Source organism: Paracoccus sp. MC1854, from assembly GCF_014164635.1.
In the GTDB taxonomy this organism is placed as follows: domain Bacteria; phylum Pseudomonadota; class Alphaproteobacteria; order Rhodobacterales; family Rhodobacteraceae; genus Paracoccus.
The window spans coordinates 56,522-112,529 of the sequence record NZ_JACJFU010000011.1 but is presented as its reverse complement, the minus strand read 5'-3'; the positions used below and the strand labels follow the sequence as shown (position 1 = coordinate 112,529).

Annotated in this window: 55 protein-coding genes (2 of these 55 cut by a window edge); 27 read left to right on the top strand and 28 right to left on the bottom strand. The window is 68.4% G+C overall.

Annotated elements, in window-relative coordinates; translation table 11 throughout:
* On the top strand, positions 1–8 hold the end of the coding sequence (locus tag H5395_RS11260; RefSeq protein WP_182792666.1) for a pitrilysin family protein. Its footprint begins 1,645 nt before the window's first position; the window shows 8 of its 1,653 coding nt (coding positions 1,646–1,653); its start codon lies beyond the left edge, outside the window; its stop codon occupies positions 6–8.
* Positions 5–1,306 carry a pitrilysin family protein gene (locus H5395_RS11255; protein ID WP_182792665.1) on the top strand — a complete coding sequence of 434 codons (1,302 nt, stop codon included), beginning with the start codon at positions 5–7 and terminating at the stop codon, positions 1,304–1,306. The genes H5395_RS11260 and H5395_RS11255 overlap by 4 nt, the downstream gene beginning before the upstream one ends.
* A gap of 72 nt (positions 1,307–1,378) precedes the next feature.
* Here H5395_RS11255 and H5395_RS11250 read toward each other — a convergent pair whose 3' ends face one another.
* Positions 1,379–1,558 carry a hypothetical protein gene (locus H5395_RS11250; protein ID WP_182792664.1) on the bottom strand — a complete coding sequence of 60 codons (180 nt, stop codon included), beginning with the start codon at positions 1,556–1,558 and terminating at the stop codon, positions 1,379–1,381.
* A gap of 138 nt (positions 1,559–1,696) precedes the next feature.
* Between H5395_RS11250 and mutL the strand changes: the two genes are divergently transcribed.
* Both mutL and H5395_RS11240 read left to right on the top strand, forming a co-directional pair.
* Positions 1,697–3,526 carry a DNA mismatch repair endonuclease MutL gene (gene mutL, locus H5395_RS11245; protein WP_182792663.1) on the top strand — a complete coding sequence of 610 codons (1,830 nt, stop codon included), beginning with the start codon at positions 1,697–1,699 and terminating at the stop codon, positions 3,524–3,526.
* Positions 3,527–3,575: 49 nt separating this feature from the next.
* On the top strand, positions 3,576–3,923 hold the full coding sequence (locus H5395_RS11240) for a DUF3775 domain-containing protein (protein ID WP_182792662.1): 348 nt from the start codon (positions 3,576–3,578) through the stop codon (positions 3,921–3,923).
* A gap of 446 nt (positions 3,924–4,369) precedes the next feature.
* On the opposite strand, the gene H5395_RS11235 is transcribed toward H5395_RS11240, so the two are convergent.
* The 5 genes from H5395_RS11235 to H5395_RS11215 all read right to left on the bottom strand — a co-directional run bounded on the left by H5395_RS11235 (position 4,370) and on the right by H5395_RS11215 (position 10,424).
* On the bottom strand, positions 4,370–5,557 hold the full coding sequence (locus tag H5395_RS11235; protein WP_182792661.1) for a PQQ-dependent sugar dehydrogenase: 1,188 nt from the start codon (positions 5,555–5,557) through the stop codon (positions 4,370–4,372).
* Positions 5,558–5,940: 383 nt separating this feature from the next.
* The gene (locus tag H5395_RS11230) at positions 5,941–7,080 is read right to left on the bottom strand and encodes a saccharopine dehydrogenase C-terminal domain-containing protein (protein WP_182792660.1); all 1,140 of its coding nucleotides are present in this window, start codon (positions 7,078–7,080) and stop codon (positions 5,941–5,943) included.
* Entirely contained in the window at positions 7,077–8,138 is a 1,062-nt protein-coding gene (locus tag H5395_RS11225; protein ID WP_182792659.1) for a saccharopine dehydrogenase, read from the bottom strand. Before H5395_RS11225 ends, H5395_RS11230 begins: the two co-directional genes overlap by 4 nt.
* Before the next feature lie 61 nt (positions 8,139–8,199).
* Positions 8,200–9,030 (bottom strand): NlpC/P60 family protein, encoded by an 831-nt coding sequence (locus H5395_RS11220; protein WP_182792658.1) that lies wholly within the window; start codon positions 9,028–9,030, stop codon positions 8,200–8,202.
* Positions 9,030–10,424, bottom strand: coding sequence for a M17 family metallopeptidase (locus tag H5395_RS11215; protein ID WP_370576446.1), 1,395 nt, complete (start codon positions 10,422–10,424; stop codon positions 9,030–9,032). The genes H5395_RS11220 and H5395_RS11215 overlap by 1 nt, the downstream gene beginning before the upstream one ends.
* Positions 10,425–10,578: 154 nt before the next feature.
* On the opposite strand from H5395_RS11215, the gene H5395_RS11210 reads away from it, so the two are divergent.
* Positions 10,579–11,601, top strand: coding sequence for an aspartate-semialdehyde dehydrogenase (locus H5395_RS11210; protein ID WP_182792656.1), 1,023 nt, complete (start codon positions 10,579–10,581; stop codon positions 11,599–11,601).
* 89 nt (positions 11,602–11,690) lie between these two features.
* Here the strand turns inward: H5395_RS11210 and H5395_RS11205 are convergent, their stop codons facing one another.
* From H5395_RS11205 to H5395_RS11190, 4 genes are read right to left on the bottom strand one after another with little or no spacing between them, the layout of a single operon-like run.
* The gene (locus tag H5395_RS11205) at positions 11,691–14,822 is read right to left on the bottom strand and encodes an efflux RND transporter permease subunit (protein ID WP_182792655.1); all 3,132 of its coding nucleotides are present in this window, start codon (positions 14,820–14,822) and stop codon (positions 11,691–11,693) included.
* Positions 14,822–16,138 carry an efflux RND transporter periplasmic adaptor subunit gene (locus H5395_RS11200; protein ID WP_255440622.1) on the bottom strand — a complete coding sequence of 439 codons (1,317 nt, stop codon included), beginning with the start codon at positions 16,136–16,138 and terminating at the stop codon, positions 14,822–14,824. Before H5395_RS11200 ends, H5395_RS11205 begins: the two co-directional genes overlap by 1 nt.
* A 49-nt stretch (positions 16,139–16,187) precedes the next feature.
* The gene (locus H5395_RS11195) at positions 16,188–17,297 is read right to left on the bottom strand and encodes an N-acetylglucosamine-6-phosphate deacetylase (protein WP_370576445.1); all 1,110 of its coding nucleotides are present in this window, start codon (positions 17,295–17,297) and stop codon (positions 16,188–16,190) included.
* Positions 17,285–18,211, bottom strand: a complete 927-nt coding sequence (locus H5395_RS11190; protein ID WP_182792654.1) for an ROK family protein — start codon at positions 18,209–18,211, stop codon at positions 17,285–17,287. The genes H5395_RS11195 and H5395_RS11190 overlap by 13 nt, the downstream gene beginning before the upstream one ends.
* Before the next feature lie 284 nt (positions 18,212–18,495).
* On the opposite strand from H5395_RS11190, the gene H5395_RS11185 reads away from it, so the two are divergent.
* Entirely contained in the window at positions 18,496–19,515 is a 1,020-nt protein-coding gene (locus tag H5395_RS11185; RefSeq protein ID WP_182792653.1) for a polysaccharide pyruvyl transferase family protein, read from the top strand.
* A gap of 84 nt (positions 19,516–19,599) precedes the next feature.
* On the opposite strand, the gene pnp is transcribed toward H5395_RS11185, so the two are convergent.
* The 7 genes from pnp to H5395_RS11150 form a co-directional block, all read right to left on the bottom strand.
* Positions 19,600–21,747, bottom strand: coding sequence for a polyribonucleotide nucleotidyltransferase (gene pnp, locus H5395_RS11180; protein WP_182792652.1), 2,148 nt, complete (start codon positions 21,745–21,747; stop codon positions 19,600–19,602).
* A gap of 150 nt (positions 21,748–21,897) precedes the next feature.
* On the bottom strand, positions 21,898–22,614 hold the full coding sequence (locus tag H5395_RS11175; RefSeq protein ID WP_182792651.1) for a sterol desaturase family protein: 717 nt from the start codon (positions 22,612–22,614) through the stop codon (positions 21,898–21,900).
* 138 nt (positions 22,615–22,752) lie between these two features.
* A complete protein-coding gene (locus H5395_RS11170; RefSeq protein WP_182792650.1) occupies positions 22,753–23,328 on the bottom strand; it encodes a hypothetical protein in 576 nt (191 codons plus the stop codon).
* Positions 23,329–23,485: 157 nt separating this feature from the next.
* Positions 23,486–23,755, bottom strand: coding sequence for a 30S ribosomal protein S15 (rpsO, locus tag H5395_RS11165; protein WP_182792649.1), 270 nt, complete (start codon positions 23,753–23,755; stop codon positions 23,486–23,488).
* Between the two features lie 132 nt (positions 23,756–23,887).
* A complete protein-coding gene (locus H5395_RS19340) occupies positions 23,888–24,769 on the bottom strand; it encodes a calcium-binding protein (RefSeq protein ID WP_182792648.1) in 882 nt (293 codons plus the stop codon).
* 77 nt (positions 24,770–24,846) lie between these two features.
* Positions 24,847–25,482, bottom strand: coding sequence for a Smr/MutS family protein (locus tag H5395_RS11155; protein ID WP_182792647.1), 636 nt, complete (start codon positions 25,480–25,482; stop codon positions 24,847–24,849).
* A gap of 1 nt (position 25,483) precedes the next feature.
* The gene (locus H5395_RS11150) at positions 25,484–26,128 is read right to left on the bottom strand and encodes a Tim44/TimA family putative adaptor protein (protein ID WP_182792646.1); all 645 of its coding nucleotides are present in this window, start codon (positions 26,126–26,128) and stop codon (positions 25,484–25,486) included.
* A 106-nt stretch (positions 26,129–26,234) separates the two neighbouring features.
* Between H5395_RS11150 and H5395_RS11145 the strand changes: the two genes are divergently transcribed.
* The 3 genes from H5395_RS11145 (at position 26,235) to H5395_RS11135 (ending at position 28,019) form a co-directional block, all read left to right on the top strand.
* The gene (locus H5395_RS11145; RefSeq protein ID WP_182792645.1) at positions 26,235–26,744 is read left to right on the top strand and encodes an FxsA family protein; all 510 of its coding nucleotides are present in this window, start codon (positions 26,235–26,237) and stop codon (positions 26,742–26,744) included.
* A 55-nt stretch (positions 26,745–26,799) separates the two neighbouring features.
* Complete coding sequence (secB, locus tag H5395_RS11140; protein WP_182792644.1) at positions 26,800–27,345, top strand: protein-export chaperone SecB; 546 nt, start codon at positions 26,800–26,802, stop codon at positions 27,343–27,345.
* Positions 27,346–27,422: 77 nt separating this feature from the next.
* Positions 27,423–28,019 carry an HD domain-containing protein gene (locus H5395_RS11135; RefSeq protein ID WP_182792643.1) on the top strand — a complete coding sequence of 199 codons (597 nt, stop codon included), beginning with the start codon at positions 27,423–27,425 and terminating at the stop codon, positions 28,017–28,019.
* A gap of 18 nt (positions 28,020–28,037) precedes the next feature.
* Here H5395_RS11135 and H5395_RS11130 read toward each other — a convergent pair whose 3' ends face one another.
* The 3 genes from H5395_RS11130 to H5395_RS11120 form a co-directional block, all read right to left on the bottom strand.
* On the bottom strand, positions 28,038–28,367 hold the full coding sequence (locus H5395_RS11130; RefSeq protein ID WP_182792642.1) for an H-NS family nucleoid-associated regulatory protein: 330 nt from the start codon (positions 28,365–28,367) through the stop codon (positions 28,038–28,040).
* Between the two features lie 70 nt (positions 28,368–28,437).
* The gene (locus tag H5395_RS11125) at positions 28,438–28,992 is read right to left on the bottom strand and encodes an ActR/PrrA/RegA family redox response regulator transcription factor (RefSeq protein WP_182792641.1); all 555 of its coding nucleotides are present in this window, start codon (positions 28,990–28,992) and stop codon (positions 28,438–28,440) included.
* A 59-nt stretch (positions 28,993–29,051) separates the two neighbouring features.
* Complete coding sequence (locus H5395_RS11120; RefSeq protein ID WP_182792640.1) at positions 29,052–29,675, bottom strand: SCO family protein; 624 nt, start codon at positions 29,673–29,675, stop codon at positions 29,052–29,054.
* Positions 29,676–29,749: 74 nt separating this feature from the next.
* On the opposite strand from H5395_RS11120, the gene H5395_RS11115 reads away from it, so the two are divergent.
* Positions 29,750–31,096: an ActS/PrrB/RegB family redox-sensitive histidine kinase gene (locus H5395_RS11115; RefSeq protein ID WP_182792639.1), complete on the top strand. Its 1,347-nt coding sequence runs from the start codon at positions 29,750–29,752 to the stop codon at positions 31,094–31,096.
* A 79-nt stretch (positions 31,097–31,175) separates the two neighbouring features.
* Complete coding sequence (locus H5395_RS11110; RefSeq protein ID WP_182792638.1) at positions 31,176–32,759, top strand: PAS-domain containing protein; 1,584 nt, start codon at positions 31,176–31,178, stop codon at positions 32,757–32,759.
* A gap of 518 nt (positions 32,760–33,277) precedes the next feature.
* Here the strand turns inward: H5395_RS11110 and H5395_RS11105 are convergent.
* The gene (locus H5395_RS11105) at positions 33,278–33,940 is read right to left on the bottom strand and encodes a YggS family pyridoxal phosphate-dependent enzyme (RefSeq protein ID WP_182792637.1); all 663 of its coding nucleotides are present in this window, start codon (positions 33,938–33,940) and stop codon (positions 33,278–33,280) included.
* Between the two features lie 85 nt (positions 33,941–34,025).
* Positions 34,026–35,078, bottom strand: coding sequence for a porin (locus tag H5395_RS11100; protein ID WP_182792636.1), 1,053 nt, complete (start codon positions 35,076–35,078; stop codon positions 34,026–34,028).
* A 267-nt stretch (positions 35,079–35,345) separates the two neighbouring features.
* On the opposite strand from H5395_RS11100, the gene H5395_RS11095 reads away from it, so the two are divergent.
* The 10 genes from H5395_RS11095 to H5395_RS11050 all read left to right on the top strand — a co-directional run bounded on the left by H5395_RS11095 (position 35,346) and on the right by H5395_RS11050 (position 46,487).
* Positions 35,346–35,822: a DUF3576 domain-containing protein gene (locus H5395_RS11095; protein ID WP_182792635.1), complete on the top strand. Its 477-nt coding sequence runs from the start codon at positions 35,346–35,348 to the stop codon at positions 35,820–35,822.
* A 65-nt stretch (positions 35,823–35,887) separates the two neighbouring features.
* A complete protein-coding gene (gene leuS, locus H5395_RS11090; protein ID WP_182792634.1) occupies positions 35,888–38,500 on the top strand; it encodes a leucine--tRNA ligase in 2,613 nt (870 codons plus the stop codon).
* A complete protein-coding gene (lptE, locus tag H5395_RS11085) occupies positions 38,487–38,966 on the top strand; it encodes an LPS assembly lipoprotein LptE (protein ID WP_182792633.1) in 480 nt (159 codons plus the stop codon). Before leuS ends, lptE begins: the two co-directional genes overlap by 14 nt.
* Complete coding sequence (holA, locus tag H5395_RS11080; RefSeq protein ID WP_182792632.1) at positions 38,963–39,991, top strand: DNA polymerase III subunit delta; 1,029 nt, start codon at positions 38,963–38,965, stop codon at positions 39,989–39,991. The genes lptE and holA overlap by 4 nt, the downstream gene beginning before the upstream one ends.
* A 47-nt stretch (positions 39,992–40,038) precedes the next feature.
* Positions 40,039–41,220, top strand: a complete 1,182-nt coding sequence (locus H5395_RS11075) for a TIGR03862 family flavoprotein (protein WP_220494996.1) — start codon at positions 40,039–40,041, stop codon at positions 41,218–41,220.
* Positions 41,221–41,283: 63 nt separating this feature from the next.
* On the top strand, positions 41,284–42,534 hold the full coding sequence (locus H5395_RS11070) for an MFS transporter (protein WP_182792631.1): 1,251 nt from the start codon (positions 41,284–41,286) through the stop codon (positions 42,532–42,534).
* A gap of 3 nt (positions 42,535–42,537) precedes the next feature.
* Positions 42,538–43,494 carry a glycosyltransferase family 2 protein gene (locus H5395_RS11065; RefSeq protein WP_370576444.1) on the top strand — a complete coding sequence of 319 codons (957 nt, stop codon included), beginning with the start codon at positions 42,538–42,540 and terminating at the stop codon, positions 43,492–43,494.
* Positions 43,495–43,551: 57 nt separating this feature from the next.
* Complete coding sequence (locus tag H5395_RS11060) at positions 43,552–44,742, top strand: MFS transporter (RefSeq protein ID WP_182792629.1); 1,191 nt, start codon at positions 43,552–43,554, stop codon at positions 44,740–44,742.
* Positions 44,735–45,784: a glycosyltransferase family 4 protein gene (locus H5395_RS11055; RefSeq protein WP_182792628.1), complete on the top strand. Its 1,050-nt coding sequence runs from the start codon at positions 44,735–44,737 to the stop codon at positions 45,782–45,784. The genes H5395_RS11060 and H5395_RS11055 overlap by 8 nt, the downstream gene beginning before the upstream one ends.
* A gap of 88 nt (positions 45,785–45,872) precedes the next feature.
* On the top strand, positions 45,873–46,487 hold the full coding sequence (locus H5395_RS11050) for a glycosyltransferase family 29 protein (protein WP_182792627.1): 615 nt from the start codon (positions 45,873–45,875) through the stop codon (positions 46,485–46,487).
* Here the strand turns inward: H5395_RS11050 and H5395_RS11045 are convergent.
* A complete protein-coding gene (locus H5395_RS11045) occupies positions 46,480–46,863 on the bottom strand; it encodes a hypothetical protein (protein WP_255440619.1) in 384 nt (127 codons plus the stop codon). The two genes, H5395_RS11050 and H5395_RS11045, sit on opposite strands and share 8 nt — an antisense overlap.
* 151 nt (positions 46,864–47,014) lie before the next feature.
* On the opposite strand from H5395_RS11045, the gene H5395_RS11040 reads away from it, so the two are divergent.
* Positions 47,015–47,659, top strand: a complete 645-nt coding sequence (locus H5395_RS11040; protein ID WP_182792626.1) for a carbonic anhydrase — start codon at positions 47,015–47,017, stop codon at positions 47,657–47,659.
* Positions 47,660–47,716: 57 nt separating this feature from the next.
* On the opposite strand, the gene H5395_RS11035 is transcribed toward H5395_RS11040, so the two are convergent.
* Entirely contained in the window at positions 47,717–48,520 is an 804-nt protein-coding gene (locus tag H5395_RS11035; protein WP_182792625.1) for a response regulator, read from the bottom strand.
* 90 nt (positions 48,521–48,610) lie between these two features.
* Here H5395_RS11035 and H5395_RS11030 point away from each other — a divergent pair, with 90 nt between their 5' ends.
* The 3 genes from H5395_RS11030 to H5395_RS11020 are packed head-to-tail and all read left to right on the top strand — an operon-like array spanning position 48,611 to position 51,135.
* Entirely contained in the window at positions 48,611–48,757 is a 147-nt protein-coding gene (locus tag H5395_RS11030; protein ID WP_182792624.1) for a NepR family anti-sigma factor, read from the top strand.
* Between the two features lie 5 nt (positions 48,758–48,762).
* Positions 48,763–49,347 (top strand): RNA polymerase sigma factor, encoded by a 585-nt coding sequence (locus H5395_RS11025; protein ID WP_234450752.1) that lies wholly within the window; start codon positions 48,763–48,765, stop codon positions 49,345–49,347.
* A 12-nt stretch (positions 49,348–49,359) separates the two neighbouring features.
* On the top strand, positions 49,360–51,135 hold the full coding sequence (locus tag H5395_RS11020; RefSeq protein WP_234450751.1) for a histidine kinase dimerization/phosphoacceptor domain -containing protein: 1,776 nt from the start codon (positions 49,360–49,362) through the stop codon (positions 51,133–51,135).
* 6 nt (positions 51,136–51,141) lie between these two features.
* On the opposite strand, the gene H5395_RS11015 is transcribed toward H5395_RS11020, so the two are convergent.
* The 4 genes from H5395_RS11015 to H5395_RS11000 are packed head-to-tail and all read right to left on the bottom strand — an operon-like array spanning position 51,142 to position 54,213.
* Entirely contained in the window at positions 51,142–52,041 is a 900-nt protein-coding gene (locus H5395_RS11015) for a YihY/virulence factor BrkB family protein (RefSeq protein WP_182792622.1), read from the bottom strand.
* A 21-nt stretch (positions 52,042–52,062) separates the two neighbouring features.
* Entirely contained in the window at positions 52,063–52,770 is a 708-nt protein-coding gene (gene dnaQ / locus H5395_RS11010) for a DNA polymerase III subunit epsilon (protein ID WP_182792621.1), read from the bottom strand.
* The gene (gene coaE / locus H5395_RS11005) at positions 52,763–53,365 is read right to left on the bottom strand and encodes a dephospho-CoA kinase (protein ID WP_182792620.1); all 603 of its coding nucleotides are present in this window, start codon (positions 53,363–53,365) and stop codon (positions 52,763–52,765) included. The genes dnaQ and coaE overlap by 8 nt, the downstream gene beginning before the upstream one ends.
* Positions 53,362–54,213, bottom strand: a complete 852-nt coding sequence (locus tag H5395_RS11000) for a shikimate dehydrogenase (protein WP_182792684.1) — start codon at positions 54,211–54,213, stop codon at positions 53,362–53,364. The genes coaE and H5395_RS11000 overlap by 4 nt, the downstream gene beginning before the upstream one ends.
* A 475-nt stretch (positions 54,214–54,688) precedes the next feature.
* On the opposite strand from H5395_RS11000, the gene H5395_RS10995 reads away from it, so the two are divergent.
* Entirely contained in the window at positions 54,689–55,135 is a 447-nt protein-coding gene (locus tag H5395_RS10995; protein WP_182792683.1) for a CopD family protein, read from the top strand.
* A gap of 120 nt (positions 55,136–55,255) precedes the next feature.
* A protein-coding gene (gene rho, locus H5395_RS10990) for a transcription termination factor Rho (protein WP_182792682.1) crosses the window boundary here: on the top strand, positions 55,256–56,008 show its 5' portion. Its footprint extends 519 nt past the window's final position; only the first 753 of its 1,272 coding nucleotides appear in the window; its start codon is at positions 55,256–55,258; its stop codon lies beyond the right edge, outside the window.

Below are 56,008 nucleotides of genomic sequence, written 5' to 3'. Positions count from 1 at the left end.
CCCGATGATCCGCAGCTTCCTTTCCGCGCTGACTCTTGCGCTGCTCGCGGCCCTTCCCGCCCGCGCCATCGACATCCAGGAGATCACCTCTCCGGGCGGGATCACCGCCTGGCTGGTCGAGGACAACACGATCCCCTTTGTCGCCGTCGAGATCGCCTTCCGGGGCGGCGCCTCGGTCGATGCCCCCGGCAAGCGCGGCGCGGTCAACCTGATGACCGCCTTGCTGGAGGAAGGCGCGGGCGAACGCGACGCCGTGGCCTTCGCCGAAGCGATGGAGGAGCTTGCGGCCTCGGCCAGCTTCGACGCCTCGGACGACGCGGTCAGCGTGGGTCTGCGCACCCTGACGGAGAACCGCGACGCCGCCGCCGACCTGCTGGCCGATGCGCTGGCCCGCCCCCGCTTTGACCCCGACGCCATCGAGCGGGTGCGCGCCCAGGCGCAATCGCTGATCCGGGCGCAGGACAGCGACCCCAATGCCATCGCCTCGAAAGAGATGGCCCGGCAGACCTGGGGTGACCACCCTTATGGCACCGTCCTGACCGGCACTGCCGAATCGGTCGCAGCCCTGACCCGTGACGACCTTGTCGCTGCCAAGGACCGGGTGCTGGCCCGCGACCGGGTGCTGGTCTCGGCCGCCGGCGACATCGACGCAGCGGCGCTGGGGCTGCTGATCGACCGCATCCTCGGCGATCTTCCGGCCGAGGCGAGTGCACCGCTGCCGCCCGAGCCGGAACTGCTGCTGACGGGTGAGACCACGGTCATCGACTGGAACAGCCCGCAGACAGTGGTCAGCTTCGCGCAACGCGGGCTGCCGATGGATCACCCCGATTACTTCGCCGCCTTCGTGCTGAACCACATCCTCGGCGGCGGCGGCTTCTCGTCCCGGCTGATGGAGGAGATCCGCGAAAAGCGCGGTCTGACCTATGGCGTCGGCACCGGCCTTGCCAACATGGTGCTGGGCGAGACATGGGCCGGCGGCATGGCCACGGCGAACGCCCGCACGGGCGAGGCGGTGGCGCTGGTGCGCGCGGTCTGGCAGGGTATCCGCGACGGCGTGACCGAGCAGGAACTGACCGACGCCAAGACATACCTCACCGGCGAATATGCCCTGCGGTTCGACGGCAATGGGCGGATCACAGGCATCCTGTCGGGGATGCAATTGATGGGGATGCCCCGCGACTATGTGAACACCCGGAACGAGAAGATCGCCGCTGTCACCGCCGAGGATGTCCGCCGCGTCGCGCAGGAGGTGCTGGACCCCGAGGGGCTGGAATTCGTGCTGGTGGGCCGCCCCGAGGGGATGTGAACGCCGGTATGGGCCATGCAGAAAGGCGCAGGGACTGACCCTGCGCCTTTTTGTTGGAATGCCGGGCGGGGATCAGGGATTGACCTGAACCGCCCCCGACCCGCCCAGGGCCGCCCCGGCCACGGCGCCCACGGGGCCGCCCACGACCGCCCCGGTCGCGGCGCCGGTGGTGGCGCGGGTGGCGGTGTTCGGCCCGCAGGCGGCGACGGTCAGGGTGGCGGCGGCCAGCAGCATCGCGGTCATCGTCTTCATGGCAGTCTCCTGTCAGATCATGTTCAAGAAAGTGAGATCGGGAAATCAAGCCATTCGGGGGCGTTGCGGTTCCAGAATAATCCGGGCGCGGGGGCGAAACGTTTACGCCCGGCTCCGGGGGCTGCTATATCCGGGGCGATGACGCGCCCTGACCCCCGCATCCCTCCGGTGATCCGCCAGCTCGACGAAGCCACCGCCAACCGCATCGCGGCGGGCGAGGTGGTGGAACGCCCGGCCTCGGCGGTGAAGGAGCTGGTCGAGAACGCGCTGGATGCGGGCGCGACCCGGATCGCCATCGCCATCGCGGGGGGCGGCAAGCGGCTGGTCCGGGTGACGGACGACGGCTGCGGCATGGCCGCCGGGGACCTGCCGCTGGCGCTGGCCCGCCATGCCACGTCCAAGATCGACGGATCGGACCTGCTGGACATCCGCAGCTTCGGCTTCCGGGGCGAGGCGCTGCCGAGCCTCGGCGCCGTGGGCCGCCTGACAATCACCAGCCGCGCCGAAGGCCACGAGGCCGCGCGCATCGCGGTCGAGGGCGGCCGGATCGAGCCTGCCCGCCCCGCCGCCGCCAACCGCGGCACGGCCGTGGAACTGCGCGACCTGTTCTTCGCCACGCCCGCCCGGCTGCGCTTCCTGCGGACCGACCGGGCCGAGACGCAGGCCATCGCCGAGACCGTCCGCCGCCTTGCCATGGCCGAGCCGTCGGTCGCCTTCACCCTCAGCGACGAGGATGAGGGCCGCGTGCTGTTTCGCGCCGATGCCGAGCAGGGCGACCTGTTCGACGCCCTGTCCGCCCGCATCGGCCGCGTCATGGGCCGCGAGTTCATCGAGAACGCCATCCCGCTGGACGCCGAGCGCGACGGGCTGCGCCTGACCGGCCTTGCCGCCCTGCCCACCTATTCGCGGGGCGCGGCAGTGGCGCAGCATCTTTATGTCAACGGCCGCCCGGTGCGGGACAAGCTGCTGACCGGGGCGCTGCGAGCGGGCTATTTCGACGTTCTCCCTCAAGGCCGGCACCCGGCGGCAGTGCTGTTCGTCCATTGCGACCCGCAGGGCGTCGACGTGAACGTCCATCCGGCCAAGGCCGAGGTCCGCTTCCGCGAACCGGATGCCGCCCGCGGGCTGGTCGTCGCCTCTCTGCGCCACGCGCTGGCGGGGGCGGGGCACCGCGCCTCCTCGACCGGCGGGGCGGCCACGCTGGCAGCGATGCGGCCCGGAACGCCTTTCTTCCGGCGCGACCCGCCGCCGTCTTCGGCTGCTGTCGCCACCGCCCATGCCGCGCAGGCGCCGCTGGTGCCTGTTGCGGCCGCCCCGCCCCAGGGCTTCGCCGAAACCGCCACGGCCGCCTTTCCCGCTGCCGCGCGGGTCGAACCCGGGACCGAGGCGTCTGACGCGCCCCTTGGCGCGGCCCGGGCGCAACTGCACGGCAATTGGATCGTGGCGCAGAGCCGCGACGGCATCGTGATCGTGGACCAGCACGCCGCCCACGAGCGGCTGGTCTATGAACGGCTCAAGTCGCAGGCGGCGGGGGCGCGGGTGCCGTCGCAGGCGCTGCTGATCCCGGCCATCGTGGATCTTGGCGCCGATGCCGAGCGGGTGCTGGCGGCGTCCCCCGATCTGGACCGGCTGGGACTCGTGATCGAGCCCTTCGGCCCCGGCTGCGTCGCGGTGCGCAAACTGCCCGCCGCGCTGGGGCAGGCGGATGCCACGGCGCTGTTGCGCGACATTGCCGACGACCTGGCGGAACAGGGCGCCTCGGACCGGCTGCAGGGGCGACTGGACGCGGTGCTGTCGTCCATGGCCTGCCACGGCTCGGTCAGATCGGGCCGCAGCCTGACGGGCGAGGAGATGAACGCCCTGCTGCGCGAGATGGAAAGGACGCCGCGTTCCGGCCAGTGCAACCACGGGCGCCCGACCTGGGTGGAGCTGAAGCTTTCGGACATCGAGCGGCTGTTCGGGCGCTGATTGACGCGGCCCCGCCTGCGGGCGAGAACCGGGGAAAAGGGGAAGTGCCATGCTGGAACTCGGCGCCGACAAGATCGCCTTCGTCATCCTCCGCGCCCGCGACTATGACCACGGGCCGGACGGGCGCGGCGGCCGCAACGCCTTCGAGCTGCGCGACTTCATCGCTGACCTGACCGAGGACGAGCAGGCGGAACTCACCGCCGTCATGTGGATCGGCCGCGGCACCTTCGACGCGGATGACCTCGAGGAAGCGATCTCGACCGCCAAGGCGGAAAAGACCACGCCCACCGAGGACTACCTGATGGGCGAGCCGCATCTGGCCGACCATCTGGAAGCCGGTATGGAGGCGCTCGGCCTGACCCCCGGCGCGGAAGAGGACGATCTGCTGCGGGGGTGAGGCGGGTCCGCGCTGCCCGAAGGACACCCGATCTGCCGCCAGCCTTGATCCGTAACGGATCAAGGCCTGCACAGTCTGCGAAGGGGCCGTTGCAGCGCAGGGTTCGACCCCATTCATGCAGGAGACCCGCAAACGCGAAAATCGCTTGGTCGGCTCGCCGCGGGGTTCGCCGGCATGTCATCGGTAGGCGAGGTCGAACCTGCCCCTGCAACGCCGCCGTGGAAACCCGGCCGTGGCGCCGGGCCGGCATCAACCTGCCTGGCAGCGGCAAGACCGATGAAGCCGTGCCAATGATGGCATGACTTCATCGGTCTTTCGCACAGGAAGCCAAGGTCATCCGCGCGGCAGGCAACCACATGCGGCGCGATGACGGGGTGGTTCACTGCAGGGAACCCGGCGACGACGGCAGGGTGAGGCTATCCCTCACCATGCCCCGGCCCTTGAGATCACTCGCGCGTCACCCGCACCAATTCCCCATCCGGCTTGTCGGTCAGCAGCATGACCGCGCCATCGGCGGCCAGATCCACGTCGCGCACCCGGCCGATGCCCTGCAGGTGCCGTCCTTCCCCCGCGACCCGGTCGCCGTCCAGTTGCAGTCGCACCAGCCCGTGATCGCCCTGCATCGCGCCGGTGAGAATCTGCCCCTGCCATTCCGGGAACATCTCGCCCCGGTAGAAGACCATGCCCGAGGGGGCGATTACCGGGTCCCAGTAATAGAGCGGCTGCTCCATCCCGTCCGCCTGGGTGATGCCGTCGTTGATCGGCTCGTCCTGGTAAGAGACGCCGTAGGTGATGACCGGCCAGCCATAGTTCTTGCCGGCCTCGATGCGGTTCAGCTCGTCCCCACCCTTCGGCCCATGCTCGATGGTCCAAAGCTGGCCGCTGTCGTCCAGCGCCGCCGCCTGCACGTTCCGCAACCCCTTGGCCCAGATTTCGGGCAGGCCGAGGTCGGGGTTTCCCTCGGCCGGCTCGCCGGTCATGGCGTCGATGCGCAGCAGCTTGCCCAGGTGGTTGTCGTCCTGCTGCGCGCTGTCGCGGATCGGCACGTCGGACCGTTCGCCCAAGGTCACGAACAGGTTGCCCTGCCCGTCCAGAAGCAGCCGACTGCCGAAATGCTTGTCGCCGTCATAGACCGGCACCTGCGCGAAGATTGGCTGGACGTTTTCCAGCGTGGCGTTGTCCTGCGACAGCGTGGCGGTGGCGACCACCGTGTGGTTGCCGCCCTCGGCGGGGGCCGCATAGCTGATCCACAACCTGCGCGTTTCGGCGAAATCGGGGGCGATCAGCACGTCCAGAAGCCCGCCCTGCCCGCCGGCCGAGATTTCGGGCAAGCCACCGATGGGGTCGGACAACGCGCCCTCGGCGGAAACGATCCGCAGCCGGCCCGGCCGCTCGGTCACCAGCCAGCCGCCGTCGGGCAGTTGCGCCATGCCCCAGGGATGTTCCAGCCCGTCGGTGATCACGGTGGTTTCCAGCGCGATGTCGTCGGCCAGCACGGGCGCGCGTGTCTGCCCCTCAAAAGCCGGGGTCTGGTCGGGCGCATTCGGCGGCGCGGCGTTGAAATCCTGGGCCGCGGCGGCGACGGGCAGGGCGAACAGCGCGGCAAGCGCCGCGGTCGAGCGGAGGAATGGCATGGGCAACTCCCTTGTGTCTGCCCTGCAAACCGGAGAACGGCGGATTTGTTCCGGCGTCTGACCGAAGCGTGAAGACAGAGGGTGCCGCCCCTGCATCCACAAGGGACGCCGTTCCCGGCGTCGCTGGAGGGAACGGGCTGCTGCCCCATCCGCTTTCGGAAACTTTTGCGACGGAAAATGGCTCGGGGGCGCTTGAGCAGGGCGCGCCGTGACGCAGAGCCGTGCAATCACCGGGAAGGACGGCCGATCGGCTCAGGAGGCGGAGTGGAGGCGCCTCAAGGATTGACCGGCACCGGGCGCGCCGGCAGGGGCAGGCGGCCGGGCCAGCCTGCACGGGCGATCCATGCCGCGCAAGCTGGCCGGGAACGACCAGGGCTGCGGCCTCAGGCCTTCAGATGATCCACCTTCGCCATGTGGTCGGCGATCTCGCCCGTCTCGACCAGCCAGCGGCCGATCAGGTCGGGATCGTCGGGGGCGGCGTGGACTCCGGCAGGGAAGGCGCCCGCCAGCACCGCCTCGACCGCCAGCGCGACCGGGATCGAGACGAGCTGCGCCATCGCGGTGCCGTTCTTGTCGCCCTGCGCGTCCAGCACCCATTCCTTGTCGAACACAGCCTCGTTCCCCCGCATCGCGGCAAGACGGACGAACAGCACGACGCGGTCGGGCTCGCCCTCGGCATAGGCGTGCCGGGACCAGAACTCGTCGGCCATCTCGCGCAGGCGGGCGTCGCCTTCCGGACCGGCTAGGCCCTCGACCTCAGCGAAGACATCGGACCAGGCCTCGGACCAGCCCTTCAGGCGGATGGTTCCGCGCACGAAATCCCGGATCTCCCAACCGGGATCGAAGCCATACTGGCCGATGAAGGCGGTGGAATCGCGGTTCGGATAAACCTCGAAATGCTCGGGCACCGGCAGCGGCGCCTCGTAGGGCTCGATCGCGTGCCAGGGGCGTTCAACCTTCCGCTCCTCGCCGTCGCGGATCGACAGCGAGGGCGATCGCAGCGCCCGCAGAACGCCCAAGGGCGACCATGAGAACTTGTAGCGGAACGGGTTCGGGTGCCGGGGGATGCCGCCGCAATAGCTGGTAAAGCTGATCCGGTCGCCGGGCCGGGCCACATGGCGGTAGTCGGCGACCAGCTCATGCGCCATCAGGTGGTCGATGCCGGGGTCCAGCCCGACCTCGTTCACCAGCGCCACGCCCGCGTCCATCGCCGCCTGCTCCAGCGCCGCCATCTCGGGCGAGATGTAGGAGGAGCTGACGAAATGCGCCTTTTTTTCGATGCAGATGCGGGCCACGACCGGGTGCTGGTCGGCGGGCAGCATGGACACCACCACGTCGCCGGGCTGGACGGCCGACGCCAGCGCCTGCGAGGTGTATTCGCGGATGTCGGTGGCCAGGTCGCCCACGGCCTCGCGGGCCTTTTCGACCGTGCGGTTCCAGACGGCGACAGGGACCTTGCCCTTCAGCAGCCGACGCAGGCCGGGGATCGAGGAAAGTCCGGTTCCGACCCAGTGGATCGTCATGGCGCAAGCCCTTTCAGATGGGTGTCACAGATATCGGCGGCGCGGCCCCAGGCGCCGGTGTCGATGGCGTCGAGCGCCCGCAGCACCGGCAGCAGTTGCGCCGCATAGTCAAGGCTCGATTCCCGCGGCAGCATCGAGGGCAGGTTGTCGATGGCCATGACGTCGAGGGCTGGGTTCTCGGCCACGCGCAGGACGGGGGCGCCCCATGTCGTGGTGCGGTCATAGACGCGGACCGGGTTGAACTCGCTTGTGGGGTCGCAGGCGATGTCGCCGATCACGGTCAGGGCGCGACCGGGATTCACGGCGCTTTCGGGGACGAAGACCGGGCAGCCGGGCTGGGCGAGGATGCAGTTGAGGAAGACCTCGTGCAGCAGGATTTCCGGGAAGGGGCCGCCGTCTGCGGTTTCGGCCATGTCCCATTTCGTGACGCGCACGCCCACCTCGGCACACAGGTCGGCAGCCCCGCTGCCCACGCGGCCTTTCGCGCCGATGACGATGGCGCGGGGGCGGGCATGGCCGGTGCCGTCCAGTTCCGCCCGCAGCGCCGCAGTCAGCGCGTCCTTGTGGGGCCAGGTGCGGACGGGCGCGCAGATGCCGCCCCGCTGTTGCGCGGCCCAGGCCTTCAGGGATACCGCGGCACCCGCATAGCCCGCCCAGTAGCCGAAGGCCGCAAGGCGGCGACCCTTGTCGTCCAGCAGGTATTCAAGATCGTAAAGCCGCCCGCCGCCGTCGCGGAAGCGGCGCAGCAGCACCTGCCCCGAGGGCTGGCCCTTGAAGGCATGGCCGAACATGATGTGGCGGTGCATCAGGGGGCTGCCGTCCCCGGGGAGTTCCTTGAGGCCGAAGATGATGGCGTCCACGGGCGCCTCGGGCCACGATCCTTCCGGCGCGATCGAGGCGCCGGCGGCGCGATAGTCGGCGGTCGGGATCACGCGGCGGGGGCTGTCTTCCACGGTGACGCGGAAGCCGCGGCGGATCAGGTCGCGCACGCCCTCGGGGGTGATGCCGACCCTGTCCTCGTTGGGGCGGCTTTCCGCCCGGACCCACAGATGCACCATCAGACCCCTCCTCCTGCTGCCGATGGTCCGCAACGTGTCATTCGGCAATGCTGCGCGACAGTTACGGAAAGGCGATGCGGTCGTCCAGACGCGGACGGCGCGCGCCGAGGAAGGGGCCGTCGCCGGCGGCGGCGATGCGGGCGATGGCGGCGGCGATGTTTTCGGTGATGACGGACATTGTCCATGCGGTGGCGTGGATCATTGTCGTTTCGTCCAGTGCCATTGCGACATGGCCCGGCCAGAACAGCAGGTCACCGCGCTGGATGTTGTCCGCGACGGGGAAGGCGTTGCGCTGAAGGTCGCTGTCGCCGGGACAGGCGATCCCCGCCCCATGCAGAGCCGCCTGCGCCAGCCCCGAGCAGTCGATGCCCCCCCGGCTGTTCCCACCCCAGAGATAGGGCGTGCCGAGAAGGCGCAGCGCGACCTGGGCCGGGTCCTCGGCGGGGCGCTCCGAGATATGCTGGATCGGCACGAACAGTCCGTCCGCCAGTTGTGCAAAGCGGCCCTCGGTTGCCGTGACCGACAGGCGCGCGCCCATGGGCAGGCTGCCCCGCTCGGGCTGCTTGAAGTCGGGCGCGGGGTAAAGATGCGTGGCCGGTGCCGTCACGCGATGGGTGATCGGGGGCATGTCCGCCGTCAAAGCGAAAAGGGTCACCCAGCCGCAATAGCCGTCCGCCACCGCCTGCACGAAGCCCCAGCCGTCGCGCTCCTCGATCAGCGTCACATCCGCGCCGTGCAGAAGCTGGCGGTCCCTTGCGCCTCCGGGTGCGCGCAGCAGGTCGGCCACGGGCGCGGCCAGCCGCATCGGGCGGCCATCCGTGACCTCATCCCGCGCGATCCCCGATCCACGCAGCGCCACGCGGTCGGTCGCCGGAGTCAAGCGGCGATCCATCAGGCGATCTTCGGCAGCGCGTGCAGGATCGCCCGCATCCCCTGCCCCACGCCGCCCTTGGGCCGCCCCGGCGCGGCCGAGGGCTGCCAGCCGTAGATGTCGAAATGCGCGTAGGCCCCCGCGCCTTCGGTGAAGCGGCGCAGGAACAGCGCGGCGGTGATCGCGCCCGCGAAGCCTCCGCCCGGCGCATTGTCGAGGTCTGCGATGGCAGGCTCGATCATGGCCTCGTAAGGCTCCCAGAAGGGCATCCGCCAGATGGGGTCGGCGTGGTCGCGGCCCGCCTGATAGAGTGCATCCGCCACCGCCTCGTCGTCGCAGAAGAAGGGCGGCAGGTCCGGGCCCAGCGCCACCCGCGCGGCCCCCGTCAGCGTCGCCATGGACAGCAGCAGGCGCGGGCTGTCCTCGGCGGCATAAGCCAGCGCATCGGCGAGGATCAGACGGCCCTCGGCGTCGGTGTTGTTGACCTCGACCGTCAGGCCCTTGCGGCTGGTCAGCACGTCGCCCGGGCGGAAGCTGTCGCTCGCAACGGAGTTCTCCACCGCGGGGACCAGCACCCGCAGCCCGCCCGCGCGACCCAAGCGTGCCAGCGTCTCGGCCAGCCCCAGCACGTTCGCGGCCCCGCCCATGTCCTTCTTCATGATGAGCATCGAGGCCGAGGGCTTGATGTCCAAACCCCCGGTGTCGAAGCAGACCCCCTTGCCGACCAGCGTGACCGCAGGCCCCTCGCCCGGAAAGCGCAGGTCGATCAGTCGCGGGGCGCGGCCCGGCCCGGCAGCGCGACCCACGGCGTGGATCATGGGGAAGCCTTCGGCCAGCGCCTCGCCCTGGGTCACCTCGACGGATGCGCCGTGCCGGGCGGCCAAGTCACGGGCGGCGGCTTCCAGATCGGCCGGGCCCATGTCGGATGCGGGCGTGTTGATGAGGTCGCGCGCCAGGTATTCGCCGGCGGCCATCGCCAGCACGGCCTCGCGGTCCACGCCCTCGGGGCAGACCAGCCGCCCCTTGGGCGGCTCGGCCTTCTTGTAGCGGCCGAAGCGGTACTGCGCGAAAAGCCAGCCGAGCGCCCCATGCGTCAGGTCATAGTTCTCCGGCACGCTCTCGAGATGCCACGTCCCTTCGGGCAGCCCCTCGGCGGCGCGAGCCAGCGTGAAGCGCTCGCGCGCAGGGCGGTCGGCGGGCGTGGCGGGCTTGCCGATCCCGAACAGCGCGCCCGCGACCCCGCCCTCGCCCGGCAGCAGGCAGATCTGGCCCGGCTTCCCAGCGAAGCCCGAAGCCGTCGCGAAGGCGGACTCCACACCCTCGGGCCAGACCGGCCCTTCGTCACCCTGGGCGACCAGCCACAGGGGACGGCTTTCGGCATCGGCGGGGGCGAACTCGGGCTCAGTCATCGGCATCTCCTGTCCTGCCGGACAGTTTCTGCGGCTATCCGGGCCGGAAAGAAAGACCGGCGGCTTCTTTCTGGCCCAAATACCCATTCCGGCCTCGCAGCCTTCACTTCGCCCGCATTATCAGCTATGCCCCGCCGTCTTGTTCGTGAAAGGGACGTCGATGGGTTACAAGATCGTCGTCGCGGGGGCCACGGGGAACGTGGGCCGCGAAATGCTGAGCATCCTGGCCGAGCGCCAGTTTCCTGCCGATGAGGTGGTGGCTCTGGCCTCGCGCCGGAGCCTTGGCACCGAGGTCAGTTTCGGCGACAGGACCCTGAAGACCAAGGACATCGAGGGCTTCGACTTTTCCGGCTACGACATGGCGCTGTTTGCCATCGGGTCCGAGGCCACGAAGAAATACGCCCCCATCGCGGCCAGCCAGGGCTGCGTGGTGATCGACAATTCGTCCTTGTATCGTTACGACCCCGCGATTCCGCTGATCGTGCCCGAGGTGAACGCCGACGCGATCGAGGGTTACCGCAACAAGATGATCATCGCGAACCCCAACTGCTCGACCGCCCAGATGGTGGTGGCGCTGAAGCCGCTGCATGACCGGGCGCGGATCAGGCGGGTGGTGGTGTCCACCTACCAGTCGGTGTCGGGCGCGGGCAAGGACGGCATGGACGAGCTCTGGTCCCAGACCAAGGGGATGTATGTCCCGGGGCAAGAGGTCGCGCCGAAGAAGTTCCAGCGCCAGATCGCTTTCAACGTCATTCCCCAGATCGACGTCTTCATGGAGGACGGCCAGACGAAAGAGGAATGGAAGATGGTCGCCGAAACCAAGAAGATCATGGACCCGTCGATCAAGGTCACGGCGACCTGCGTGCGTGTCCCGGTCTTCGTCGGCCATTCGGAATCGATCAACATCGAGTTCGAGGATTTCCTGGACGAGGACGAGGCCCGCGACATCCTGCGCGAGGCGCCGGGCGTGCTGGTCATCGACAAGCGCGAACCTGGCGGCTACGTTACCCCGGTCGAATCCGCGGGCGAGGACGCGACCTACATCAGCCGCATCCGCCAGGACCAGACGGTCGAAAACGGCCTGAACCTGTGGTGCGTCAGCGACAACCTGCGCAAGGGCGCGGCCTTGAACGCCGTCCAGATCGCCGAACTGCTGGGCAACCGCATCCTGAAGAAAGGATAAGGGACTTCCGCGAACGGTCCGGTGGACTGTTCGCAAAGGGCGGTTCCCGTTTCGAACCCTTCAAAGCCGCCTCACCAAGGCGGCTTTTCTCATGCGGTCGCCTGCCCTGCGGGCTGCGCATGGGTGCCGGCCAGCGGCCGGTTGCCGGTCAGGCGGCGGACGGCGACGTAAAGCCCCGGGATCATGAAGATGCCGAGGAAGGTGGCCGAGATCATCCCGCCCATCACCCCGATCCCGATCGAGTTCTGCGCCGCGGCCCCCGCCCCTGAGGCGATCGCCAGCGGCAGCACGCCGAGGATGAAGGCCAGCGAGGTCATCAGGATCGGGCGCAGGCGCAGCTTGGCGGCCTCGATGGCGGCATCGACGGTGCTGCGGCCCGCGACCTCGAGATCGCGGGCGAATTCCACGATCAGTATGGCGTTCTTGGCCGCAAGGCCGATGGTCGTCAGGATGCCGACCTTGAAATAGACATCGTTCGACTGCCCGAAGATCAGCGCGGCCAGCACCGCCCCCAGGATGCCGACCGGCACCGACAGCATCACCGCGAAGGGCACCGTCCAGCTTTCGTAAAGCGCGGCGAGGCACAGGAAGACCACCAGCGCCGACAGCGCGTAAAGGAAGGGCGCCTGGTTGCCCGCCTGGCGTTCCTGATAGGCAAGCCCGGTCCAGGCCACGCCATAGCCGCCGGGCATCTGGGCGACCAGTTCCTCCATCGCATCCATGGCCTGTCCCGAGGTCGCGCCGGGCGCCTCGTTGCCGGAAATCGAGATCGCGTTGGTGCCCTCGAAGCGCGACAGCCGGGGGGCGATCGGTTCCCAGCGGGTGGACATGAAGGCGCTGAAAGGCACCATCTCGCCCGAGGCGTTGCGGGCATACCAGTCCTCGAGGTTCTCGGGCTGCATGCGGAACTCGGCCCCCGCCTGCACGATCACCGGGCGCAGGGTGGCGCCCATGGCGAAGTCGTTGACCTCGCGCCCCGAGAAGATCGTGGCCAGCATCCCGTTCACCTCGGAGAGGCTCAGCCCCAGCGCCTCGGCCCGCTGTGGGTCGATGTCGAGCCTGAGCGCGGCGGTGTCCTCGTCCCCCGAACTGCGGACGTTGGCCAGTTGCGGGTGGTCGTTGGCTGCCTCCTCCAGCGCCTGCGCGGCCTCGCGCAGCGCGGCCGTGCCTTGGGCCGACTGGTCGATCAGGAACATCTGGAAGCCGGCGCTGTTGCCAACGCCCTGGATCGGCGGCGGCTGGACGAAGTTGATGCGGCCTGCGCGATGGTTGGCGAAACGCTCGGTGGCGCGCTGGACAAGGGCCTGGGCCGAAAGCTCGGGGTCGCCGCGCTCGTCGAAGCCCTTGAGCCGCACGAACAGGGTGGCCCGGCCCTGCCCGGTCCCGGAAAAGCCGAAGCCGAGGGCGCCGAAGGTCGAGGCGACGGCGGGTTCCTCGTTCAGCAGGTAGGTTTCGATCTCCTCGACCACGGCCAGCGTCTGCTGGGTGGTCGAGCCTTCCGACAGGTTGATCTGGGCCATCAGCACGCCCTGATCCTCGGTCGGCAGAAAGGTCGAGTTCATCCGCGTGAAAAGCTGCCAGACCACGACGCTGATGACGGCCAGCAGCAGCACCACCAGCAGCGGGTGACGCACGGTGCGGGCGATGACCCGCGTGTACCAGTCGGTTGCCCGGTCGAAGCCGCGGTTGAACCAGCGCGCGGGCGCGAAGCGTGGCGGTCCGTGATGGGGGCGCAACAGCGTCGCGGTCTGGGACGGCGTCAGGATCAGGGCCGCCGCCAGCGACAGCATCATCGCGGTGATGATCGTGACCGAGAACTGGCGATAGACGACGCCAGTCGAGCCGACCATGAAGGCCATCGGCAGGAACACCGCCGACAGCACGACCGCGATGCCGATCAGCGCGCCGGTGATCTGGCGCATCCCGACCTCGGTCGCGCGGACGGGATCAAGGCCGTCCTCGCGCATGATGCGTTCCACGTTTTCGACCACGACGATGGCGTCGTCCACCAGCAGGCCGATCGCCAGCACCATGGCGAACATGGTCAGGGTGTTGATCGTGTAGCCGAAGGCGAACAGCACGGCGAAGGTGCCCAGCAGAACCACGGGCACCACGACCACCGGGATGATCGTCGCCCGCCAGCTTTGCAGGAAGACCAGGATCACCGCGATGACCAGGACGACGGCTTCCAGCAGCGTGTGGTAAACCTTTTCGATCGACTGTTCGACAAAGGGCGAGGTGTCATAGGCGACCCGCAGTTCCACCCCGTCCGGCAGGGCGGGCTGCAGCGAATCCAGCACCGCGCGCACGCCCGCCGCGGTGTCCACGGCGTTGGCGCCGGTTTCCAGGTTCACCCCGAAGCCCGAGGCATTGGCGCCGTTGAAGCGGCTGTTGGCGCCATAGGCTTCCTGGCCGATCTCGATCTCGGCCACGTCGCCCAGCCAGACGTTCGAGCCGTCGGCGCCGGTCCGCAAAAGGATGCGGCGGAAATCCTCGACGCTGGTCAACTGGCTTTGTGCCGTCATCGTGGCGGTGAACTGCTGGCCCGGCACCACCGGCTGGCTGCCGAGCGAGCCGACCGAGACGGTCGAGTTCTGTTCCGCCACCGCCGCCGTGATGTCCGAGGGCGTCAACTGGAACTGCGCGAGCCGCAGCGGGTCCAGCCAGATCCGCATGGCATAGCCCGAGCCGAAGATGTCGATGCCGCCGACCCCGTCCACGCGCTTGACCGGGCCTTCGACGACCTCCTCCAGCAGGTTGCCGAGTTCGACCGTGGAATAGCGCCCGTCGGTCGAGACCAGCGAGCCCACCATCAGGATCGACGAGGTCGAGCGCGTGACCGACACCCCGTCCGACTGCACCGCCGAAGGCAGGCGCGATTCGACGCTGCGGACCCGCGACTGCACGTCGTTCAGCGCATCGGTCGGGTCCACGCTGTCGTCGAAGGTCAGGGTCAGCGAGGACCGGCCGCGGAAGGACGAGGATTCGAAGTAGAGCAGCCCTTCCAGCCCGGTCAGCGTGTCCTCGATCTGCGTCGTGACCGAATTCTGCACCGCCTCGGCGGTCGCGCCGGGATAGCTGGCCGAGATGCGGATCGTCGTCGGCGCGATGTCGGGATATTGGGACACCGGCAGGCTCAGCAGCCCCCAGACCCCGGCCAGCATCGTCACGATCGCCAGCACCCAGGCGAAGACCGGGCGATGGATGAAGAACTGCGCCATCAGTTGGCGACGCCGACGGGGCGCGGGGCCGGGGCCGCCGCCACCGCCGGCACGGGCGCAACCGCGCCGGATGCCGGGACGGGGACGGGGACGTCCTGGAAGGCGGTGGCCTCGGGTCCGGGGACCTCGCGCACCACGCCCTCGGGGTCGATGGTGACGGGAATTGTGGTGATCTCGTCGCCGTCGTTCAGGTTGGTCAGCCCGTCGAGGATCAGCAGGTCGCCTGCCTCGACGCCGTCGATCACGATCCAGTTGCTTTCATGGGTTCCGGCCTCGGTCAGCACGACCTCGACCGCGCGGCTGTCGCGGGCGACAAAGGCCGTCAACTGGCCCACGGCGGATCGCCGCGTCGGACCCTGCGGGACCAGCACGCCTTCCACCGCGCCGACGGTCATCTGCACGCGCACGAACTGCCCCGGCAGGATCAGGCGGTGGGGATTGGGGAACTCAAGCCGGAAAGGCACCGTGCCGGTGGTGGGCGAGACCTCGCGCCCCGGCGCGACGAAGCGCCCGGCCTCGGGATAGACCTGCCCGGTTTCCAGGATCAGCGCGGCCTCGCGCCCCTCGACCCGGACCATCCGGCCTTGCGCCCGCTGCTCGCGGTTGCGCAGGATGCGGGCGCGGGAATCCGAGACATCGACATAGATGGGGTCGATCTGCGTGACCGTGGTCAGCACGTCGCCCTGGTTGGCGGTGACGAGATCGCCGATCGAGACATTGGCGATGTCGGGCACGCCGTCGATGGGGCTGCGGATCTCGGTCCGGTCCACGGCAAGCTGGGCCAGCGCGCGTTCGGCCTCGGCCGCGGCAAGGCTGGCGCGGGCGTTGGCCAGCGCGACCTGCACGGTTTCAAGCTCGGCCCGGCTGACGCCGCTGCCCTGCAGGCGGTCATAGCGGTTGACGGTGGCGGTGGCGCCCTGGACGGCAGCCTCGGCACTGATCACCGCGGCCTCGGCGGCCGAGAGCGTGGCGGCAAGCTGGTCGTCGTTCAGCCGGAAAAGGACGGTCCCCGCCTCGACCGAGGTGCCGGGCTGATAGGCGATCTCGACGATCTCGCCGCCCACCTGCGGGCGGATGCCGGTTTCCTGATAAGCCACCGCGCGGCCGGGCAGGGTGACGGTCACTGGCACCGTGTCGCGCTGCAGGGTGGTGACGCCCACCTCGCGCGGGTCCTGCGGCGCGCCTGGCCCGGAACCCGGCGCCTGCGCGGCGGCGGGAACAGGGGCGATCATGGCGAAGGCAAAAGCCGCCACGACCATCCCCGCCTTGCGGCGCGGCCGGAGCCTCCACGAAATCGGTCGCAGTCGGAATGTCATGGGTTTCAGCATCGCAGCCGTCCCGATGCCCGGCAAGGGCACGAAATCGTCAGAAAAGCGTGTCGAGCCAGCCTGCGAAGCCCAGGGTCTCGTCAAGCACGGCGATGTGATCGGCGGGGGCGCCCAGCGCCAGGACCAGCGGCGCCAGCCCCATCGCCCTGCGGGGCACATCACCCGCCATGGCGATGCAATCCGCAAGCCCGACACCGCCCTGAAGATGCAGCCGCGCAAGCCCGGTCACCATATCCAGATGCGCCCCCGCCAGCGCGCCGTCCGCGTTGACCAGCCGGCCGTCACGCAGCTCGACCCGGCGGCCGTAAAGGGTGAAGGCCACGGGGCCGCCGACGCTGGGCATCGCGTCCGACACGATGAAGCAGCGCCCGGCCCGCGGCCGCGCGGCCAGCGCCAGCCGCAGCATGGCCCAGTCCACATGGATGCCGTCGGGGATGAGGCCGAGCCAAGCGTCCGACAGGATCGCGGCGGCGGCAAGGCCGGGTTCACGGTGATGCATCGGCGGCATCGCATTGAACAGATGCGTGGCCATGCCGATGCCGTCGGCGAAGGCCAGTTCCGCCTGCGCCACCGTGGCCGAGGAATGACCCGCCGACAGCACCACCCCCAGCGCCCGCGCACGGGCCAGCAGCATCGGATCCGCCAGTTCCGGCGCCAGCGTCAGCAGCACGGGGATACCGGCCGCGCGCAGCCGCGCCAGCACCGCCAGCGTGCGCTCGTCCAGGGGCCGGATATGCCGGGCGTCATGGGTGCCGCGCCGCTCGGGGGCGATATGCGGGCCTTCGATGTGGAGGCCGGCGATGCCCGGCATCCCCCAGGCCGCGATCACGGCATCGGCGGCGGCCTCCATCACCTCGGGCGCGTCGGTGATCACGGTGGGCAGGATCGCATGGGTGCCCAAAGACCGATGCGCCGCCCGGATCGCGGCAAGACCGGCGGGCGAGGGGTCCGCGTTGAACAGCACCCCGCCGCCCCCGTTTACCTGCAGGTCGGTGGCGCCCGGCATCAGCAGGTGAACCCTCCGGTCCGGCCCGTCCCGGCCGAGCGGTCCCGCAGCAGCAATGCGGCCGTCCCGCAGGCGGACCGCCCATCCTTCCCGCAGCGCGCCGCCCACCCACATCAGGTCGGCGGCGATCAGGGCCTCCACGGCATCTCGCCTTGGGCGGTCATGCGGGCCAGCAGCGCCGCGCCCCGGACCCCGCTTGCATCCCCGTGCCGGGCAAGGCGGAGGATGGGAAGGGGCGTGCCGGGCATCAGCCGCGCCGGAAGCGCCGCCTGAAGCCGCTCGACGATGCCGGGCATCTGCGACACGCCGCCGCCGAGAACCACGATCTCGGGGTCGATGGTCATCTGCAACGTTTCCAGCGCCTCGGCGGCAAGGTCGGCCCAGACGGCCAGCACCGCCTCGGCCGCGGCCTCATGCGCGCGGGCGGCCAGTTCGGGGGCGGTGATCTTCCCCAGCCCCATATGCGCGGCCAGCCGCGTCAGGCCGGGCCCCGCGACATAGGCCTCGATGCAGCCGGACCGCCCGCAGCCGCAGGTCCACAGGTCCAGACCGTGCCGCGCAAGGGCGCGGGCGGGCATCCCGCAATGGCCGATCTCGACCGCGATGCCGCCTGGGCGCCGCGCCGGGCGGCCGTCAAGGCAGACGCCGGCGGCAAAGCCGGTGCCGATGATCAGCCCGACCGCCGCCGCATGGCCGTCGGCGGCGCCGCCGTTCGCTTCCGAGAAGGCCAGCGCCATGGAGTCGTTCATCACCGGCAGCGGCCGTCCCGCAACCTCGGTCAGCCTTGCGGCCATGTTCTCGCCGCTGATCGGCAGGTTGGCGGTTCGGGCGATGCCGCTGTCGGGTTCGACCACGCCGCTCATGGCGATGCCGATGGGCAGGTCGGTGCCCGCGCGGTCCCGCAGCCAGCCGACCAGCCCGCCCAGCGCCGCGAAGAAGCCGTCGGCGCTGTCGCGGGGCGTCGGCACCCGGCGCGTGTCGATCGTCCCGAGGCCGGCGTCAAACAGCCGCGCCTCGATCTTGGTGCCACCGATGTCGAGTCCGCCGCAATCCATGGTCCCTCGCTTTTTTTTCCAGTTCCTAGCGCCCAGGGGACGGCTTGCCAAACGCCCTGCGCCGGCCGAGTTAGAAACAAATGCGGAAGGAAAGCCATGACGGTGGTGCCGGGCATCGTGGTAAAGGGTTCGGGCCTGCCTGATGTGGCGGCGATCGGGCCGGTTCGGGCCGAACCATGCGGAAGTCCTGCGCCCCCGGCCCGAAGGCGCCCTGCCCCTAGGGTGTGCCGGGGGCCGCGATGAGTCCTGCGCAGCCGCCTTTCAGCGCAAAGGAAGATCCCGCCTTGCCCGGCCAACCCGCAGGCCCGTCTGTTCGCCGCGCGCTGGTCACGGGGCATTTTTCGACCGTCGGCGACATCGAGGTGCTGCACCGGGTCGAGGCCCGCCTGCACAAGCTGGGCATTCCCTTCGATATCGCGCCCTATACGCTGGACCTGCTGGGGCTTGATCCCTCCTGGGTGGACGCGGCCGGCCTCGATCCGGCCGGCTTCACCCATCTGATCGTGGTCTGCGGACCCTATGCGCCCGATTACCCGGTGAAGCTCCCGCATGTCCTTGCCCGGTTCCGGCATTGCACGCAGGTCGGGGTGAACCTGACGATGGTTGCGCCCCTGTCCGGCTGCAACCCGTTCGACGCGCTGCTGGAACGCGACAGCGACCGAATGGTGCGGCCGGATCTGAGCTTTCTGCAGGAGGTGGCGCGTGTTCCGGTGGTAGGGCTGTGCCTCGCCCGGTCGCAGCGCGAATACGGGACGCGCCAGATGCACGACATGGCCGAGCAGCGGCTGCGCGCGCTGCTGCGGCGCGGGGGCGCGGCGGTGGTCGAACTGGACACCACCCTGCCCCGTTCCGCCAACCGCACCGGGATCGGCAGCCCGGCCGAATTCGAATCGATCCTCGCGCGGTTGGATGCGCTGGTCACGACGCGGCTGCACGGCACGGTGCTGGCGCTGAAGAACGGGGTGCCTGTGCTGGCCGTGGATGCGATCGCCGGGCGCGACAAGGTCACGCGGCAGGCGGAACTGCTCGGCTGGCCCGAGATCCATGCGCTGGAAACCGCCAGCGACGCGCAGCTTGATCAGGCGCTGGCCCGCTGCCTGCAGCCAGAGGCGCGGGACCGCGCGCAGGCCTGCGCGGCGCGCGCCCGCGCGTTGCTGGCCGGTCACGGGGACGACTTCGCCGCGGCGCTGCAGGCAGAGGCCCGGCCGGAACGCCGTCCGCCGGTCGCCTCGCGCAAGGGCCGGCTCAGCCAGTTGGCCGCGCGCTGGCGGCACTGGAAACGCGGGCGGTTTCCCCGGAGGTAGGGCGCGGCATTTCCGGCGCCTGAAATGACGAACGCCCCGGCCGTTTCCAGCCAGGGCACGTGATGGGGCAGAGAAGGGGCGGGCTTACTCGGCCTGCGCCTCTTCCTTTTTCGGCTCGGAGATTTCCTCGCCGGTATCCTGATCGACCATCTTCATGCCAAGGCGCACCTTGCCGCGGTCGTCGAAGCCCAGAAGCTTGACCTTGACCTCCTGGCCTTCCTTCAGCACCTCGTTCGGGTGCGTCAGGCGCTTGCCGGAAATCTGGCTGACATGAACCAGCCCGTCACGCTTGCCGAAGAAGTTCACGAAGGCGCCGAAGTCCACCAGCTTGACGACCTTGCCGGTGTAAACCTTGCCTTCTTCCGGCTCGGCCACGATCGAATAGATCATGTCATAGGCCTTCTTGATCGAATCGGCATTGGCCGAGGCGATCTTGATCGTGCCGTCATCGTTGATGTCGACCTTGGCGCCCGAGGTTTCCACGATCTCGCGGATGACCTTGCCGCCCGAGCCGATCACTTCGCGGATCTTGTCGGTGGGGATGGTCATCGTCTCGATGCGCGGGGCATGGGCCGAGAACTCGCGGCGGCCTTCGGTCAGGGCCTTCGACATCTCGGACAGGATGTGCAGGCGACCGTCTTTCGCCTGCGCCAGCGCCTGTTCCATGATCGCGGGGGTGATCCCCTGGACCTTGATGTCCATCTGCAGGCTGGTGATGCCGTTTTCGGTGCCCGCGACCTTGAAGTCCATGTCGCCCAGATGATCCTCGTCGCCGAGAATGTCGGTCAGCACCGCCCAGTTGTCGGCGTCCTCAAGGATCAGACCCATGGCCACGCCCGCAACCGGCGCCTTCAACGGCACGCCTGCATCCATCATCGCCAGCGAGCCGCCGCAGACCGAGGCCATGGACGACGAGCCGTTCGACTCGGTGATCTCGGAAACAAGGCGGATGGTGTAGGGGAAGTCGGTCGCCGCCGGCAGCACCGCCTGCAGCGCCCGCCATGCCAGCTTGCCATGGCCGATCTCGCGGCGGCCGGGGCTGCCGACACGACCCACCTCGCCCACCGAATAGGGCGGGAAGTTGTAGTGCAGCAAGAAGTTGGACCGCGAGTTGCCGTGCAGCGCGTCGATGATCTGCTCGTCGTCGCCGGTGCCCAGCGTGGTCACGACCAGCGCCTGCGTCTCGCCGCGGGTGAACAGCGCGCTGCCGTGGGTACGCGGCAGGATGCCCACTTCCGAGTCGATCGCGCGGACGGTACGGTTGTCGCGGCCGTCGATCCGGGTGCCGCCGCGGATGATGTCGCCGCGCAGGATGCCCGATTCCAGCTTCTTCAGCGCCGAGCCGAGGTTCGGGTCGGCCAGTTCGGCCTCGTTCAGACCGGCAACGATCGTTTCACGCACGGCCTGGATCGCGTCGCGGCGGTCGGCCTTGTCGATGATCGCATAAGCCGCGCGCATCCCTTCCTCGCCCAGCGACTTCACGCGGGCGGAAAGCTCGGAATAGTCCGGCGACTGGAAGTCGAAGGGCTCTTTCGCGGCTGCCTCGGCCAGATCGACGATCAGGTCGATCACCGGCTGCATCTGCTCATGGCCGAACTTGACGGCGCCGAGCATCTCTTCCTCGGTCAGCTCGTAGGCTTCCGATTCGACCATCATCACGGCGTCCTTGGTGCCGGCGACGATCAGGTCAAGGCGCTGCTCGGGGTTGGACCGCAGATGGTCCATGTCGGCCACGTCCGGGTTCAGGACGTATTCGCCGCCGGCAAAGCCCACGCGCGCCGCCCCGATCGGACCCATGAAGGGCACGCCGGAAATCGTCAGCGCGGCCGAAGCGGCGATCATCGCGACGATGTCGGGGTCGTTGACCAGGTCGTGCGACAGCACCGTGCACATGACCAGGGTTTCGTTCTTGAAGCCGGGCGCGAACAGCGGGCGGCAGGGGCGGTCGATCAGGCGGGCGGTCAGCGTTTCCTTTTCGGTCGGCCGCGCCTCGCGCTTGAAGAAGCCGCCCGGGATCTTGCCGGCGGCATAGTATTTTTCCTGGTAATGGACGGTCAGGGGGAAGAAGTCCTGACCGGCTTTCGGTTCCTTGGCGAAGGTCACGTTGGCCATGACGCTGGTTTCCCCCAGCGTGGCGATGACGGACCCGTCAGCCTGGCGGGCAACCTTGCCCGTTTCCAGGGTGAGCGTTTCCTGCCCCCACTGGATCGATTTCTTCACTTCGTCGAACATCTGGTTTCCTCAGGGGCGCGCCGGCCCTCCGGCCGCCCGTGTCATATGGCGGCCCCATTGCCGCCTCCCCCAATCCTTAAGCGCGGCCGGGGGCGGGCCTCACGTCGCAGATTGACCGGGCATACAGGAAAACGGGGGGTGAGGAAAGTCTTATCCGTGGCGGCGGCCAGGCCATCCCGGCAGACCCCAGGCCTTGCGGGCGAGGACAAGCCGCAGGTCGTCGGGGTCCATGCCCAGCGACATCATGGTGTCGCGGTCATAGCGGGCCCGGGCCGCTTGCGGGTCGTGGCCGGTTCCGAACAGCCGGTCGATCCAGCCCATGCCGGCGCTGACGTGAAAGGTCGCATGGTGGTCCTGGTAGTGGTGCGCCAGATGACTGCGGGTGACGTGGCGGCCGAACCGCCCCTTCGGCAAGTTCACATGCGCGAGCGTGTGGCAGTATTCGTAGAACACATAGGCCGAGACCGACCCCACCCACAACGCCACGACCGAGAAGCCCGCCGCCGCGCCGATCCCCATGAACAGCGCCAGCGCCAGCGTGTGCAGCCCCGCCGAGACCAGAGCGAAGACCGCCGCGAACCATCGGTTGCCGCCTGTCAGCAGGTCGGGGTCGGTGGGAAACTCGTGATGGCCGATATGGTCGCGGTAAAGCTGGTTGAAAGGACCCTGCATCTGCGGCGGGCGGCGGTGATACAGGAAGCGGTGCATGGCATATTCGACAAGGAACTGCAGCGCGACGCCATAGGCCAGCGCAACCAGCAGGACCGGCTGGAAGCGGATCACCAGCACCGCCATCCCGATCAGCCACAAGGGGGCCAGCCGCTGGAGATGTCCCATCCGGGAAACGATGCGCCAGACCTCGAACATGGCCGTCTCCTCGCAAAGCCAGTGGAACAAGGGAAGCGCGGCTGGCAGGCAGCCGTCAAGACTGGCGTGGCGTCAAGCGGAAGGCCACCTCGAGAGGCGGCCTTCGGTGGTCGTCTGGCCTTTCCGGCCCGATGTCCGTCACACGCGCACAAGCGTCCTGGGTTCGGCCGCTTCGGCGACGGGAACGGCGGCGGCAGGCCGAGAAGGGGCCGCGGATTGGGAAGCCTCGGGACGCTCGGCCATCCGGGCGATCTGCTCGATCAGCCCCAGCCTGTTTTCACGGCCAAGCGACTGGATCGCCCAGGCGCGCGCCGCGGCCTCGTCGTCGAACCCGATCGCCGGGTCCGGCACGTTGTCCGTGGCAGCCTGCGCCCTGGGCGGGATGGCGGCATCGGCGATCCAGCGGGACCCCCCCTGCGCCACCACCGGGCTGCCTGACAGGGTGGAGGCAGGCGCCCCCGCCTGCCCGGCCGAGGCCGCCGTGGTAGCGGTCATCCAGGAGGGGAAGGCGTCCCGTGCGTCCGAAGCGGCAGCGGCCTGCTGGGCGGGAGCCGACAGGTCGAACCGGACCGCGGTCTCGGCGGGCGGGGGAGCCTGCGGGCCGTTCTGCGCCTGCGGGGGCGCGTCGTTGCCCCCCTTCCTCGCCGCGTTCATGAGATGCACCAAGGCACTGACAATCTGGCCTGGCGGGGTATGGGAAATGTTGATGGGCATGATGTTCGCTCCGTTTTGTCACGAACACAGGATTTCCGCCCGGCCGTTAAGATGCCAGAAACCAATACCGGGCATTTTAAGGGTTCATGAACCCTCCCCCGGAACCAGAAACGCCCGCGGCTTTCGCTGCGGGCGTGGGGTCGGCAAGGCAAGGGCCTTAGCGGCGCAGGCCCAGACGCGCGATCAGGTCAGTATAACGCGCCTCGTCCTTGTTCTTCAGGTAATCCAGCAGCTTGCGTCGCTGGGCGACCATCATCAGAAGGCCACGGCGCGAGTGGTTGTCCTTCTTGTGGGTCTTGAAATGCTCGGTCAGCGTCGCGATGCGCGAGCTGAGGATGGCCACCTGCACCTCGGGCGAGCCGGTGTCGCCGGCTTTGGTGGCATATTCGCCCATGACGCGGGCTTTTTCCTCGACGGTGATCGACATCGGGGACTCCTGTTTGCAAAAGGGTGATGGCGCAGGCCGGGATGTCGTCCAGCACAGGCCCATGGAGGTCATCCGCCCGAATCGCCGGAACGGATGGGCGCGTATAGGCGAAGTTTGCGCCGAAAGAAAGCCTCAGGCCGCGCGCAGACCGATCTGCGCGGCGTCGAGTCCCGCGGCGTTCAGCACATGGACGACCGCCGTGCCGTTGAGGCGCACATAGGCCGAGCCATCGGGTTGCGGGTCCAGCGTGACAAGGGCTTGTTCCAGATCGGTCCTGGAAAGAACCAGATCCAGCCGGTCATGCGCGGCGTCGAAATCGCCCAGCGTGGCGGGCGGCTGGCCCGCGATGCGGTCGGCGGGAAGCTCGAACAGGTCGTTGCCCGCCCCGCCCTCCAGCCAGTCATCGGCGGCGCCGATCAGCGTGTCGTCGCCCTCGCCCCCGTGCAGCCAGTCGCGCTCGGCATCCTCGTCATCCGCGATCAGCAGGTCGTCGCCCGCGTCGCCCGACAGGTCGTCGGTGCCCGCCCCCGCTTGCAGCGTGTCATTGCCCTCGCAGCCCGACAGCCAGTCGGCGCCATTGCCGCCAAGCATCAGGTCACCGCCCTCGCCGCCGATCAGGGTGTCGTCGCCGGAACCGCCATCCAGGCGGTCGTTGCCGCCTTCCCCGGCCAGCAGATCGTGGCCCGCACCGCCCAGCAGGGTGTCGTTGCCGAAACTGTCCAGCGCGTAATCGCCATGGATCACGTCGTCGCCGTCGCCGCCCGACACGAGGTCATGGCCGCTGCCCGCCCGGATGTCGTCGTCGCCCCCCGCCCCGTCGATGCAGTCGTCGCGCTCGAATCCTTCCAGCCATTCGCCGGCATCCGAACCGGTGATCGGCTCGGGTCCGGGTTCGGGCAGGTCCGGCTCGGCTGCGGGATCATCCTGATCGTCCTGATCATCCCCGCCGTCCGAGGTCAGGTCGAAGGCGAAGGCCAGCATCATCACGCTGGCAAGCGAAAGCAGGACGAGCATGCGGAAGCCCCGGTCAGAACGCGGCAACGGCCGCCGGACCTTCCTAGCCGCGAATCAGCGGGGCGGATATGCAAAGGTTACGAAAGGGTTAAGGCGCGCCTGCCCCCCCGTGGGCGGCGCAGCCAGACGTAATAGGCCCCGCCGCCGCCATGGCGGACATGGGCCGGGACGACCTGCAGCACGGCAGGCGAAACCGGCGCCATCTGCAGCCAGTGCGGCACCTCGTGGCGCAGTGCGCCCGAACGGAAGGGCAGCGGCCCGTGGTCGCCCCTGCCCTTGCCGGTGATGACCAGCACCAGCCGGTGGCCCACCGCCTGCGCGCCCAGGATGAAGCCGGTCAGTTCCGCCTTGGCCACCGCCAGGGTCATCCCGTGCAGGTCGATCCGCGCATCCGGCCGCATCTTGCCGCGCGTCAGCGTGCGGTGGGTCTTGGCGTCCATCCGCAGCGGCTGCGCGGCGAGCCGCTCGGCCGTGGAGGGCACGACGGCGACATGGACCGGCGGCGATGGCCGGTCCCGCCCGAGGCTGAAGTTCTGAGGCAGGGCGGCGGGGCGCGGCGCGGGTGCCGTGAGCGCAGGCGGCGCGGGTTCAAGGGGCGGCGCCACGATCCGCCGCCGCTCGGTCGCGGCCATGGGGGTCACGCTGCGCGCGACTTGTGCCCACAGCGCCTTGTCATCCTCGGACAACCCGCCCCGGCCGCGGCGGCGGGACATCTCAGGCGGTCGCGACCAGTTGCCAGTTCGGGTCGTCCTGACCCATCCGGCGAGCAAAGGTCCAGACGTCGCGCTGCTTGCGCGCGGCCTTGGGATCGCCCTCGACCACATTGCCCGCGGCATCGCGATGGACAGCGATCAGCTCGCCCACGAAGCGGACGGAAATCTCGCCGGTGCCGCTTTGCGGATCGAAGCTCGCCCCCTGCAGACCGGTCTCGCGGGTGCCGAGATACTGCACCTCGGTGCGGATGCCCTGCGCCTGCCGCTGCTGGATCACTCCCTCGAAGGCCTCGGCCACCTGCGGGGCAAGGAAGGGGCGGACCTCGGACAGGTCGCCGCGCTCGAAGGCGGTCAGGATCATCTCGTAGGCCTGACGGGCGCCGGCAAGGAAGGGGCCCACGGCAAAGGACGGCTCGGCCCGCTGCATCGCGGTCAGCGCCTCGGCGGCGGGGGTGCCGGGCTCGGCATGGTCCAGCACGTCGCTTTCCTCGGGCGCGGGCGCCGCCACGGGGGTGGGCCGGCTGGCCTGGATCGGCTGCGGCGGACGCTCGAACCCCTCGCGTGTGCCGAGGACATTCCGCAGGCGCATGATGAGAAAGACGGCGATGGCCCCCAGCACGATGATCTGTAGCATCGTATTCGACATTATCCGCGTGCGCCCCTGGCGTTAGGTCTGGTCTGATCTGAACGTCTGATTATGTAGGTGGCAGAACCCGCCAAGTCCAGTTGCGGGCCGATCACGAGGTTCAACGATGTGGTTCCTGATCCTGTTCGTCATGTGGCCGATCCTCGAGATCGCGCTCTTCATCCAGATCGGCGGCGAGATCGGGGTCGGCGCGACCATCCTGTGGGTGCTGTTGTCGGCGGTCCTTGGCATCTGGGTGATGCGCCGGCAAGGGGCGGCTGCGATGGCCGACCTGCAGCGCGCGGTCGAGGAGTTCCGCGACCCCGGCCAGCCCCTCGCCCATGGCGCGCTGATCATGCTGGCGGGCGGGCTGCTGGTGCTGCCGGGCTTCTTCACCGACGCGCTCGGCATACTGCTGCTGATCCCGCCGGTGCGGGGACTCGTGCTGCGGACGCTCGGCCGCAGGGTGCGGGTCACGCAGGCGGGCTTCGGCACCGGCCGCCACGGCACCCCGCGGGGCCGGCCCATGGTGATCGACGCCGAATATGCCGTGGTCGAGGACGAAGACCCGGACGGGCCGCCGCCCGCGCTGCCGCCGCGCGGAACGCGCCGCCCTTCCGGCTGGACGCAGCATTGAGCGGGGGCGGCCGCGATGCTAACAGGCGCAGGAACCGCTGACGCGAGGATGGAAGATGACTGACGAGACCACGAACGGCGCCGCCTCCGGCGCAGCCACCCCGCAGGCCCAGCCCGGCCAGCCCGCTGTCCGCCTGAACATCCTGGCCCAGTTCACCCGCGACCTGTCCTTCGAGAACATCGTCGCGCAGAAGGGCCTCGGCGGCGATGTCTCGCCCGAGATCCAGGTGCAGGTCAGCCTCGACGCCCGCAAGCGTCAGGTCGAGCATCAGTACGAGGTGATCTGCAAGTATCGCGTGACCTCGCAGAACGCCTCGGACAAGGCCAAGCTGTTCCTGTGCGAACTGGACTATGCCGGCGTCTTCCACATCGAGGGCGTGCCGGAGGAGCAGATGCACCCCTTCCTGATGATCGAATGCCCGCGGATGCTGTTCCCCTTTGTCCGCCGCATCCTGTCGGACGTGACCCGCGACGGCGGCTTCCCGCCCTTCAACCTCGACCCGATCGACTTTGTGGCGCTTTACCGGCAGGAGGCCGCGCGCCGGGCGCAGGCCGAGGCGCAGTCGGGCGCCGAACGCCCGCAGGGCCAGCCCCTGTCCTGAGCCATGCGCCGTAATCGCCTGACCGGGCCGCCCTGCGTGGGGCGGCCTTTTTCCATCCCTTTGCGGGAGAGCCGCTGATGGCGCGTGCAAGGGCATGGCAGCGGATGCTGTCGGGCCGCAGGCTGGACCTGCTGGACCCGACGCCGATGGATGTCGAGATCGGCGACATCGCCCACGGGCTTGCCTTTGTGGCGCGCTGGAACGGCCAGACCCGCGGCGACTGGGCCTATACAGTGGCCGAGCATTCGCTGCTGGTCGAGGAGATCCTGTCCCGTCTCAACCCCGGCATCGCGCCGCAATGGCAGCTTGCGGCGCTGCTGCATGACGCGCCGGAATATGTGATCGGGGACATGATCTCGCCGGTCAAGGCGGCGCTGGGTCCGGGATACCGCGAGATGGACACCCGCCTCGCCGCCGCGATCCACCGCCGCTTCGGCCTGCCGGCGGCGATCCCGGCGCCGGTCAAGGCGCAGATCAAGCGGGCCGACCGGATCTCTGCCCGGCTCGAGGCGGTCGAGATCGCGGGCTTCACCCCGGCCGAGGCCGACCGCCTGTTTCCTCTGCGCCGTGGCGCGACCACGGACGGGCTGAGGATCAGGCTGCGCCCGCCTGTCGAGACGCGCGCAGCTTTTCTGGATCGCTTCGCCGCGCTGACCGCCCGCCTGGACGGCTGACCCCGGCGCGGCGTCCTGTCAGGCCAGCAGGTCTTCCAGCGACCTGCCCGCCTCGATCTGCTCGATCACCCAGCGCGGGCGCCGGCCGCGGCCCGACCATGTCTGGTTGGGATCGTCGGGGTGAGCGTATTTGGGCTGGCCTTCGTTGGCCGCCGCGGCGCCACGGCGGCCGCGGCCCCCGGCGCCTGTCAGTTCGGACAGGTTGAACCCCATATCACGGGCGGTCCGCTCAAGCGCGGCCATGGCTTCTTTCCGGCGGCGGGTTTCGTAAGAACTGATCGCCTTGTCGATCTGGGTGCGAAGCGCCCGCAGATCTTCCAGCGACATCGAGTCCACGTCGAGTTCCAAATTCCATTCCTTTCGCGCGAAATGCGGAGCACTGAATGACAAATAACGTTTCTCCGCGCAACTGCAATATTCAGCGCGGCCCGCGCTTGGCCAAAATTCTCTGCAATGTCCGGCGATGCATATGCAGCCGCCGCGCCGTTTCACTAACATTGCGGTCGCATTGCTCGAACACGCGCTGGATATGTTCCCAACGCACCCGGTCGGCGGACATCGGGTTTTCAGACGGAGGCGGCAGTGCCGAGGCCTGTGCCAGCAGCGCCGCGGTCACTTCATCGGCATCGGCGGGCTTTGACAGGTAATCGGCCGCGCCCATCTTGACCGCCGCAACGGCGGTCGCAATCGCGCCATATCCCGTCAGCACGACAATGCGGCAATCCTCGCGCCGGGAACGCAGCGCGTCCACCACATCCAGGCCGCTGCCATCCTCAAGTCGCAGATCCACAACGGCATAGGCGGGCGCGCGGGCCGCCACCTTGTGGCGCGCAACTTCCACGCTGGTCGCAATTTCCGTGCGAAATCCGCGCCGTTCCATTGCCCGGGCAAGCCGGGTCACGAAAACCTCGTCGTCATCGACCAGCAGAAGGCTGGGATCGTCGCCAATGCCGGTCGTATTCTCTGCGTTCATCCTGATCTCGCTGCAATGGCCGTTTTCATGATCCGTATCCTGCCGATCCAGCAACCGGATCAGGCCGCCTCGACAAAACAGGCAATTTGATCGGCCATCTGCTCCGGGCTGGTATCGCGGGTAAAGAACTCGACCGTGCCATGGCCGGGAAGAACAAGAAAGCTGTTTGTCGTATGATCAACCAGATAGCTCTCCTTGTCTTCTTCATCGTTCAGACGGAAATACCCGCGCCAGGCGCGGCTGACTGCCGTCACCTCCTCGACGCTGCCGGTAATTCCCAGCATGTCGGGGTGCATCGCATCGGTGAAGTCGCGCAATTGTTCGGGGGTGTCGCGGGCGGGATCGACCGACATGAACACCGGCTTCACCGACATTCCCCGCTCGCTCAGGATATCCGCGGCGCCGGCATTGCGCGCCGAGTCCATCGGGCAGACATCCGGGCAATAAGTATAGCCCATGTAGAAGATCGAGGGCCGGTCGAAAACCTGGGCATCCGTCACCCGCGCGCCGTTCTCATCCGTCAGGATGAAGCTGCCACCCAGCGCTTCGATGCCGCCGGCCACGTTCGAACGGCGGCACTGCGCAAACTGATCTCCCGATGCCGGACGCAGCCACAGCCATCCAGTCAGCAGCACCAGCACCGTGGCAAGAAGCCCCAGCATCATCAATCGGCGTTCCGTCATGGGTCGATCCTCTTCATTGCCGCGTCGCGTTCCGGTGGCTATCAAGCGCGGACCACCAAGGCGAGGGCGACATCATGCCACCGAAGTCCCAAGGGCGCCACGAGCCTTTGCCCGGTGCCGCCCGGCCAGGGCTGCGGCGGCTGGCCGGCGCCGGTCCCATCCGGCCCCGGCGCCTGATCACCGCGCGCTGGATCGCGCTGGCAGGCCAGGCGGCCGCGGCGGCGGGCGCCTGGGGACTGGGGGCGCGTTTCCCGTTGATGGCGGTCCTGCTGGTGCTGGCGGCGGCGATCGCGATGAATCTGCTGCTGACGGCGCGAAGCCGGCCTGTCGACGCGCGCCATGCGCTGGCGCAGCTTGTCTTCGACACGCTGCAGACGGGGGCGCTGCTGACGCTGACCGGCGGCATCGGCAACCCCTTCGCCCTGTTCGTGCTGGCGCCCCTGACCATCGGCGCGACGGTGCTGCCGTTGCGCCACATCCTTGCGCTCGCCGTGGCCACGACGGCCATGCTGATTGCGATGACGGCGCTGGCGGTGCCGCTGACCTTCCTGCCCGACATGGCCCCGCGCCCCGAGATCGCCTTGCATGTCGGCCGGGTGCTTGAGCTGTTCATCGGCGGGGCCTTCTTTGCGCTCTGCGTTTATGGCGTCTCGGCCGACCTTCGCGCGACCTCGGACGCGCTGGCGGCCACGCAGATGGGGCTTGCCCGAGAACAGCGGCTGCAGCATCTGGGCGGTGTGGTCGCCGCGGCGGCGCACGAGATGGGCACGCCCCTGGCCACCATCAAGCTGATCGCGGGGGAATTGGCCGACGAGTTCGCCGACCGCCCCGAGATCGCCGCCGACCTCGCCGAACTGCGCCGCTCGGTGGACCGCTGCCGCGACATCCTGCGCGGGATGGGCCGCGCGGGAAAGGACGACCTGCTGCTGCATTCGGCGCCCTTGGCCGACGTGCTGGGCGAGGCCGCAGGTCCCCACAGCCAGCGCGGCGTGCGGATCGCGATGGATCTGGGCGCGGCCGGCGCGCTTGCCGTCCAGCGCGATGCGGGGCTGATCCATGCGATCCGCAACCTGATCCAGAATGCCGTCGATTTCGCCGCCGCCCAGGTCGAGATCAACGCCAGCCGCGCGCGCGGGCGGATCACCGTCGAGATCCGTGACGACGGTCCCGGCTACCCTCCGCATCTGCTGGGCCGCTTGGGCGAACCCTATCTTTCCACCCGCAAGGCGGGATCGGCGGCGGGTCCCTACGAAGGCATGGGGCTTGGTCTGTTCATCGCCCGCACGCTTTTGGAACGCAGCGGCGGGACGGTGGCCTTCTTCAACCGGGACGGTGCCGTGGCACGGGTGTCTTGGCCCGAAGACGCGATTCTCGCCGATGACCGTGCGGCGCTTGGTCCCAATCCGACAATCACCGATTGAACGCATGGGGCTCGCGGCTTAACCCTTGGTTAAGGCGGAGGATGCTAGCAGGGTCGCCGAACAGACGCAGAAGGCGGCCATGGACGACGCGATCACGGTGATGATGGCCCTTGCGGCAGGGGTGGTCTCGGTTCTCATCGGGCTTGCGCTGGCACATCGGATCGGCGGTCCCCGGCACTCGCCCCGCGCGGGGACGCGCGCCCGCCCCGAGGCCGAGCCGATAGCCTTTCTGTTCCGCAACCGCCAGCTGACCGACGCGACCGGCTCGGCGCGCACCCTTCTTGACGTGCTGCCAGGCGAAGGCGATTGGCAGAAGCTCTGGCTCTGGCTCTGCCAGCGTTTCGATGATCCCCAGCGGCTGCTGGATGTGGCGGCGGCCGAGGGCACGGCCACGCTGGGCGGCGCGGGCATGTCGGTCCTGCGGCTGACGCTGCAGGACCTGGGTGACGGCCTGACCCGGGTCGAGGTCGTGGACCCCCGGCTGGAACACGCGGCGATCGCCGTCAATTCCCACTCGCTCGCCGCCATGGAGGACGAGCTTGAGGTCTTGCGTGAATCGGTCGACCGCGCCCCGGTGCTGATCTGGCGCGAGAATGCGGAAGGCGCCGTCACCTGGGCCAACGCCGCCTATCTGGCCGAGGCCGAGGCGCAGTTGACCGGCGAGGTGCGCTGGCCGCTGCCGCGCCTGTTCACCCTGCCGCAGGAAACGGGCGGCACCCCCCGCGCGCAGATCGGAGGCGACGACCAGATGCGCTGGTTCGATTGCCACCTGCAGCCGGGCAACGGTCACCGCACGATCTTCGCGGTGCCCGCCGACAATGCCGTGCGGGCCGAGCGTAGCTTGCGCGAGTTCGTGCAGACGTTGACCAAGACCTTCGCCGACCTGCCCACCGGCCTTGCGATCTTCGACCGCGACCGGCGGTTGCAACTGTTCAATCCGGCGCTGATGGACCTGACGGGCCTTTCCATCGGCTTTCTGACCGCCCGACCGACGCTTTACGCGTTGGTGGACGGGTTGCGCGAATTGCGGATGGTGCCCGAACCCAAGGATTATCCCAGTTGGCGCAACAGCATCGCCACGCTCGAGGCCGAGGCCGCCTCGGGCCGCCATGTCGAGACCTGGTCGCTTCCCGGCGGCCAGACCTATCGCGTGACCGGCCGCCCCCATCCCGACGGCGCCATCGCCTTCCTGTTCGAGGACATCACGGGTGAGATCGCGATGACCCGCCGCTTCAGGGCCGAACTGTCGCTGGGGGCCGAGATCCTCAACGGCATCGACGCGGCGGTTGCCATCTTCGACGCGGATGGCCGGGTGCTCGGTGCCAACCGGGCGTTTGACGGCACATGGGGTCCGAAGGCCGCCGACAGCCTGCGCGGCTATCTCGAGTTGTGGCGGCGGATCGCGGCAGACAGCCCCGGTTATCACAGCCTGTACGCGGCTCTGGGATCGGAACGGGCCGAGGGTCCGCTGCAGGGCGCCATCGCGGGACCCGACCGCGTGATCCTGTCCTGGCGGGTGCGCCCACTGTCCGCCGGTCGCCGCATGGTGCAGTTCGTTCCCGTGGTGGCAGGCGGGTTGCCGGGCGACATGCCCCTGCCGCTTGCAGGGCGGGATGCGGAGGACGCGATCAACCGTCCCCTGCGCGCGGCCGCAGGCGCCTGAGAAAGACCCCTTTCTGGGCCTTCATGACTCGACGCGGCAAGGGGGATGCGGATGAGCCGGGCTGATGCCTCGGGGCCATCTATCCGAGAAAGGATGCGACCTACCGGTTTCGGGCCAAACGAGGCGGCAGCAAGAACCAAGGAGGCTGGCCTCCAAGATTGAAGATGATGCAGGCACGGCTCGGAGAGCCCCCTGCCATAGCCCATGAACGCCCTCCTGCGGCCGACGCTTACTGCGCTACAAACCGGCGGGCCTCAATCGCTTCCTCAGGCTGCCTGCTTCAGCCGTGCCTTTCAAGTGCACGGCCTTTCATCTGTTTCGCCTCGTTGGTGCGCGCGAATGCGGAGCCGCCGGGCGGGGCGATTTCCAATGCCCGTTCCAAGCCTTCATGCCGCCGTCCCGATTCCTGTCGGCAGGCCGGCAGCCACGCCCTTGCGCGGGCGCGGCAGCGAAGCCCGGACTGCGGCTGCCCGTGCCTGACAATCCTTCCGTGGCGCGCCGTCGTCGGACCAGTCGCCTCAGCCGTCCGTGCCTGCGGGCCTTGCGCCGAAGATGGCGCTGCCGATCCGGACATGGGTCGCGCCCTCGGCAATGGCGGTCTCGAAATCGCCGCTCATTCCCATCGACAGGTCCGAAAGGCCGTTCCGGCCGGCAATGTCCCGCAGCAGGCGGAAATGCGGTGCGGGATCTTCTTCATCCGGGGGAATGCACATGCAGCCCGCAAGCGGCAGGTCGAGGCCCCGGCACATGGCGATGAACGTGTCCGCCTCTGCAGGCGGGATGCCGGCCTTCTGCGGCTCGTCGCCGGTGTTGACCTGCACGAACAGCCGGGGCGCGCGGCCAAGCTCCTGCACGATCCGCCCCAGCCGCCTGGCCAGCGAGGGCCGGTCGAGGCTGTGGATCGCGTCAAAGGTCTCGACCGCGGCGCGGGCCTTGTTGGACTGCAGCGGCCCGATCAGGTGCAGCTCGATCCCCTGCCGCCCCTCGCGCAGCGCGGGCCATTTCCGCTGCGCCTCCTGCACGTAATTCTCGCCGAATACCCGCTGCCCGGCGTCCAGCGCCGTCCGCACCCGGTCATCGGGTTGCAGCTTGCTGACCGCGACCAGCGTCACCCCCGCCGGATCGCGGCCCGCCTCTGCCGCCGCCGCTGCAATGCGCTGCCTGATTTCGCCAAGGCTCATCACCGTCCCTCCTGCGATCAGGGGGTCGCAAATGAAAAGAGCGGGCGCAAGGCCCGCTCTTTCCAGTTTACGATCCGGTAGCGGATCAGAAGTTGAAGCGAACACCCATGTCGGCGGACACGCGCTCCTGATAGTCGCGCTGCAGCGACGCGCCCAGACGGGCACCGCCGAGGTCGTAGTTGACGCCGATACCCAGAGCGATATCGGTTTCTTTCTGCGACCAGTCGCCGTCGTTGTTGGCGACATAGGCTTCGATGTTGGTCAGGCCGTCGGCCAGGGTGTAGTCGCCATACAGGGTGACGGTGTTGCCCAGGTCGTCGATGACGTTCACGAAGTCCGCATTGCTGGTGTCGGTGCCGACGATGCCGCCGACATCGCCGTTGTCATAGAAGTTCAGGCCGATGCGGGCGTTTTCCATGACCGCGTAGCGGGCCCCGACGAAGAAGACGTCGTGATCGTCCCAGCCGGCGGCGTTCATCGACGCGGCAGCCGACAGTTCCAAGCGATCGTTCCACTTGTAGTCGGCGCCGATGCTGAGCTCTTCCTTCTGGTTGAGCTCAATCGGAAGGCCGGTATCCGGATCGATTCCGTCGGTGGCTTCCGCAGCGCCCGACTGGCTCGGGTCGACATAGGAGGCGCGGACCGTCAGCGCGTCAAACGAATAGCGCAGGCCGATCCCCAGCCGGTCATCATCGGCATAGGGCGAGCTTTCATAGGCGAAGAAGGCGCCCAGCGGGTTGCCGCCGACCGAACGGTCGGTATAGCCGAGTTCCGTCGCATAGACCAGGCCGACGGTGTCCATCGCGGTGTCGACGTTGCCGATCTCGACGGTGAGGCCCTGGGTGGTGATCCACAGCTTGCCGGCGTTGGTCGAGGCGTTTTCGCCGCGGGTGGCGTTGCCCTGGTCCCACTGCAGCCGGAGGCGGCCGCCGAATTCCAGACCGCCGTCGGTTTCGGTCGTCGCGTCGAGGTTCATCCGCAGGCGCGAGATGACCTGCGAGTCATTGTTGCCGACCGTCTGGATACCGTCTTCGTAATAGATCACGCCGGTCCGGCCGTAGCCCGAGATCGTCACGTCGGCAGCCGCGACGCCAGCGGACAGCATCACTGCGGTCGTGGCGAGAAGAGCCTTTTTCATGATTCCGTTCCCTCTTGTCTCATTCGTCCCCAAGGCGGCATGAACCACCCTGGGTGTGAGCATCTTGTTCCCCCTTCCACCCTTGCGATGCAACGACTTACCCCCTTCCGAGGCTTTTCGGCATGGCTGTGATGCACCCCGGCCACAGTCATCCTGCCGGAAAGGACAAGGTGCCGCCCAAGGCCTGCGGACCCGCGAAGCTGGCGACTTGTGGCAACGCCACGATCCGCGCTAAAGCAGGGCCAAGCCGAGGAACGGGGGACGCCCATGAAGACCGCACGCGCCGCGACGCTGGCGACCGCGATCACGCTTTGCGCCGCGCTTGCCGCCTGTGGGGCCGGCGGAAACCGGGCCCGGACCGCCGCCGCACCCGTCGATCCCGACATGCGCAACGAGACCAACACGATCTGGGACGTGTTCGGCAACCGAACCGACACCAACACGGCCGTCGCCGTTAACCGCTATCTGTGGAACGCGAGCCTCGAGGTGCTGAACTTCCTGCCGATCCAGTCGATCGACCCCTTCACCGGGGTGATTGTGACCGGCTACGGCACGCCGCCGGGCGGGGGCCGGGCTTACCGCGCGACGATCAAGGTCTCGGACCCGGCGCTGGATGCGCGCAGCCTCAAGGTCGCGCTGCAGGGGACGGGCGGCGCGGCGGTCGCGCCCGACACGGTGCGGGCGGTCGAGGACGCGATCCTGACCCGTGCCCGGCAGCTGCGCGTCCGCGACGGGCAATTGTAAGCCGCTGGACCTGTCCCCCTTGCAGGGCTAAACCCGTCGGGCATTTCACCGCCCGGAGTCCCGCCATGCCCTATGATCCCGCCCATAGCGAAAAGCGCTGGCAAGAGGCGTGGGAATCGGCCGGAAGCTTCCGCGCCGTCCGGGACGAGCGGCCCAAGTATTACGTGCTGGAGATGTTCCCCTATCCGTCGGGGCGCATCCACATGGGCCATGTCCGCAACTACACGATGGGCGACGTGGTGGCGCGGTATAAACGCGCACAAGGCTTCAGCGTGCTGCACCCGATGGGCTGGGACGCCTTCGGGATGCCGGCCGAGAACGCCGCGATGGAACAGGGCGGCCATCCGCGCGACTGGACCTATGGCAACATCGCCACCATGCGCGACCAGTTGAAACCGCTTGGCCTGTCGATCGACTGGAGCCGCGAGTTCGCCACCTGCGACGACGATTACGTCGCCCAGCAGCAGGCGCTGTTCTTGGATTTTCTGGATGCCGGGCTGATCTATCGCAAGAACGCCGTGGTCAATTGGGACCCGGTGGACATGACGGTGCTGGCCAACGAGCAGGTGATCGACGGCAAGGGCTGGCGGTCCAACGCCCCGGTCGAGCGGCGGGAACTGACGCAGTGGTTCTTCCGCATCTCGGATTACTCCGAGGAACTGCTTTCGGCCCTCGACACGCTCAAGGGCTGGCCGGAAAAGGTCCGGCTGATGCAGGCCAACTGGATCGGGCGGTCTCGCGGGTTGCAGTTCCGTTTCGAGACGGTGAACGCGCCCGAGGGCTTCGACCGGATCGAGGTCTACACCACCCGCCCCGACACGCTGCTGGGGGCAAGCTTCGTGGCGCTGTCACCTGACCATCCTTTGGCGAAGGCGCTTGAGGCCGGGGACGAGCGGCTGGATGCCTTCGCCGCCGAAGCGCGCAAGATCGGGACCTCCGAGGAGGCGCTGGAGAAGGCCGAGAAGCTGGGCATCGACACCGGCCTGCGCGTCCGCCATCCGCTGGACCCGGATCGGGAACTGCCGGTCTGGATCGCGAACTTCGTGCTGATGGACTACGGTACGGGAGCGATCTTCGGCTCGCCCGCGCATGACGGGCGCGACCATGACTTCGCGGTGAAATACGGACTGCCGATCCGGGCCACCTTCGGCAAGCCGGGGATGAGCATCGAGGACGCCGACGCGCTGGTGGGCGATGAGCCTTATGTCCCGCTGAAATCCGAAGCCGTCACCTATGTCCGCGGCTTCGCCGGCCCCGGCGACCAGACCGGAGAGGCCGCCGTGGACGCCGCCATCGCCCATGCCGAGGCATCGGGCTGGGGCGAGGCCGTCACGAAATACCGTCTGCGCGACTGGGGCATCTCGCGCCAGCGCTACTGGGGCTGCCCGATCCCGGTCGTTCATTGCGCGACCTGCGGCACGGTCCCCGAGGCCAAGGAAAATCTGCCGATCCTGCTGCCGCGCGACGTCAGCTTCGACGTGCCCGGCAACCCGCTGGACCGCCATCCGACATGGCGGCAGGCAACCTGTCCGAAATGCGGCGGGCAGGCGCGGCGGGAAACCGACACGATGGACACATTCGTCGATTCGTCCTGGTATTACGCCCGCTTCACCGCGCCCCACGCACTGACGCCCACGGTGCGCGAGGACGCCGATTACTGGATGAACGTGAACCAGTATATCGGCGGCATCGAGCACGCGATCCTGCATCTGCTTTATTCCCGCTTCTTCGCCCGGGCGATGGTGAAGACCGGGTATCTGCCGGAAACGGCGAAGGAGCCGTTCGATGCGCTGTTCACCCAAGGGATGGTGACGCACGAGATCTACGTCGATCGGCCCAAAGGGGCACCAATCTTCGGCACGGGTCTGGCAGCCGATCAGGAAGATGCCGAGGCTAAACCTTACCGACCTACCTACTATCTTCCTGAGGAAGTAGAGCGTCGTGAGAACGGGGTTTTCCTGCGCATCACCGGTGAACAACTCGACGTCATCCCCTCCGCCAAGATGTCCAAGTCCAAGAAGAACGTCGTGGACCCGGTGAACATCGTGAAAAGCTTCGGCGCCGATACCGCGCGCTGGTTCATGCTGTCGGACAGCCCGCCCGAGCGTGACGTGGAATGGACCTCGGCCGGGGCCGAGGCCGCCGCCAAGTTCCTGTCCCGCGTCCACCGGCTGGCCGAGGACAAGGGCAGCGAGGACCGTGAGGACCCGGAGCTGCTGCGCGCCGCCCATCGCGCCATCGACGAGGTGACGCGCTCGATCGAGGGCTTTACCTTCAACAAGGCCGTGGCCAAGGTCTATGAACTCGCGAACGCCGTTTCCAAGTCTTCTGCCTCGGGCGAGCCGAAGCGCGCCGTCCTGCGGATCATGGCCGCGCTGATGGGGCCGATGGTCCCGCATCTGGCCGAGGATGTCTGGGCGCTGGGGGGCGGCGAGGGGCTGCTGGTCGATGCGCCCTGGCCCAAGGCTGATCCGGGCCTGCTGCAAAGCGCGTCCGTCACGCTGCCCATCCAGATCAACGGCAAGCGGCGGGGCGAGATCACCGTGCCCGCCGACATGGGCCAGGCCGAGGTCGAGCAGGCCGTGCTGGCCGACGAGACCGTGCAGCGGTTCCTGAACGGCCAGGCGCCGAGAAAGCTGATCGTCGTGCCGGGGCGGATCGTCAATGTGGTCGCGTAGGCTCGCGCTGCTTGCGGCTCTGGCGCTCACGGGCTGCGGGTTCGAGCCGGTTTACGCTCCGGGCGGCGCGGGCACCCGGCTGCAGGGGCAGGTCCGCGTCGCCGATCCGCAGACCGCCGACGATTATGCCTTTCTGCGCCGGCTGACCGAACGGCTCGGCCCTGAACAGGCCGTCCGCTATGAGCTTTCCTATGCGCTGCGGATCGCGACGGTGTCGCAGGCGATCACGCCGGACGAGGTGACGACGCGCTATTCGCTGAACGGCACCGCCGCCTATGCCCTGACCGACAGCGCGACCGGCGCGGTAGTGGCGCAGGGCGAGGTCAGCAATTTCTCCAGCCACTCGACCGTCGGCACGGTGATCGCGACGAACGCCGCCGAGCAGGACGCGCGGAACCGGCTGGCGGTGATGCTGGCCGACCAGGTGGTGACGCGGCTGCTGGCGACAGTGCCTGCAAGCCGATGATCCTCAAGGGCGCCGAGATCGCGCGCTATCTCGCGCGCCCCGATCCGACCCGGCCCGCGCTGCTGATCTACGGCCAGGACGCCATGCGCGTGGCGCTGAAGCGGGCCGAGGCGGTGGCCGCGCTGACCGGCCCCGATGCCGAGGCCGAGATGCGGCTGACCCGGCTTTCGGGGGCCGATCTGCGCAAGGACGCGGCGGCGCTGATGGACGAGATCAAGGCGGTGGGCTTCTTCCCGGGCCCGCGCGTGGTGTTGGTCGAGGAGGCGAATGATACCGCCGCCCTCGCCATCGCCGCCGCGCTGGACGCCTGGGCGCATGGCGACGCGGTGATCGTGGTGACGGCCGGGGGACTGGGGAAAACCTCGGCGCTGCGCAAGCTCTTTGAGCCGCACAAGGCGGCCGTGACCGCCCCCATCTACGACGATCCGCCCGGCGAGGAGGAGATCGCGCGCTGGCTGGCTGACGCCGGACTGCGCGCCGTGCCGCCGACGTCGATGCGCGACCTCACGGCGCTGGCCCGTGCGCTCGACCCGGGCGACTTCCGCCAGACGGTGGAAAAGATCGGGCTTTACAAGCACGGCGACGACAGCCCGCTGACGCCCGACGAGATTGCGGCGCTGGCCCCCGCCACGGTCGAGGCCGACGTGGACGAGTTGATCGAGGCGGTGGCGGAGGGCCGCTCGGACAGCATGGCGGCGCTGATGCGCCGGGTCGAGACTCAGGGCATCGTGCCGGTCACGATCTGCATCGCGGCCCTGCGGCATTTCCGGGCGCTGCACGCGGCAGCCTCGGACCCCGGAGGGCCTGCAGCGGGGATCGGGCGGCTGCGGCCACCGGTCTTCGGGCCGCGGCGCGACCGCATGGCGCGTCAGGCGCAGGCTTGGGGCATGCGGGCCCTGGAGGATGCGCTGCATCACCTGATCGACACGGACCTGGTGCTGCGGTCCTCCTCTCGCGCGCCGGCGATGGCGGTGATGGAACGGGCGCTGATCCGGCTGGCGATGATGCCGCGGGGACGCCGGTGATCGAGGAGGTTCCGGCGCTGGTGATCGGCGCGGGGCCTGCCGGACTGATGGCAGCCGAGGTGCTGTCGGCGGCCGGGCATCCGGTGGTGATCGCCGAGGCGATGCCCTCGCCCGCGCGCAAGTTCCTGATGGCGGGGAAGTCGGGGCTGAACCTGACCAAGGACGAACCGGCGCAGGCGTTCGTAGCGCGGTTGCAGGGGGGCGTTGCCCCCGCGCCCGTGCCGGGCGCTCCCCCAGGATATTTCGGCGAAGAAGAACTGCGGGCGATCGTGGCGGGGTTCGGTCCCGCCGAGGTCATGGACTGGGCGCGCGGGCTGGGGGTGGAGCTGTTCACCGGCTCGACGGGGCGGGTGTTCCCGATCCGCATGAAGGCCTCGCCGCTGCTGCGGGCCTGGCTGGCACGTCTGGGCGGGCAGAAGGTGACCCTGCGGACGCGCTGGCGATGGACGGGGTTCGGGGGCGGACTGGCCTTCGACACGCCGGAAGGGCCGCGCACCATCCGCGCGGGGGTGACAGTGCTGGCCTTGGGGGGCGCAAGCTGGCCGCGATTGGGGTCCGACGCCGCCTGGGTGCCATGGCTGCGCGAGGTCGGCGCCGGGGTGGCGCCGTTCCGGCCCGCGAACATGGGGTTTCGCGTGGACTGGTCGCCGGCGATGACCCCGCTGCAGGGCGCCGCGGTCAAGGGCACGCGGCTGTCGGCGGGCGATCTGGACAGCCGGGGCGAATGGGTCATCACCCGCGGCGGGATCGAGGGCGGCGCGGTTTATGAAATCTCGGCCGTCCTGCGGGATGGGGCAGAGGCCGGGGTTGACCTGATGCCCGATCTTGACGTCGGAGCGCTGGCCGCGCGGCTGGCAAGGCCGCGCGGCAGGCTGTCGGTCGGGAACTGGCTGCGCCGCGCCCTGCGCGACCCGGTCAAGGTGGCGCTGCTGTTGGAATGGGGGCGGCCACTGCCCGTGGATGCGGCAACGCTCGCGGCCCGGATCAAGGCGCTGCCACTGCGGCATGCGGGGCCGATGGGGCTTGAACGCGCCATCTCCTCGGCGGGCGGGATCGAGGCCACTGCACTGACGCGCGGGCTCGAGTTGCGGGCGCTGCCCGGGATCTTCGCTGCCGGAGAGATGCTGGACTGGGAGGCGCCGACCGGCGGCTACCTGCTGACCGCCTGCCTTGCCACCGGCCACCATGCGGGGCTTGCCGCCGCCCGCCACCTTCGGCAGAGGGCCTGAGCGGGTCCATTGACCCCTGCCCCTGCCCGTAGTCATCTGCGCCATCCGCAAGGAGCGTCCCCCATGTCCGCCAGCCAGTCCCGCCTGTTCACCCCGATCCTGATCGGCGGCTGCATGATCCTGATGATCAACTTCGCGCTGAGGGCGAGCTTCGGCGTCTTCCAGATCCCCGTGGCCGAGACCTTCGGCTGGCCGCGGGCGGAGTTCAGCATGGCCATCGCCATCCAGAACCTCGCCTGGGGCTTCGGCCAGCCGCTGTTCGGGGCCTTGGCCGAACGCTGGGGCGACCGACTGGCGATCATCCTCGGCGCTGCGCTCTATTCGCTGGGACTGCTGATGACGGCCGTGGCGGCCACGCCCGAAGCGATGCAGTTCTGGGAAATCGCCGTTGGCTTTGGCATCGCCGGCACCGGCTTCGGCGTCGTGCTGGCCGTGATCGGCCGCGCGGCGAGCGACGAAAACCGCAGCCTCGCCTTGGGAATCGCCACTGCCGCGGGTTCTGCCGGGCAGGTCATCGGCGCGCCGCTGGCCGAGGGGCTGCTGGCCGTCATGCCCTGGCAGCAGGTCTTCATGGTCTTTGCCGTGCTGATCCTGTCGGTGCTGCTGTTCCTGCCGATGCTGGGGAACAGCCGGCCCGCGCCGCGCCACGAACTGGAAGAAGGCATGGGCACGGTGCTGCGCCGCGCCTTCACCGACCCGAGCTACCTGATGATCTTCGTCGGGTTCTTTTCCTGCGGCTACCAGCTCGGCTTCATCACCGCCCATTTCCCGGCCATGATCACCGAGATGTGCGGCCCCATCGCGCCCGACGGCGGGCTGGCCGCGCTGGGGATCACCACTACCTCGGCCTTGGGGGCCATCGCGATTTCGCTGATCGGGCTGGCCAATATCGGCGGCTCGATCATGGCGGGATGGCTTGGGAAAAAATACACCCGCAAGTACCTGCTGGCGGGGATCTACGCGCTGCGGACGGTGATCTCGGCCTGGTTCATCCTGACGCCGATCACGCCGCCGACGGTGGTGTTCTTCTCGCTGTCGATGGGGGCGCTGTGGCTGGCGACGGTGCCGCTGACCTCGGGGCTGGTCGCCCATATCTACGGGCTGCGCTACATGGGGACCCTTTACGGCTTCGTCTTCCTGTCTCACCAGATCGGGTCTTTCCTGGGCGTCTGGCTGGGCGGGCGGCTTTATGACATCCACGGCGACTACACGACGGTCTGGTGGGTCGGCGTCGGCGTCGGAGCCTTCTCCGCGCTGATCCACCTGCCGGTGCGCGAGGCGCCCTCGCGCGGGCTTGCGGCCACCCCCGCCTGAGACGTGCGGCGCTGTCTGCCAGATCCGGCTTTGCAGGCGCCACCACCCGGACCGCCCGTCACGGTGCTGATGGCGCTTTACCAGGGCGAGCGGTTCCTGCGTGAACAGCTCGACAGCATCGCGGCTCAACGGGTGGAGTGGCGGCTGGTGGTGGGAGACGACGGCTCGACCGACGGAGGGCCGCAGATCCTGACCGCCTTTGCTGGGGAATGGGGTGGGCGCGTCACTGTCAGGAAAGGTCCGGGGAAAGGCGCAGCGGGCAATTTCCTGGCGCTGCTGGCAGAACTGCCCGCCGAGCCGGGCTTTGTCGCGCTGGCCGATCAGGACGATGTCTGGCATTCCGACAAGCTCGCGCGCGCCCTGCGGGCCCTGGATGGGGCGGATGGACCCGCGCTTTACTGCAGCCGGGTCGAGATCCGGGACGAGGCGCTGCGCCCCCTGGGCCTGTCGCGCCTGCCGGTTAGCCCGCCCTCGTTCCGGCATGCGCTGGTCCAGAACCTCGTGCCCGGCAATACGGCGGTGCTGAACCCGATGGGCGCCGCGCTGGCTCGCCGGGCGGCCATCGGGGCGGCCGGGGTGGTGATGCATGACTGGTGGCTTTACCAACTGGTGACCGGCGTCGGAGGCCGGATCATCCACGATCCCGCGCCCTCGCTGATGTATCGCCAGCATGGCAGGAACGTCGTGGGCGCCAATGACGGCCCGGTGGCACGGCTGGCCAGCCTGACGCGGATGTTGAGGGGCCTGCACCGGGACTGGAGCCATGCGAACCTGCGCGAGATGCAGCGGCTGAGGGATTGGCTGACGCCCGAGAATCGTTGCGTGCTGGACAGGTTCGCGGCGCTGAACGGCCCCAGCCCCTTGTGCCGCCTGCAGGCGATGCGGCGCGGCGGCTTCTACCGGCAGGGGCGGCTTTCGCAGGCCACGCTGTGGGTGGCGGCGGCGCTGGGGCGGGTCTGATCCCTTGCAACCGCCGCCCGCCTGCCGCAGCTTCGCCGCCGTTCAACCGGAGTCTCCATGCGCCTGATCCTGAACGCCGGCCTGATCGCGCTGACGCTCGGCTATACGCTGAGCCAGTTCTACCGCGCCTTCCTTGCGGTGCTCAGCTCGACCCTGCAGGCGGAACTGGGGGCAAGCCCCGGCGATCTCGCGCTGTCCTCGGGGATGTGGTTCCTGGGGTTCGCGCTGATGCAGATGCCGGTCGGCTGGGCGCTGGACCACCTGGGCCCGCGCCGCACCTCGGCCGCCTTTCTGGCGCTGGGGGGCGGCGGTGGCGCCGCGGCCTTCGCCCTGGCCGGCGAGGTCTGGCACCTGCATCTGGCGATGGGGCTGATCGGGATGGGCTGCGCCCCGGCGCTGATGGCGGCCTATTACATCATCGCCCATGAATATCCCCGCGCGGCCTTTGCGGGCCTGACGGGGATGATCGTGGGCCTCGGCTCGGCCGGCAACATCCTCGGCGCGGCACCGCTTGTCACGCTGATCCACGCCATCGGCTGGCGCGAATCGCTGTGGCTGCTGGCTGCGGTGACGCTGGCGGTGGCGCTGCTGCAATGGTTGGTGGTGCGCGACCCGCATCACGCGGACGGTGCGCCGAAGGGCAGCGTCCTGCAGATCCTGGGGCTGCGGGTGCTGTGGCTGATGCTGCCGCTGTTCGCGGTCAGCTACGCCTCGTCGGCGGCGATCCGGGGCTTGTGGGCCGCGCCCTACCTGCGCGACGTCTTCGGCGCCGATGACACGATGATCGGGCGGGCCACGCTGGTCATGGGGATCGCCATGGTGATCGGCAACCTCATGGCGGGACCCTTCGTGCGGCTCTGCCGCTCGTTGCGCGGCGCGGTCATGGCGGGACACGCGCTGTCCATCGCGGCGCTGGCGGGGCTGGTGCTGCTGCCGGGGGAAAGCCTGCTTCTGGCGGTGGCGCTGCTGGGGCTGGTCGGGCTGACAGGGACCAACTACGCGCTGATCATGGCCCATGCGCGGGGGTTCCTGCCGGTGCATCTGCTGGGCCGGGGCGTCACCTTCCTCAACATGGTCTCGATCGGGGGCGTGGGGATCATGCAATTCGCCTCCCGCCCGCTGCACCAGTCGGCCTCGGGGACCTTTGCGGCGCCGGGGGCCTATGCGATGCTGTTCCTGTTCTTCCTGGCCCCGCTGGTCGTCGGGACCCTGCTTTACCGCCTGGCGCCCGAGGCCGCCGATGACTGAGCCGCGCGACATCGAGGTGGTGGCCCCGAACCTCAAGCAGCGCCTGTCGGGAGTCACGGCGACCGTGGTGCGGCTGATCCCGGTGCAGGCGCGCATGATCGGGATCGTGGCGACCGGCCCCGGATTGCCGCCCGGACTGCCGCATGTCTCGCTTGCGCGCGCCGCCACCCTGCCCCGGAACCGCTGGCGGGTCTGGCACGCGCGGCGGAACACGGAAATGGCGCTGGGGCTGGTCCTGCGCCACCTGCTGCGCCGCCGCTACTGCCTGCTGTTCACCAGCGCGGCGCAGCGGCGGCACACCGGATTCACCCGCTGGCTGATCCGGCAACAGGATGCGCTGATCGCCACCTCGCCGCAGGCGGCCTCCTATCTGGAACGCCCGGCAGAGGTGATCCTGCACGGGGTCGATACCGGGGTCTTCCATCCCGCTCCCGACCAAGCTGCCCTGCGGCGCGAGATAGGGCTTGACCCCAAGGCGCTGCTGATCGGCTGCTTCGGCCGGGTCAGGGCGCAGAAGGGCGTCGATCTGCTGATCGAGGCCGCGCTGCGGGTCTTTCCCCGCCACCCGAGGGCGCAGCTTGTCTTCAGCGGCCGCATCACCCCCGACAACCGCACCTTTGTCGATGACCTGATGGCCAGGGCGCAGGCGGCCGGCATCGCCGACCGCATCCGCTTTCTGGGCGAGATCCCGTGGGACGACGTGGTGCGGCTTTACCGGACGCTCGACCTCTTTGCCGCCCCCGCTCGGTGGGAAGGCTTCGGCCTGACCCCGCTGGAGGCGATGGCAAGCGGCGTGCCGGTGATCGCGGCCCGTGTCGGCGCCTATGAGACGCTGATCCGGGACGGCGAGACCGGCACGCTGGTTCCGCGCGAGGACGTCGAGGCATTGGCCGCCGCGCTGGAGCGCTGGCTGTCCGACGATGCGGGCCGTGAGGCCGCGGGCCGCGCCGCCCGTGCCCATGTCGAGGCCAACCATGCCATTGAGGGCGAGGCCCGCGCCATTGTCGCCGTGTATCGCCGCCTGCTGGAAGCGCCCCGATGAACCGGCCGCGGCTCCATCCTGCCCGGAGGCCGGGGGATGCGGCGATTGCCGCATTGCCGCTGCCGCAGGGCCGATCCGGGGGCGCGCGATGATCCCCTTGCGCTTCTATCTTGCCCGGACGCTGCGGGACGAGGCCACCCTCGCCCTGCTGTCGGTGCCGCAGACCGGACTGCTGGCAACGGCCGGGGGCAAGCAGGTCGCGCTGGTCGGCAATGCCCGTGCCCTTTCGGCGCAGGGCCATGGCGCCGCCATCGACGCGGCGGGGCTGGTGGTCAGGATCAACCGGGCACCGATGACCGCGGCCGAAAGCCACGGAACCCGCACCGACTGGCTGGCGCTGGCCGTGCGGTTGCCCGAGTCGGACCGCAGGCGGCTGGACCCTGCGCGCATCCTGTGGATGTCGCCCAAGCGCAAGCGGCTGGACTGGGCGAGCGCCCGCAGCCCCGGCTTTTACCTGCATCCGCTGGCGGATTTCCATGCGCTTGCCCGCCGGCTCGGGGCGCCGCCCAGCACCGGGATCATGGCGATCGACCTGCTGCTGCGGGCGCCGCTGAAAAGCCTCGGCCTTTACGGCTTCGACTTCTTCGCCTCGAAGTCGCTGTCGGGGTCGCGCAGCGCGGCGCAGGTGCCCCATGATTTCGCGGCCGAGGCCGCATGGGTCCGCGCCCGCGCCGCCACCGATCCGCGCCTGCGGCTCAACTGAGGTCGCGCCCCTCGTCCCAGATCTCGGTCAGCGAGCGGTTGCCGATCCGCATCAGCCGCGCCAGCGTGGCGGAAAGCCCGATTCCGTCGCGCCGTTCCGCGCAGGCCGCCACGTCGGCGGCGACCCCGGCCAGCGAGGTCAGCCCGACCTGCCAGGCCAGCCGCGCCAGCATCCCGGACCGTTCGGCAAGCCCGGCCATGTCGCCGGACAGCGCCGCGTGGCGGGTGTCCGACAGCCCTTGCGCCAACTGTTCCAGCGCCACGCAGATGACATTGTGGGCCGCCGTCTCGCCCAGCTCGTCCACGATCTCGGCCAGGCGGCGCGCATCCACCTGCACCGCTTCCTGCATGCTGAGAACCATCAGATCCGCCATCATCCCGCCTTGTCCAGTCCTGCCCCGTGTCCCACACGTCACGGGGAGATTGCGGATGGGCGGCTAAGAAATCCTTGAGGCAGGCCGCAGAAAAGCCTCGAACTTTAGGCATTCGCGGACTATCCACGCGACCAAGACCCGCATGAGGCCAAGCATGACCGACGTCCGCTCGCTCCCCAATTACCTGATCCAGCGCTATCATGGCTGGCGCGCCACCTCTTATTCCGAGAACCGCGCCTGGTACCGCAGGCTGGCGGACGACGGCCAGCGCCCGCGGGCAATGGTGATCTCGTGCTGCGATTCCCGCGTCCATGTGACCTCGATCTTCGGGGCTGACAGCGGCGAGTTCTTCATTCATCGCAACATCGCCAACCTGGTGCCGCCCTACGCGCCGGACGGCGAGCAGCACGGCACCTCGGCGGCCGTGGAATATGCTGTGCGCTCGCTGCGCGTCGCGCATCTGATCGTGATGGGGCACAGCCAGTGCGGGGGCGTGGCGGGCTGCCATGCCATGTGCTCGGGCCAGGCGCCCGAACTGGAGGAGGCGACCAGCTTCGTCGGCCGCTGGATGGACATCCTGCGCCCCGGCTACGAGCGCGTGACCGGCCTTCCGGCCGAGCGGCAGGTCGATGCGCTGGAAAAGATGGCGGTGCAGGTGTCGCTGGACAACCTGATGACCTTCCCCTTTGTCGCCAATGCCGTCCAGTCGGGCGAGCTGTCGATGCACGGGCTGTGGCACGACATCCGCGATGGCGAGCTGATGATGCTGACTGACGACGACCGCTGGATCAGCGTCTGAAGAACGAAAAAAAGCGGCGCCCGTCAGGACGCCGCGTTACTTGATCCCATGGGAAGGTCAGGCGGCGCCCAAGCCCTCGCTCGACGCGAAGAACATCGCCTGGCTGATGGCCGAACGGACCTGCTCTTCCGAATAGGGCTTGGAAATCAGGAATGCCGGCTCGGGCCGGTCGCCGGTCAGCAGCCGTTCCGGGAAGGCGGTGATGAAGATCACCGGCAGGTCGCCGAGGCTGCCCAGAAGCTCGTTCACCGCCTCGATGCCCGACGAGCCGTCCGCAAGCTGGATGTCGGCCAGGATCAGATCGGGGCGGCGGTTGCCGGCCAGTTCCACGGCGGCGGTATGGGTGCGGGCGACGCCCGTGACCTCGTGCCCCATCGCCTGCACAATACCTTTCAGGTCCATGGCGATGATCGTCTCGTCCTCGATGATCATCACCCGGCCGCGGATGGCGCGGCCCATCTCGTTCAGGGCGATCTGGACCAGTTCCTCGGCTTCTTCCTGGTCGATCTGCATGATCTTGGCGATCTGGTCGTAGCGCAGTTCCTCGATCGTGCGCAGCAGCAGCGCCTCGCGCGAGTTGGCGGTCAGGCTGCGCAGGTGCGACTGGGCCGCGGCCTCGCGCGAGCTTTGGTCGTCGCTGGCCACCGGCTGGCCCGAGCTTTGCCAGATCGCATGAAAGGTGCGGAACAGCCCGATGCGGGTTTCCTCGCCAGTCATCAGGCTGCGGTCGCTGAGGATGGCCTCCAGCGTGGCCGCGGCATAGTTGTCACCCGCCGTCTGACTGCCGGTCAGGGCGCGGGCGTAGCGGCGCAGATAGGGCAGCTCGCGGCCGATGGATTGGGCAAGATCAGCAGCGGACATGGCGTAACCTCAAAATTATCCCCGTGGGAACCTTGACGTCCTGTAGCCGTTGGGCAACGTGCACACAAGATTTCCGGGACTGACAAATATATGAATACGAGGCGGGAAGAACGAAAACGCGCCGCCCTTGAGAAGCAGATCGATGAAAATCTGCGGCGCGTCTATGAGCAGGAATCCCAGCAGGAGGTCCCCGACCGCTTTCTGATCCTTCTCGAGCGCCTGCGCGAGCAGGAGTGATGCGGATGTCCAGAGCGGCCGACAGCAAGGCCCAATCCGGTCCCGACCCCCGCAGCGAGCTGGTGGATCACCTGCCCGCGCTGAGGGCATTCGCCCTGTCGCTGACCCGCGAAAGCGCGTCCGCCGACGATCTCGTGCAGGACACCATCGTCAAGGCTTGGACCAATATCGAGAAGTTCCAGGCCGGCACCAACCTGCGCGCCTGGCTGTTCACGATCCTGCGCAACACCTTCTATTCCGCCCGCCGCAAGACCCGGCGCGAGGTCAGCGACACCGACGGCATCCATGCCGCCCGGCAGGCGACCCGCCCCGAACATGACGGGCGGCTGGCGATGAACGACTTCAAGGCGGCCTTCGCGCAGCTTCCCGACGAGCAGCGCGAGGCGCTGATCCTGGTCGGCGGATCGGGCTTTTCCTACGAGGAAGCCGCCAACATGACCGGCGTGGCCGTGGGCACGGTCAAGTCGCGTGCCAACCGCGGCCGCCGCCGGCTGGCCGAATTGCTGCAGATGGCCGAGGGCGAGGAACTTGACATGACGGACCGCGCGACCCTGGCCGTGATGGCGGTGAACCACCCCGTTTCCCGCTGAAGGCGCAGGACCGTGCTGGGAAAGGGCGCGTCCTTCACCCGGACACTGGGGTTCCGGCTGGGGATGCTGCTGAGCATCGCGATCCTTCCCATCGGGATGATCTCGATCCTGCAGACGCTGCATCTGTCGCGCGAAGCCGAGCGGTCGTCCGAGATCGCCATCCAGGGACGCACCGCCGCCGCCGCCGCAGGCGAACGGGCGCTGCTGCAGGGCGCCATCGGAACGGCCGATGCGCTTGGCAGCTCGGTGCTGACGCTGCTGGACGATCCGGCCGCCTGTTCCGAGATGATGCGCGATTTCGTCCAGCGCAGCGCGACCTTTGTTTATGCCGGGTTCACCGACATCACGGGCCGCAACGCCTGTTCCTCGGCGGACAGGGTCGTGGATATGCGCGACTTGCCGCATTTCCTGCAGTTCATGCGTGAGCCGGGAACGCTGATCACCGCCGCGGAGAAAGGCCGGGCCTCGGGGCAATCGGTGGTGATCGTGTCGCAGCCGCTTTACCGCGAACAGGACCTGCTGGGCTATGTCGCGGTGTCCTTGTCGCACGACCTGCTGCGTTCGACCCATGCGACGGCCTACTGGTCGGACGGCGCCCGCATCCTGACCTTCAACAGCGTCGGCCAGTCGCTGGTGGGCGACTTTGAAAGCGACAACGATCCCACCGCGATCCTGCCGGAAGGCATGACGCTGGATTCGCTGATCCCGCTGACGGACACGACCTTCAGCGGCATCTCGAACTCGGGCGAGCAACGGGTGTTTTCGGTTGTCGCGGTGGTGCCCGACCTGGTCTATGCACTGGGCAGCTGGAGCCCGCAGCTGACCGGCATTGCCGGGTTGACGGTGTCGCGGCTTGCCGCCGTGCTGTTTCCCGTCGCCCTCTGGGCCGTATCTCTCGCCGTGGCCTATTTCGCCGTCTATCGTCTGGTGCTGCGGCATGTGCGCGAATTGCGAAGCCAGATGCGCCGCTTTGCCCTGGGCAACCGCGACGCCCCGCCCCCGATCCTGGAAGGCGCGCCGGGCGAGATCCGCGACGTCAGCGAGACATTCCACAACATGGCCCGCATCCTGATCCGCGACGAGGCGGCGATGGAGGAAGTCGTCGCCGAAAAGACGGTGCTGCTGAAAGAGGTCCATCACCGGGTCAAGAACAACCTGCAACTGATCGCCTCGATCATCAACATGCAGGGCCGGATGATCGACGACACCGACGCCAAGCGGGTGCTGCGGTCGGTGCAGGACCGGGTGGCGTCGCTGGCCACGATCTACAAGAACCTCTACCAGGCCGAGCATCTGGACTCGGTCGAGGCAGATCGCCTGATCCGCGACATCATCGGGCAGATGTCCACCGCGACTGTCGTCAACGACCAGTCGATCCAGATCGACACCCGGCTTGACCCGCTGGTGCTGCTGCCGGACCAGGCGGTGCCGCTGACCCTGCTGACCACCGAAGCCTTTACCAACGCGCTCAAATACGCCGGAAAGGCGGAAGGACAGGAAAGGGCCTGGGTTCGGGTGCAGTTGCGGGTGGATGACGAAGGCAAGGCAGAACTGACGATCGAGAATTCGCTGGGCCAGCCCCTGAACAACCTGGAAGGCACCGGTCTTGGCAGCCAGTTGATCGAAGCATTCGCGATGCAGCTCGACACCGAAACCGAGGTGACGGCAACGGATGACGTGTTCACGCTGCACATGCGCTTCAGCCCGGACGCGCCATATTCGCTGCGTGAGCCGGAGGAGCGCAGAGTGGTGCTGACCTCGGCCGCGCGCGAGGGAGCGCGGCACTGACCGCCGTTAGCCGGCGGCCTGCTTGCGCTTTTCAGTCATCTTGCGCGCCAGCGCGCGGGCCTTGCGTGCCTGCACCAGCCGCTTGTGGCGATCCATCTCGACATTGATGAGGGCGCCCATCATCACCGAGAAGCCTGCCAGGTAGAACCACATCAGCAGCGCCACCACTGCACCGATCGACCCGTAGATGCGGTTGTAGCTGTCGAATCGCGCCAGGTAGACGGAAAAGGCCACCGAGGCTGCCGCCCAGGCCAGTGCGGCAAACAACGCCCCCCAGGTGAAGATGCGGGTGCGCGGCGTCTTCACGTTCGGGCCGTAGCGGTAAAGGATGCCGATGCCGATGATCACGATCAGGAACATGGCGACCCAGGGCGTCACGCCGATCAGCCAGCTTCGCAGCGGCCCATGCTCCATGAAGTTGAAGGCGAGCGGCACGATCACGATGGTGGCAAGCCCGAGGATCACCACCCCCACGATGGCCAGCGTCAGCGCATAGGCCAGCACGAAGCCCACGATCGTGGAATGCGAGCGCACCCCGTAAGCCGCGTTCAGCCCGCGCACCAGCGCATCCACCCCCGCCCGCGCCGCGACGGTGGCGATCACGAAAGAGATCGCCGAAGCCCAGCCAAGCTGCGTGCGTCCGCCCGAGGTCAGGGCATCGATCTGGGCGTGCAGGATCTCGGCGGCCTGACCGGGCACGAACTCGTCCACGTAGCGGTCATATTCCTGGATGATCGCGGGATCGAACCAGAGGCCCCAAAGGGCGATCAGGGCGGCAAGGCCGGGAAAGACGGCGAACATGGCGTAAAAGGCCACCCCGGCGGCGATCAGGCCCATGTGGATCTTGTCCATCCGCTCGAACAGGGCGGCGACGAAGGACCAGGATTCCCGCAGGTAGCCGATCATGGGGAATGCCCAGTGCGGCGATCAGCCCGCCGGCGCATGGCGCGACCACAGGGCCTTGGCGCCGATCCGTTCGACAAAGGCGGCATGGGCCTGTCGCTCGGCGGCGGTGATGCGGGGGGGCAGCGGCGCCGGACGGGGCGCGCGCGGGCGGACAGGTCCCGAGGCGGCGCCGTCGGCCGTTCGGGTATCGGCTTGCGACACCAGCACCAGGTCGGGCTGGCGGCCGCCGATCAGTTCCAGATAAACCTCGGCCAGAAGCTGGCTGTCCAGAAGCGCACCGTGAAGGGTGCGGTTGGAATTGTCGATTCCCCAGCGCCGGCAAAGCGCGTCCAGCGACACCGGCGCGCCCGGAAATTTCCCCCGTGCCATCGCCACGGTGTCGAGTGCCCGGGACATCGGCATCGTGGGCTGGCCGGCGCGGCGCAGCTCCGCGTTCAGGAACTTCATGTCAAAGGCGGCATTGTGGATGACCAGCCGGGCGTCCCCGATGAAGGCGATGAAACCGGCGGCGACTTCGCCAAAGCGCGGCTTGTCGGACAGGAACTCGGTCGAAAGCCCGTGGACCGCGAAGGCATCGGCCGGCATGTCGCGTTCAGGATTGATGTAGACGTGGAAATGCCGGCCCGTAGGCAGGTGGTTCATCAGCTCGACGGCGCCGATCTCGACGATGCGGTCGCCGGTGTCGGGGTCGAAGCCGGTGGTTTCAGTGTCGAGAACGATCTCACGCATGGGTCCTGGTCTTTCGGGCGGCGATTTCGGCAAGGATGGCGTCCACGGCGGCTTCCGCCTCGGCCAATGTCGCGGTGGGGATGATCCAGGTCGCGCGGGCGCGGCGTTCGGCGTCGGCCATCTGGCGCGACAGGATCAGGTCAAGCGTCGCTTCATCCATGCCGGGACGGGACAGGACGCGGGCGCGCTGGATCTCGGCCCGGGCAGAGACAACGGCGACGCCGTCCATCTGCGCCTCTGCCCCCGTTTCGAACAGCAGCGGAATGTCGAGCAGCACGACCGGCGCAGCGGCATTCGCCCCGATGAAGGCCTGCCGGTCGGCAGCGACAAGGGGGTGGACGATGGCTTCGAGCCGGGCCAGTCGCGAGGGATCTTCGGCCAGCAGACGCTTCAGCACGGTGCGGTCGATGCCCTGAGGACCGAGCGCCGAGGGAAAAACGGCCGCAACGGGCTCAACCGCGGCGGCGCCCGCCGCATAGAGCCGGTGGACGGCGGTGTCGGCATCCCAGACAGGGACGCCGCGGCTTGCGAACATCGCGGCGGTGGTGGTCTTGCCCATGCCGATGCCGCCGGTGAGGCCGAGCCGGAAGCTCATCCCAGCACCGTGGCGCGCAGGGCGTCATCGACCTGGGGCCTGACGCCGAACCAGCGCTCGAACCCCGGTGCGGCCTGGTGCAGCAGCATGCCGAGGCCGTCCACCGTGACGCAGCCGCGCGCGCGGGCGGCGCGCAGGAACGCCGTGTCGAGCGGCGTATAGACAAGGTCCGTCACGAGGGCGGCGGGCGACAGCTTGTCCAGGGTAACCTGCAGAGGCGGCTGGCCCTCCATGCCCATGGAGGTGGTGTTCACGACGGTTCTGGCGCCTTCCAGCATCCCGCCCGCATGCGACCAGTCATGGACGGTGACGCGCGCGCCGAAATCCTCGCGGATACGCTCGGCACGCTCGCGGGACCGGTTGGCGATCCGCAGTTCCGGCACGCCCTGTTCCAGAAGCGCCGCAACCACGGCCCGCGCAGCGCCCCCCGCGCCGATGATGGCGGCGGGACCGGACGAGGGCTGCCAGTGGGGCGCCTGCTGGGTCAGGTTGGCGATGAAGCCGCAGCCGTCAGTGTTGTCAGCGTGGATACGGCCATCGGGACGGAAGATCAGCGTGTTGGCCGCCCCGATCAGCGCCGCGCGGTCGGTGACGACATCAGCCAGCGCCAGCACCGCTTCCTTGTGCGGGATGGTGACGTTTGCGCCGACGAAGCCCATGCATGGCAGGCCCTGCAGCACCTGCGCAAGATGTTCGGGCCTGACGGCAAGCGGCACATAATGACCGCGCAGCCCGTGCTGCTGCAGCCAGTGTCCGTGCAGCACAGGCGAACGGGAATGGGCCACCGGCCAGCCGATCACCCCAGCCAGCGGCACCTGCGTTTCCCTGTGGTCCTGCCGATCCGCCATCATCGGCGCCGCGCTGTGGTTCATTCCGCATCCTCGCCGTCCTGCCACATCTGTCTAGCCCGCGCGCCATTCAAGGGGAAGCGCCACGGCTGTGGATAACTGCGGTGCAAAGGCAGGGCCGGAGGAGGGCGGTGGCATGGGACAACTGCTGCGCCCGCGAGGACTGTGGATCAGGCCATGAGACGGAAGGTGAACGAAAGGGAGTCATCCACAGGAAGACAAGTTGTTCCAGAGTCATCCCGACCTTGTGGACTAACAGAGTTATCCACAGGATGCACATAGAGTCTAATATCATGAAAATATTTGATTATCTTTAGAACGACAGATGTGCCTCCACAGGATTTTCCCACAGGCAGTTTTGGTGGATTGAATCCGGTAAAAGACGATCCTTCCGAAGTCCACAGGCCCTACCACCACATCTACCTTTCTTATCTTTCCTTTCTTAAGGATAAGATGGCGAAGGAGATGGCGCATGATCACCGATTGGCTTGGCACTGCTTACCCGTGGATCAAGGCCTTTCACGTCATGGCGGTGATTTCCTGGATGGCGGGGCTGTTCTACCTGCCAAGGCTGTTCGTTTATCATGCCGAGCGCGGAACCATGGCCGGAGAGCCGGGCGACAGCCTGCAGATCATGGAATACAAGCTGCTGCGGTTCATCATGGGACCGGCGTCCATCGCGACATGGCTCGCGGGGCTGGCGCTGGTGTTCACGCCGGGGATCGTGGACTGGTCGATGATCTGGCCATGGACCAAGGCCGTCGCCGTGGTCGGCATGACCGTCTTCCATCACTGGCTGATGATCGAGCGGAAGAAACTGTCACGCGGCGCAGGATCGACCGGCCGGCGTTATCGGCTGATGAACGAGGTGCCGACATTGCTGATGGCGATCATCGTGCTGTCGGTGATCGTGAAGTTCTGAAGGTTTGACTCAGGGGCCGTTTCGGCCTATCTGCCATGTTGCGTCCCGTCCGGGGCGAATCCATCCGACATGAGCATGCCGCAGCGCCCGGCCCGGGCCGATCCGGCGCATGGTGACATGATGACCGAAGAACGCCTCAACCTCGCCGACCTGAAGGCCAAGAGCCCCGCCGACCTGCTGTCCATCGCCGAGGAATGGGAGATCGAGAACGCTTCCACCATGCGGAAGGGCGAGATGATGTTCTCGCTACTGAAGGAGCATGCCGAGGAAGGCTTCGAGATCGGCGGAGATGGCGTGCTGGAGGTCGTGCAGGACGGCTTTGGCTTCCTGCGCTCGCCCGAGGCGAACTACCTGCCCGGTCCCGACGACATCTATGTCAGCCCCGACATGATCCGCCTGCACAGTCTGCGAACGGGCGACACGGTCGAGGGGGTAATCCGCGCTCCGGGTGAAAACGAGCGATATTTCGCGCTGACCAAGGCCGAAAAGATCAACTTCGAGAATCCCGAGAAGGCGCGGCACAAGGTGGCCTTCGACAACCTGACCCCGCTCTATCCGAACGAACGGCTGCGGATGGAGTTGGAGGACCCGACGGCCAAGGACCGCTCGGCCCGGATCATCGACCTGGTGGCGCCGATCGGGAAAGGACAGCGGTCGTTGATCGTTGCCCCTCCTCGTACCGGCAAGACGGTGCTTCTGCAGAATATTGCCCATTCGATCGAGAAGAATCATCCTGAATGCTATCTCATCGTGCTGCTGATCGATGAGCGGCCCGAGGAGGTGACGGACATGCAGCGCTCTGTGAAGGGTGAGGTGGTTTCATCGACCTTCGACGAGCCGGCGACGCGGCACGTTGCTGTCAGCGAGATGGTA

Coding starts and splice junctions, on each gene's coding strand:
- secB (WP_182792644.1), top strand. CDS start 26,800: ATGACTGACGAGACCACGAACGGCGCCGCCTCCGGCGCAGCCACCCCG.
- H5395_RS11110 (WP_182792638.1), top strand. CDS start 31,176: ATGGACGACGCGATCACGGTGATGATGGCCCTTGCGGCAGGGGTGGTC.
- H5395_RS11030 (WP_182792624.1), top strand. CDS start 48,611: ATGAATACGAGGCGGGAAGAACGAAAACGCGCCGCCCTTGAGAAGCAG.
- H5395_RS11105 (WP_182792637.1), bottom strand. CDS start 33,940: ATGAGCCTTGGCGAAATCAGGCAGCGCATTGCAGCGGCGGCGGCAGAG.
- rpsO (WP_182792649.1), bottom strand. CDS start 23,755: ATGTCGATCACCGTCGAGGAAAAAGCCCGCGTCATGGGCGAATATGCC.
- H5395_RS11035 (WP_182792625.1), bottom strand. CDS start 48,520: ATGTCCGCTGCTGATCTTGCCCAATCCATCGGCCGCGAGCTGCCCTAT.
- H5395_RS11210 (WP_182792656.1), top strand. CDS start 10,579: ATGGGTTACAAGATCGTCGTCGCGGGGGCCACGGGGAACGTGGGCCGC.
- dnaQ (WP_182792621.1), bottom strand. CDS start 52,770: ATGCGTGAGATCGTTCTCGACACTGAAACCACCGGCTTCGACCCCGAC.
- H5395_RS11095 (WP_182792635.1), top strand. CDS start 35,346: ATGAAGACCGCACGCGCCGCGACGCTGGCGACCGCGATCACGCTTTGC.
- H5395_RS11215 (WP_370576446.1), bottom strand. CDS start 10,424: ATGCCGATGACTGAGCCCGAGTTCGCCCCCGCCGATGCCGAAAGCCGT.
- H5395_RS11060 (WP_182792629.1), top strand. CDS start 43,552: ATGCGCCTGATCCTGAACGCCGGCCTGATCGCGCTGACGCTCGGCTAT.
- H5395_RS11100 (WP_182792636.1), bottom strand. CDS start 35,078: ATGAAAAAGGCTCTTCTCGCCACGACCGCAGTGATGCTGTCCGCTGGC.
- coaE (WP_182792620.1), bottom strand. CDS start 53,365: ATGAGCTTCCGGCTCGGCCTCACCGGCGGCATCGGCATGGGCAAGACC.
- lptE (WP_182792633.1), top strand. CDS start 38,487: ATGTGGTCGCGTAGGCTCGCGCTGCTTGCGGCTCTGGCGCTCACGGGC.
- H5395_RS11230 (WP_182792660.1), bottom strand. CDS start 7,080: ATGACGATCCACTGGGTCGGAACCGGACTTTCCTCGATCCCCGGCCTG.
- H5395_RS11070 (WP_182792631.1), top strand. CDS start 41,284: ATGTCCGCCAGCCAGTCCCGCCTGTTCACCCCGATCCTGATCGGCGGC.
- H5395_RS11145 (WP_182792645.1), top strand. CDS start 26,235: ATGTGGTTCCTGATCCTGTTCGTCATGTGGCCGATCCTCGAGATCGCG.
- H5395_RS11235 (WP_182792661.1), bottom strand. CDS start 5,557: ATGCCATTCCTCCGCTCGACCGCGGCGCTTGCCGCGCTGTTCGCCCTG.
- H5395_RS11135 (WP_182792643.1), top strand. CDS start 27,423: ATGGCGCGTGCAAGGGCATGGCAGCGGATGCTGTCGGGCCGCAGGCTG.
- H5395_RS11220 (WP_182792658.1), bottom strand. CDS start 9,030: ATGGATCGCCGCTTGACTCCGGCGACCGACCGCGTGGCGCTGCGTGGA.
- H5395_RS11175 (WP_182792651.1), bottom strand. CDS start 22,614: ATGTTCGAGGTCTGGCGCATCGTTTCCCGGATGGGACATCTCCAGCGG.
- H5395_RS11120 (WP_182792640.1), bottom strand. CDS start 29,675: ATGACGGAACGCCGATTGATGATGCTGGGGCTTCTTGCCACGGTGCTG.
- H5395_RS11225 (WP_182792659.1), bottom strand. CDS start 8,138: ATGGTGCATCTGTGGGTCCGGGCGGAAAGCCGCCCCAACGAGGACAGG.
- H5395_RS11240 (WP_182792662.1), top strand. CDS start 3,576: ATGCTGGAACTCGGCGCCGACAAGATCGCCTTCGTCATCCTCCGCGCC.
- H5395_RS11255 (WP_182792665.1), top strand. CDS start 5: ATGATCCGCAGCTTCCTTTCCGCGCTGACTCTTGCGCTGCTCGCGGCC.
- H5395_RS11050 (WP_182792627.1), top strand. CDS start 45,873: ATGATCCCCTTGCGCTTCTATCTTGCCCGGACGCTGCGGGACGAGGCC.
- pnp (WP_182792652.1), bottom strand. CDS start 21,747: ATGTTCGACGAAGTGAAGAAATCGATCCAGTGGGGGCAGGAAACGCTC.
- holA (WP_182792632.1), top strand. CDS start 38,963: ATGATCCTCAAGGGCGCCGAGATCGCGCGCTATCTCGCGCGCCCCGAT.
- H5395_RS11025 (WP_234450752.1), top strand. CDS start 48,763: ATGTCCAGAGCGGCCGACAGCAAGGCCCAATCCGGTCCCGACCCCCGC.
- mutL (WP_182792663.1), top strand. CDS start 1,697: ATGACGCGCCCTGACCCCCGCATCCCTCCGGTGATCCGCCAGCTCGAC.
- H5395_RS11015 (WP_182792622.1), bottom strand. CDS start 52,041: ATGATCGGCTACCTGCGGGAATCCTGGTCCTTCGTCGCCGCCCTGTTC.
- H5395_RS11170 (WP_182792650.1), bottom strand. CDS start 23,328: ATGCCCATCAACATTTCCCATACCCCGCCAGGCCAGATTGTCAGTGCC.
- H5395_RS11000 (WP_182792684.1), bottom strand. CDS start 54,213: ATGGCGGATCGGCAGGACCACAGGGAAACGCAGGTGCCGCTGGCTGGG.
- H5395_RS11150 (WP_182792646.1), bottom strand. CDS start 26,128: ATGTCGAATACGATGCTACAGATCATCGTGCTGGGGGCCATCGCCGTC.
- H5395_RS11190 (WP_182792654.1), bottom strand. CDS start 18,211: ATGGATTGCGGCGGACTCGACATCGGTGGCACCAAGATCGAGGCGCGG.
- H5395_RS11040 (WP_182792626.1), top strand. CDS start 47,015: ATGACCGACGTCCGCTCGCTCCCCAATTACCTGATCCAGCGCTATCAT.
- H5395_RS11115 (WP_182792639.1), top strand. CDS start 29,750: ATGCCACCGAAGTCCCAAGGGCGCCACGAGCCTTTGCCCGGTGCCGCC.
- H5395_RS19340 (WP_182792648.1), bottom strand. CDS start 24,769: ATGCTCGTCCTGCTTTCGCTTGCCAGCGTGATGATGCTGGCCTTCGCC.
- leuS (WP_182792634.1), top strand. CDS start 35,888: ATGCCCTATGATCCCGCCCATAGCGAAAAGCGCTGGCAAGAGGCGTGG.
- H5395_RS11200 (WP_255440622.1), bottom strand. CDS start 16,138: ATGACATTCCGACTGCGACCGATTTCGTGGAGGCTCCGGCCGCGCCGC.
- H5395_RS11125 (WP_182792641.1), bottom strand. CDS start 28,992: ATGAACGCAGAGAATACGACCGGCATTGGCGACGATCCCAGCCTTCTG.
- H5395_RS11045 (WP_255440619.1), bottom strand. CDS start 46,863: ATGATGGCGGATCTGATGGTTCTCAGCATGCAGGAAGCGGTGCAGGTG.
- H5395_RS11205 (WP_182792655.1), bottom strand. CDS start 14,822: ATGGCGCAGTTCTTCATCCATCGCCCGGTCTTCGCCTGGGTGCTGGCG.
- H5395_RS11075 (WP_220494996.1), top strand. CDS start 40,039: ATGGCAGCCGAGGTGCTGTCGGCGGCCGGGCATCCGGTGGTGATCGCC.
- H5395_RS11055 (WP_182792628.1), top strand. CDS start 44,735: ATGACTGAGCCGCGCGACATCGAGGTGGTGGCCCCGAACCTCAAGCAG.
- H5395_RS11155 (WP_182792647.1), bottom strand. CDS start 25,482: ATGTCCCGCCGCCGCGGCCGGGGCGGGTTGTCCGAGGATGACAAGGCG.
- H5395_RS11250 (WP_182792664.1), bottom strand. CDS start 1,558: ATGAAGACGATGACCGCGATGCTGCTGGCCGCCGCCACCCTGACCGTC.